Here is a 47,556-nt window from a genome sequence, read left to right on the forward strand (position 1 = left end):
GAAGGACATATATAAGGTTTTCAAATGATATGCATTGAAAAAACTTGATTGTCAAATACAAGACGCCAGCGCATGGTCGGAGCCCTAACGAAACACGCTAGAGGCGTAGGAGCAGGGCATGTCGGCAGTGATGGCGCAACGCCAGGAGACGCACGGGATCGAGTTGACGGCCAGCCTGGCCGGGCAGGAGCAGCTGCTCACGCCGGCGGCCCTGGCCTTCCTGGCCGATCTGCATCGCCGCTTCGAGCCCGCCCGCCAAGCCCGTCTGTCCGCGCGCCGCGAACGCCAGGCGTTCTTCGATGCCGGCGGCCTGCCGGATTTCCGCGCCGACACCGCCGCGATCCGCAGCGGCCAGTGGCGGGTCGCGCCGCTGCCGGCGGCTCTGCTGGACCGTCGCGTCGAGATCACCGGCCCGGTCGACCCGAAGATGGTCATCAACGCCCTCAACTCGGGCGCCAAGGTCTTCATGGCCGACTTCGAGGACAGCACCGCGCCGACCTGGTCCAACCTGCTGACGGGCCAGCGCGCGCTGAAGAAGGCCGTGGCCGGCACCCTGGACTGGATGGCGCCGGACGGCAGCAAGCACTACACCCTCAAGCCCTTCGAGCAACAAGCCGTGCTGATGGTGCGGCCGCGCGGCTGGCACCTGGACGAGAAGCATCTGTTGATCGACGGCGCGCCGATCTCCGCCAGCCTGTTCGACCTGGGCCTGTTCGCTTTCCACAATTCGGACGTGCTCGCCGCGAAGGATCGCGGACCCTATTTCTACCTGCCCAAGCTGCAGTCGATGGAAGAGGCGCAGCTGTGGAACGAGGTGCTGGACCGCGTCGAGCAGGCGCTGGGCCTGGGCGCGGGCCAGATCAGGGTCACGGTGCTGATCGAGACCCTGCCGGCGGTGTTCGAGATGGACGAGATCCTGCATGCGCTGCGCACGCGCATCGCCGGCCTCAACTGCGGCCGCTGGGACTACGTGTTCTCCTACCTCAAGACCTTCCGCGCGCACCGCGACAAGGTTCTGCCCGAGCGTGGCCAGGTGACGATGCTGCAGCCGTTCCTGCGCGCGTACTCGGAGCTGCTGATCCAGACCTGCCACAAGCGCGGCGCGCACGCGATGGGCGGCATGGCGGCGCAGATTCCGATCAGCGGCGACGAGGCCGCCAACGAGGCCGCGCTGGCCAAGGTGCGCGCCGACAAGCTGCGCGAGGTCACCGCCGGCCACGACGGCACCTGGGTCGCGCATCCGGCGCTGATCCCGCTGGCGATGCGCATCTTCGACGAGCGCATGCCCGGCCCGCACCAGCAGCACGTGCTGCGCGACGACGTGCTGGTGATCCGCGACGACCTGATCAAGCCCTCGCTGGGCACGATCACGCGCGCCGGGTTCGAGGGCAACGTCGAGGTCTGCGTGCGCTATCTGGCCGCCTGGCTGGACGGCAACGGCTGCGTGCCCATCCATTGGCTGATGGAGGACGCGGCCACCGCCGAGATCGCGCGCACCCAGCTGTGGCAGTGGCTGCACGCCTCCGGCCTGCACCTGGACGACGGCACACCGGTCGATTTCGCCCTGCTCGAGCGCGCCCTGATCGGCCTGCCCAGCAAGCTCGCCGAGCGCATGAACCTGCCCGGCGCGCAGCGCCTGGGCGAGGCGATCGCGATGCTCGACCAGCTCACCCACGCCGACACGCTGGAGGAGTTCTTGACCCTGCCGGCTTACCAACGCATCGACTGACCCGCTTGCCCGACCTGGCGGCGTCTGTGGAAGCGGCGTAAGCCGCGATTGAGTTCCGCCCGCCGACGCAGCTGCGTCGGAGGGCGATCGCGGCTCACGCCGCTCCCACAGAAAGCAACTTGCCTCGCCTAACTCCACCTACCGCGTCCCACCCTTTCTCGCGCCTCACCCCACGACCACACGCAAGGAACGAAGTCATGAGCCACCTGCCGACCGCCGAGCAACTCCGCAACGACTGGGCCAGCAATCCGCGCTGGGCCGGCATCACCCGGCCGTATTCGGCCGAGGACGTGGTGCGGCTGCGCGGCACGGTCCCGGTCGAGCACAGCATCGCCAAACTCGGCGCCGCCAAGCTGTGGAACTCGCTCCACACCGAGGATTTCGTCAACGCGCTGGGCGCGTTGACCGGCAACCAGGCCATGCAGCAGGTCAAGGCCGGCCTCAAGGCGATCTACCTGTCGGGCTGGCAGGTCGCCGCCGACGCCAACATCGCCGGCGAGATGTACCCCGACCAGTCGCTGTACCCGGCCAATTCGGTGCCGCAGGTCGTGCGCCGCATCAACAACACCTTGCTGCGCGCCGATCAGATCCAGTGCGCCGAGGGCACCGGCGACATCGACTTCCTGCAGCCGATCGTGGCCGACGCCGAGGCCGGCTTCGGCGGCGTGCTCAACGCCTTCGAACTGATGAAGGGCATGATCGAGGCCGGCGCCTCGGGCGTGCACTTCGAGGATCAGCTGGCCTCGGTCAAGAAGTGCGGCCACATGGGCGGCAAGGTGCTGGTGCCGACCCGCGAGGCGGTCGAGAAGCTGGTCGCCGCGCGCCTGGCCGCGGACGTGATGGGCGTGCCGACCCTGATCGTGGCGCGCACCGATGCCGAAGCCGCCGACCTGCTCACCGCCGACATCGATCCCAACGATCAGCCCTTCACCACCGGCGAGCGCACCAACGAGGGCTTCTACAAGACCCGCAACGGCCTGGACCAGGCGATCAGCCGCGGCCTGGCCTACGCGCCCTACGCCGACCTGGTCTGGTGCGAGACCGGCAAGCCGGACCTGGAGTTCGCGCGCAAGTTCGCCGAGGCCATCCACGCCAAGTTCCCGGGCAAGCTGCTGGCCTACAACTGCTCGCCCAGCTTCAACTGGAAGAAGAACCTGGACGACGCCACGATCGCCAAGTTCCAGAAGGAGATCGCCGGCTACGGCTACAAGTTCCAGTTCATCACCCTGGCCGGCTTCCACAGCCTGAACTACGGCATGTTCAACCTCGCCCACGGCTATGCGCGTCGCCAGATGAGCGCTTTCGTGGAGCTGCAGGAGGCCGAGTTCGCGGCCGCCGAAAAGGGCTTCACCGCGGTCAAGCACCAGCGCGAGGTCGGCACCGGCTACTTCGACGCGGTCACCCAGACCATCCAGGGCGGGCAGTCCTCGACCGTCGCGCTCAAGGGCTCGACCGAGGAAGAGCAGTTCCAGCAGGACAAGGCCGCTGCCTGAATGCGGCTTCGCGGCGCGGCCGGCGTAGGGGCCGGGCGCGTCGCGGCGGTTAAGGCGGTACGGCCTTCGCTCGGCGCCGCTCTACGCGGGCGCGGGTTCGCCAGGAAGGGCGGCCCCGTTGCCCGCCCGCGCGCCACCCGACCGGCGGCGCGCGCGATGACCGACTTCCTCCGGCCAGGGCGTTTGCTGTTCAGGTGAGGTGCTATCCTGCCTCTCCAGCCTCTGAAGGAGCCGGGGATCCGGGGGTCGTGGGATGAATCGCGATGGTGCTGCGCCGAGCATGACGGGCGGTCAGTTCAATTCGGATCCGATACCGGCGCCTAACGAAGCGGCGACGGCAGCGCTTAGCCAAGCGGAATTCGAACTATTCGCCGAACTCGGCCGCCCGCGTCACGTCGAGGCCGGCCAGGTGCTGTTCCGTCGCGGCGAACTGGGTACCACCATGTTCGTGGTCGCGCGCGGCGCGATCGATCTGGATTTCGGCGACGACCTGGTCACCAAGCGCCTTGGCCCGCGCGAATTCTTCGGCGAACTCGGCCTGCTGATCGGCGATCACGCGCGCAGCGCCGATGCCATCGTCGCCGGCCCCGGTCTGCTGATCGAACTGCGTCACGAGGAGTTCCAGCGCCTGGTCGATCGCAACGCCGGCCTGGTCTGTCATTTCCTGCGCCGCGCGATCATGCGCGTGGTGCTCAACGAGCAGGGCCTGATCCGGCGCCTGCGCCGTCGCAACCAGGACCTCGAGGCCGCCCTCGACAGCCTGTACGCCACCACCCACCAACTCAACCAGACCGAAGAGCTGATCCGCACCGACGAGCTCACCGGCCTGTACAACCGCCGCGGCCTGACCCTGCACCTGCAGGAGGCGCGCGCGTTGGGCATGCCGCAGACCCTGGGCCTGGTGCTGGTGGACTGCGACCGCTTCAAGCAGGTCAACGACGACCACGGCCATCTCGCCGGCGATCGCGTGCTGCAGAGCGTGGCCAACATCATGCGTTCGGTGGCCGGCCCGGACGACATCGCCTGCCGCCTGGGCGGCGACGAATTCTGCCTGCTGGTCTCGGCCGGGCACGCGCACGACGTGATGCGCTTCGCCGAGTTCATCGTGGCCACCACCCAGAACCTGATGTTGATGCCGCAGTCGCCGCCGACCATCTGTCCGGTCAGCGTGGGCGCCTGCATGGTCGACCCGCGCGCGGACTGGAACGATTGGTATGCGCGCGCGGACGAGGCGCTGTACCAAGCCAAACGCAAGGGCGGCAACCGCGTGCATTGGCAAGACGCGGCCCTGGAACCGGTCTGACCGGCGCACGCGAACGAACAAGGATGCCGTCGCGATGAACGATGCCCACCGCCCCCACCCGGAAGCGCCGCAGCTGCGCACCCTGCTGCTGACCGACCTGTGCGATTCGACCACCCTGGTCGAGCGCCTCGGCGACGGCCCCGCGGCCGAGCTGTTCCGCGAACACGACCGCCTGGTGCTGCAGTTGCAGCAGCAATGGCGCGGCCGCCTGATCGATCGTTCCGACGGCCTGCTGCTGTTGTTCGAACGCCCGATCGACGGCCTGGGTTTCGCCCTGGATTACGAGCGCGGCCTGCGCGAGATCGGACGCGAGCGCAAGCAGACCCTGCTCGCGCGCGCCGGTCTGCACGTGGGCGAGGTGCTGACCTGGCGCAACAGCGACGAGGCGGTCAAGGTCGGCGCCAAGCCGCTGGAAGTCGAAGGCCTGGCCAAGCCGATGGCCGGTCGCCTGATGGCGATGGCGCGCCCCGGCCAGATCCTGCTGTCGGCGGTGGCCGAACCGCTGGCGCACCGCGCCGCGCGCGAGCTCGGCGAACGCGGCCAGCAGTTGCTGTGGAAGTCCTACGGGCGCTGGCGCTTCAAGGGCGTGCCCGATCCGCAGGAGATCTACGAAGTCGGCGAGCCCGGCATCGCGCCGCTGCGCGCGCCGCCGAACTCGCCCAAGGCCTGGCGCGACGTGCCGCTGTGGCGGCGCCCGGCCGCGCTGGCGGCGGAAGTCGCGGTGCTGGCCGCGATCGGCGTGGGCGTGTGGTTCGTGACCAAGCCGCAGCCGGCGATCGCCTTCAACGAGCGCGACTGGGTGGTGGTGGGCGACCTGCGCAACCTCACCGGCCAGAGCGTGCTCGACGATTCGCTGGAGCAGGCGTTCCGGATCAGCCTGGAGCAGTCGCGCTACGTCAACGTGCTGTCCGACCTCAAGGCGCGCGACACCCTGGCGCGCATGCAGCGCAAATCCGACACCTTCCTCGACCGCTCGGTCGCCTCCGAGATCGCGCTGCGCGACGGCGCGCGCGCGGTGATCCTGCCGACGGTGGCCGAAGTCGGCGGCCGCGTGCGGGTGAGCGCCGAGGTGGTCGACCCGCATACCCAGACCACGGTCTACGCCGAGTCCGTCGATGGCGTCGGCGCCGGCTCGGCGCTGTCCTCGATCGACCAGGTCACCGCCAGCCTGCGCAACAAGCTGGGCGAGGCGTTGAAGTCGATCGACAACGACTCCGCGCCGCTGCCGCAGGTGACCACCAAGAATCTCGACGCATTGCGCTCCTACGCGCTGGGCACCAAGGCCTACGCCAAGCGCCAGTTCCCGGAAGCGTTGCAGTACTTCCAGCGCGCGTTGGAACTGGACCCGAACTTCGCCCTCGCCCACATGGGCGTGATGCGCGTGTACGTGAGCAACGCCGACAACGCCGCCGCCCAGCCCTCGCTCAAGCGCGCGCTGGCCCTGCGCGAGCACCTGCCCGCGCGCGACGCCTTGTACCTGGACGCCTGGGCGGCCGAGTTCGGCCCGCAGCCCTCGCGCCGCGCCGCGCCGAAGTGGAAGCTGCTGGCCGGCCTGTATCCGGATTACTACGCCGGCCAGAGCCGACTGGCCTGGTTCGATTTCACCTCCGGCCGCTACGACGCCGCGCTGCGCGGCGCGCAGGCGTTCGCGGCGCCGCAGAACGCTCTGCGCGACATCGCCATGGAGCTCAAGGGCCGCGTCTATCTGGCCCAGGAGCGGCCGGCGCAGGCGCTGGAAAGCTTCAAGCAGGCCGAGACCGCCGGCCAGTATCCGCCCACGCGCCGCCACGCGGCCGCCCTGGCGACCCTGCGCCGCTATCCCGAGGCCGAGAAGGTGCTGGCCGCGCTGCCCGCCAACGACCGCAGCCTGGGCGCGCTGGTCAACGAATTCGAACGCATCTCGATTCCGCTGGACCAGGGCCGCCTAGGCGAGGCCCAGCGCAGCGCCGACCGCGCCGCCGCGGCCGCGCGCGAGGCCAACCCGCTGCTGCGCTATCCGTTCGCGATCGCCGACTACTGGACCGATCTGCTGCGCGATCCCAAATCCGTGGCGCCCGCCAAGATCGCCGCGCTCGCCGACGCGATCCTCGCCGACGCCGCCAACCCGGCCGGCGAAGCCGACCGCGACGATCTGCTGGTGATGGCCCTGGCCGCGGTGCGGCTGGGCCAGCGCAACGGCGACCGCGCGATCGGCGAGCGCCTGCTGCCCCGGTTGAGCACGATGACCGAAGCGTCCGGCCATGCCGGCGCGATCAAGTTGCTGAGCGTGGTCAAGGCCGAACAGCTGCGGCTGTCCGGCAAGCCCGCCGAAGCGGCCGCGCTGCTGTCGCGCGAAGTCGACGGCAGCGAGCCGTTCCAGTTGCGCGTCGCCTTGCGCGACGCGCTGCGCGACGCCGGCAAAGCCGAGGAAGCGCTGAAGCAGGACCGCTGGCTGGCCGCGCACCGCGGCCTGGCCTATATCGAACCGCTGGGCGGTCAGGCCCTGCAGGCGATGAGCGTGGCCGACGCCAGCCTGGCGCCGCTGGACGCGGCCGAACGCCTGGCCGGTCTCGGTCGCCCGGACGAAGCGCGACGGGAAGCCGAAGCCTTCCGCCGCGCCTGGGCGAGCGAGACCTTGCCGCCTTACTTGGTACGCAGGCTGGAGGCGACGCTGCCCGCTTCGAAGCAGTGAACCACCGTGTGGGTGTCCTGCGAGGTCAGGTAGCTGCGCAGTTCATCGCGCGAGGCCTGGATTTCTTCCTTGGGGGCGATATTCGCCACCATCATGCAGCTCGTGTCCGACAGCGCAGCCTTGGTCTGCGCAGGCGCCAGCCCGACCCGGCCCAGCGCGGCGGCCGGATCCTGAACGAACAGCTCGCGGAAATGATCGTCGTTGCCGAGCTTGTCGAGCAGCTTGTCGGCGACCTTCGGATCCAGAGGCGGATGCCCCTTGGTGTTGTCGTTGCCCATCGGTACTCCCCCTAGCAGAGCCTGTTGCGGCCCCGATAGGCGACGAATCTATCCTTGTCCCACGTACGGGACAACCTCAAACTCCGTAAAAAATGCAGCACGGGAGCGGAATATGCGGGTGCGGCGATGCGCGGTGGTGTTCCTGGAACCGCGCGAGGAGATCGGCTTCGATCTGCAATCCCTGCTCAGCGGCGGTGCCGGACTGCGGCGCAGCCGGCGTTGGCTGGCCCTGGCGGCGCATCTGGAAGGCGAAGTCGAACTCGACGCCGACGAGCGCGAACTGCTGGGCCGGTTCAGTCCCGGCGAGTGGAGTTCGGCCGAGGCGCTGGACGCGGCGCCCGCCGCGGCGCTGGCGCGATTGCTCGAGGTCGGCCTGCTGATCGACGAGGACGCGGCCCATGCCGCGCACCGCGAGCGCGACCAGACGGTGCGCGATGGCCACTGGTGGCCGGTCTCGGCGCTGCTGCATCGGCAGGCGCGCTGGCACGGCGTGGACGGCGTCGCCGACATGGAGGCCAAGGACATGACCACCGTGTCCGGCCTGCTCGACAAACTCGGCGCGCCGCCGCCGCCGGTGCACGAACGGGTCGCGTCCGAGCAGCGCATCGCCTTGCCGGAGATCGCGGCGGACGAATTCGACGCCTTGCTCGCACGCCGCGCCACCTGCCGCAACTACGACCGCGAGCGCCCGCTGCCGCAGGCGTTGTTCGCGCACATGCTGCAACGCACTTTCGCCGCGCAGGCCCAGCTGCGCACCCACGACGAGGCGGTGTTCCTGAAGAAGCACACGCCCTCGGCCGGCGGCCTGCACCCGACCGAGGCCTATCTGGTGGTGCAGAACGTCGAGGGCGTGACGCCCGGGCTGTATCACTACCACCCGATCGCGCACGCGCTAGAACCCCTGCCGGCGCCGGACGAAGCCTTGGCGGCGTTCGCCTTGCGCGCGCTCGCCGGCCAGCACTGGTTCGCCGACGCCCACGTGCTGGCGGTGCTGACGCCGCGTTACGCGCGCTGCTTCTGGAAGTACCGCCACCACGCCAAGGCCTATCGCGCGCTGGTGCTGGACAGCGGCCACCTCTCGCAGACCCTGTACCTGAGCGCGACCGAGCTGGGCCTGGGCGCGTTCGTGACCTGCGCGATCAACGAGGTCGACATCGAGCGCGGCTTCGGCCTGGACCCGCTGCTGGAAGGGCCGCTGGCGGTATGCGGCTTCGGCTGGCGCGCGGCCGAGCGGCGCACGGCCGAGTTCGACCCGGGCGCGGCGGTCTGGTCGGCCTAGGGCGGAAGCGGCGCCCGATCGCGCCTCGGGCCGGCCCCGACCCCGGCCGATCCTGAATACGCGTGCGGCCGTTTCCGCCCCGATCCACGTACGCATGTCCGCCAGCCGGCCACGGTTCGGCGCAGCCCGGGCACGGTTGATCGCATCGGCGCGCCGCCCCGCAGGCAAGGGTGGTGTGTCGCACAGCGCCGTGAATTTCGGCCCAAGTTGTTGACGATATTGGGTTTTGTTCGAATTCCGCCGGTCCAGGCAGACGCGACGCCGGCGTTCGTTTAAGGTTGAAGGTCACATTTCGCGCGCGTAACGTCGGTCGCTCGCAATCCAGCTATCCGTACCCAGGAGTCGAACCATGAAGTTCCGTGTTTGGGCCTTGTCGCTGTTGCTGATGGCCCCTGTCGCGTTCGCGTCGGTCGATCGCGGCGTGTTGCAGTTCGAATCGATCCGCTCCCAGCAGACCGAAATCCGCGCCGCCGTCCAGGCCGGCAGCGGCCGCTACAAGGACATGTCGGTGAACGCCCGCGGTGAGCTGCTGGCCAAGCAGGACCACCTGTTCCAGCTCATGCAGGGCAAGCAGTCGACCCAGGACCTCAACGAGGACCAGAAGACGGACGTCTTCAACACCCTGGAGTGGATCGAAGCGGCCATCAACAAGGCCGACGACGAGCGCATGATCTGCGAGCGCCGCCCGGTGCTGGGCAGCACCCGCAAGGAGCGCGTGTGCAAGACCGCCGGTCAGATGCGCGCCGAGCGCGAAGCCACCCGCGAGCGTCTGGACAACCGCGAAGTGCGTCAATAGGGCAAACCGATTGCGGTTTCAAGGACAGCGCCGGCGCTCAGCCGCGATCGAACGGAACGCTGGACAGGCCCTGCGCGAGGCATGAAGGCTCGCGCGCAGGGCGCTGCGCGCGAAAGGCGCCAAACCATCGACCGCCGCCGCCGTCGCCGCTAAAGTGGGCGCAGCCCGGCATGGGCACGGACTTCGGGGGCGTCGATGCGTGCATTGGCCATATGGACCTTACTGTGGGCGGCATCCACCGCCGTCGCCGGCGAGCAGGCGCAACGCACGCCGCCGCCGCTGCCGATCCTCGCGATCGTCGAACAGCAAAAGCAGATCCGCGCCGACGACGTCGCCCGCCGCGGCCGCTACGGCCAGCTGCCCTTGGCGACTCGCGCCGAGCTGCTGTCCAAGCAAGTCGAGATCCTGAGCCTGGTGGAAGACAAGGCCAGCACCGCCGACCTCAGCCGGCGCGAACAGGTGGAAGTGTTCAATCGCCTGGAATGGATCGAAGCCACCGTCAACGATGCCGAAGAGGAACGCATGATCTGTCGGATCGAGCGCACCCTGGGCAGCAATCGCATGGTGCGCACCTGCCGCACCGTGGCCGACGAGCGCAAGGACAAGGAACGCGCGAATCGCGATCTCGATCGGCGCCCGCGCCAGGTCGGCGGTCAGGAAATCTGAAGCGGGCCTGCGGCGGCGAGCCCACGCCGCGCCTGCGCACGGGCGGCGTTCGTATCGCGATCCGATCCTGTTCGGAGGCCGGTGCTGCGGGCGAACAGCTGCAGTTTTGATGCGTTTTTTCTGTGCTTTCTCCATAAATCTTGCCAATCGACAGCGACGCACCCGCGCTATAGCGTGGTTCGTTCCGAATCGGCGGATTGCACGGGAGCGAAGTTCATGCGTGGTTTGATGTTTGCGGCCTTGTTGCTGGCGTCCACGGCTGCGGCCGCTAGCGACGTAGCGCCCCGTCCGCCCCTGGCGATCTCGGCCATCACCTCTCAGCAAAAGCAGATCCACGACGACGTGATCGCGCAGCGCGGGCGCTACAAGGACATGCCGGCGAGCACCCGCAGCGAGCTGTTGTCCAAGCAGGCCGAGGTGCTGGCCATGATCGAGGGCAAGACCCACTCCACCGATCTGAGCCAGGAGGAGCAGGTGCAGGTGTTCAACCGCCTGGAATGGATCGAGGCGGCGATCAACAACGCCGAAGACGAACGCATGGTGTGCAAGCGCGAGCGGACCATCGGCAGCACCCGCCTGGTCCGGGTCTGCCGGACCGTGGCGCAGGAGCGCGAGGCCCGCGAGGCCGCTCGCAAAAGCCTGGACCGCGGCGCCTTCCAGGACCGACGCTGACCCGGTCGCGCGCAGGCCGATCCCGTCCTGCGCGCCCGGACGGAGTACGGTCTGAGGGCTGGACCGTTCCGGCGACGCCCGTATTCGGCTCGGCGCATATCCGTAAAAAAGGTGCCTGTAGGCAGTCGACAGGGCAGATTCGGCAAAGTAAGTTCGGTGGCCCCGACAGCCCACGGACCGTTCCTATGTCGATGAAGAAAGCAATGATGGCCCTGATGCTAGGCGGCTTGCTGGCGGCGCCGATGGCGTTCGCCTCGGTCGATCGCAACACGCTGCAGGCCGAATCCATCCGCAGCCAGCAGGCCGAGATCCGCAGCGGCGTCGAGGCGCGCACCGGCCGCTACAAGGACCTCTCCGCCGATACCCGGTCGCAGCTGCTGAGCAAGCAGGGCGAAGTGCTGCGCCTGCTCGAAGGCAAGCAGACCACCGACGATCTCAACGAGGCGCAGAAGACCGAAGTCTTCAATGCGCTGGAGTGGATCGAGGCGGCGATCAACCGGACCGACGACGAGCGCCTGGTCTGCGAGCGCCGCCAGATCCTGGGCAGCACGCGCAGGGAACGCGTCTGCAAGACCGTCGCCCAGATGCGCGAAGAGCGCGACGCCGCGCGCAACCGCATGGACGTCCGCGGCGCCTGCGTGGATTGCAAGAGCGACTGATTCCAGGCACGCATGCGACATGCACGGGCGGCCGCAGGGCCGCCCGTTTTCGTTCCGGGCGGGCACTTGGGCCGGCGGCGGCGCCCGCATCGCGCCGGATCGCGCGGTCTTCCGACGTACGGCGGCACCGCGCCTGGCGAGCGAGCTAATGTCCACGGCGAGGGCCGGACGCGGGCACCGGCGACGCGGCTGTCCGGCTCGATCGGGTATCGAATCGCCGCATGGTTTCCAGTACCGGAGACGCCGCCATGAAATCCATAGCGCTGTGCATCCTGCTGGCCTTGGCCGCGGGCGCGTTGTCGGCGGCCGAAAGCCCCGCGACCGACGGCCGCGACCGCCTGCAGATCGTGATGGAGCAACAACGCGCCCTCCGGGCCGATCTGGACGGCGGCGCCATCGACGGTCTCAGCCCGCGTCAGACCAATGCGATCCGCAAGGCGCAGAAGGACGTATTCGCGGTCGCCGAGGGCAGGCAGACCCTGGATCAGCTGTCGATGGACGACAAGATCCGCTTCGAGAATGCCCTGGAGCGCATCAACGCCGAACTGATCGACAGCCGCCGCGCGCGCGACGACCAGGACGTGTGCTGGCGCGAGCGCACCAGCGGTACCAGCGTGAAGAAGACCCGTTGCGGCACCCAGGCGCAGATGCGCGAAGCCCGCGAGGGCGCGCGCGACTACCTGGAACGGCCCAAGGTCTGCGGCAAGGATTGCGGCGGGCTGTAGTTCGCTCGGCGCATCGACGGATGCAGCCGCGGCGGATCGTCGCGGCGCCGGCGCGTTGCGCGCGAATCGAACGTGCTCGATCGAAGCCGCATCAGGCCGCGATCGGATGGGCGAGCTGACGGCAGGCGGTTCGCGCCGGGTCGCGCGCCGGTCCAGCGTTCACAACATGACGCGTCCACCGGCCACATCCAGCACCACGCCGGTGATCCAGGACGAGGCCTGAGACAACAGGAACAAGGACGCCGAGGCGATGTCCTCCGGCGCGCCCAATCGGCCCAGCGGAAAGCCCGCACGCATGTCCCGCTGGCGTTCGGCCGGGATCGTGTTGCGGGTGCGCTCGGTGAGCACCGCCGACGGCGAAATGCAGTTCACGCGTATGCCTTGCGGGCCGACCTCGTGGGCGAGATGGCGGCTGAGCATGATCACGCCGGCCTTGGCCGCGCCGTAACCCGCGGGCGCGCCCGCGGCGATGCGCCCGCCGGCCGAGGCCATGGTCAGGATCGCGCCGCGGCCGCGTTCGAGCATGCCGGGCAGGAAGCTCTTGACCGTGAAGAAGGTCGAGCTGAGGTTGTGGTCCAGGCTGGAGCGCCAGTCCTGTTCGCTGATGTCCTGCACCGGCATCGGCCGCCCGCTGCCGCCGCCGGCGAACGCGAGCAGATGGTCCGGTGCGCCGGATTCGGCGACGATGCGGTCGCGCAGGCGTTCGAGTTCGGTCAGTTGCGAGCAGTCGGCGGGCGCGGCGATCGCCTCGCCACCGGCCGCGCGTATCGACGTCACCACCGCGGCGATCGCCGTTTCGTCGCGACCGTTGACGTAGACCCGCACGCCCTGGCGCGCGAGCGCATGGCAGGTCGCCGCGCCGATGCCGCGCGAACCGCCGGTGACCACGGCGATTTTGCCGTGCAGGTCGGGGTAGCGGGCCTCGGTCTCGTGCGTCGTCATGTCTGCGTCTCGGTCGTGGACGCCGTTTCGCCGTAGCAACGCAGCTCCAGGTTGTGGCCATCGGGATCGTAGAAATACAAGGAGCGCGCCCAGCCGCGCGCACCAGGCGCCAGGGCATCGGCTTGGCTGTCGCGCGCGAAAGGCGCGCCGCCGTAGGCGAGCTCGCGTGCGCGCAGACGCGCGAGCACCGCGTCGAAACCGTGACGGTCGAAGGCGAAGGCCAGGTGCTGCCGTTCCGGTGCGGAGTGCCGCAGCAGGTCGACGATGCAGTGCGCATTGATCCGAAACGCGCAAGCCGCGACGTGCTCGCTTTCGAAGCCGAACACCTCGCGATAGAAGCGCAACGACGCCTGCGGGTCGGCGACGCGCAGGATCAAGTGATCGAGCAGCGGCGCCGAGCCGTCGCGTGCCGGATCCTCAGACATAACGCGCTACCGCCATGCACAGCGCGGCGACCGCCAGCAGGCCCGCGGCCACGCGTTGGCCGCGCAGCGCGCGCTCGCCGCGCAGCAGGCCGAACTGGACCAGCGCCGCGATCAGCGCCGCCGCCGCGCCGGTGGCGAGCGCATGCTCGGCGTTGCCGTGGCCGCCGCGATGGAGCAGGGCCCACAGGCCGATCCCGCTGAGAATGGCCACCGCCGCGGCCGCCATCTGCGGCCTGCGCAGGGCCTGGAGCCCCAATCCGCCGCTACGGCTCAGGGCGAACGTGGTGCCGGCCCAGAAGATGCTGGACAGCACGTGCATGGACACGGCGACGACGACGAATGCGAGGTTCATGAGGAGCTCCTCCGACGGTGCGAATATTAACTGTACATAGTGTATAGTTAATAAACAAGCTGCCGTGTTCGCGGCTTCTGGGGCAGGATGCGGGCTGATCCGCCCTGCCTTGCCCATGAAACCGGACAGCCCCGAACCGCCGCGCGCCTATCACAGCCCCCAGCGCGCCGCCGCCGCCGCGCAGAAGCGCGAACGCGTGATCGCGGCCGCGCGCGAACTGCTCGCCGGCGACGAAGGACTGGGTGGCTTTTCGCTGGACGCGGTGGCCAAGCGCGCCGGCGTGACCCGCCTGACCGTCTATCACCAGTTCGGCTCGCGCCGCGCGCTGCTCGAAGCCGTGTTCGACGAGCTGGCGCTGAGCGGCGGCCTGCAGCGCATCGCCGCGGCGATGGCCTTGCCGGACCCGCAGGCCGGCCTGGCACAGGTCGTGCGGGTGTTCTGCGAATTCTTCGTCGACGGCCGCACGGTGATGGCGCCCTTGCTGGCCGCGGCCGCGAGCGATCCCGAACTCAAGCAAGGATTGAGCGAGCGCAACGAACGCCGCCGTCGCGTGCTGCGAGTGCTGGTCGAACGCATGGCGGTGCGCGCCGACGCCATCGACGATCTGGTCGATGTGCTGTGGGCGCTGACCGGCGCCCCGTTCGTCATCGAACTCGCCGCCGGCGGGCGCAGCGCGCAGGCGGTGGCGGCCCTGGTGCAGGCCTTGGCGGCGGACGCCGTGCAGCGGGCGTCGCGTCCGCACCGGTGAGTGGTGTCTGCCTGAAACTCCGCTGCGAGCCTCTGCCGATGAGAATCATGAGGGTGAGGATCGGGCAGCATCCATAGGGAGAGGCTCTATGGAATCAAGCTTCGGCCCGTCCCCTGAGTCGCCAGAAGAACTTAAGTCGCTAGAAGAACCGGCCGCTGATGATCGGACGTTCTTTCCCGCCCTGGCTGCTTGTTTCGGCGATTGGATGATCGAGCGGCGCTAGGCCGCCTGCATCGCCGCCCCACGCTCCGCGCGTCGGTAGCCGATCGCTTCGATGAGGTGGGCACTGTGGATGCGCGGGCTGCCGGCGAGGTCGGCGATGGTGCGCGCCACGCGCAGGATGCGGTGGGCCGAACGCGCCGACAGTTGCAGGCTTTCCACCGCACGTTCGAGCAGGCCGTAGTCGCGGTCCTCGAGGCGGCAGGTGGCCGAGGTTTCGGCCTGGGTCAGCTGCGCGTTGACCTTGCCGGCGCGGCTGCGCTGCAGCTCGCGCGCCTGGGCCACGCGGGCGCGCACGTCGGCGCTGGATTCGCTGGGTGGCGCGTCGGCGCGCAGCTCGGTGGGCATCAGGCGTGGCACTTCGATGTGCAGATCGATGCGGTCCAGCATCGGCCCGGACACGCGCGCGCGGTAGCGGCGGATCGCGTCGATGCCGCAATGACAGCGGCCGCTGCGGTCGCCGGCCCAGCCGCAGGGGCAGGGGTTCATGGCGGCGACCAGTTGGAAACGCGCGGGGAACTCGCTGCTGCGCGCGGCGCGCGAGATCGTGACCACGCCCGACTCCAGCGGTTCGCGCAGCACCTCCAGCGCGCGCCGGTCCCATTCGGGCAGTTCGTCCAGGAACAGCACGCCCTGATGCGCGAGCGAGATCTCGCCCGGACGCGGATCGGCGCCGCCGCCGACCAGGGCGACCGCGCTGGCGGTGTGGTGGGGCGAGCGGAACGGGCGTTCGCGCCAGCGCGCCGGGTCCAGGCCGCGCCCGCTGATCGAGGCGATGGCCGCGGCTTCCAAGGCTTCGTCTTCTTCGGCCTCCGGCAACAGGCCCGGCAAGCGCGAGGCCAGCAGGGTCTTGCCGCTGCCGGGTGGGCCGATCAGCAGCAGGTGGTGACCGCCGGCGGCGGCGATCTCCAAGGCGCGGCGCGCCTGGCTCTGGCCGCGCACGTCGGCCAAGTCCGGCCCGGGCGTGCGCGTGGCCGGCACCGCGACCGCCGCCGGCAGCGCTTTGCGCGCCGACAGCATGGCGCAGACTTCCAGCAGGGTGCGCGCGGTCATGGCCTCGACCCGGCTGGCCAGCGCCGCCTCGGCGCCGTTGCCGGCGGGCACCACCAGCTTGCGTCCGGCATCGGCGGCGGCCAACGCGGCGGGCAGCACGCCGTCGACCGCGCGCAGCTCGCCGGTCAGGCCGAGTTCGCCGAGAAACTCGTATTCGCCCAGCCCCTCCAGCGGAATCTGGCCGCTGGCGGCGAGGATGCCCAGCGCGATCGCGAGGTCGTAGCGGCCGCCGTCCTTGGGCAGGTCGGCCGGGGCCAGATTGACGGTGATGCGGCGCGCCGGGAATTCGAACTGCGCGCACTGGATCGCCGCGCGCACCCGGTCCTTGGCCTCGCGCACCGCCGCCTCGGGCAGGCCGACGATGGACATCGCCGGCAGGCCGCCGGCGAGGTGGACCTCGACCCGAACCGCGGGCGCACGCACGCCCGTACGCGCGCGGCTGTGCGCGATCGCCAGATTCATGGGAGAGGACTCAGTGCTGGGGCGGTGCGGATTGACCCAGCTGGGCTTCCAGCTCGGCCACGGTGCGCTGCAGTTCGTCCAGCTTCTCGCGCGTGCGCAGCAGGACCGCGCGCTGCACCTCGAACTCCTCGCGCGTGACCAGGTCGAGCTTGGCCAGCCCGCTCTGCAGCACGGCCTTGAAGTTCTGCTGGATTTCCTCGCGGCCTTCGCGCACGCCCGGCGGCAGCAGCGAGCCCAGGCGGCGGGCGAGGTCGTCGATATGGTTCAGGTCGATCATCGGGGTCGGGACTCAATCCGGGGGACGTGGCCAGCATGGCCTCGTGGCCGGGACGGCGCCGTCGGTGCGGGCCGCGCCGCGCTGTCAGAAAAATCCGACATTGCGGTGAGGCATTACACCACGGCGGCGGTCGCGGACGCGAGGTAGCCCATCCTCGGATGGGCCCGGGCGAAGACCGCGTGAACGCCGCCGGGATAGGGCCGCAGCCTGCGGCTCGGCTATGCTGCCGCCCAGACGAGGCGCGCCAAGTGCGCGGATCAGGAACCGGAGAGCGACGATGAAGATGGTCATGGCGGTGATCAAGCCGTTCAAGCTGGACGACGTGCGCGAGGCCCTGGCCGAAGCGGGCGTGGCCGGCATCACCGCCACCGAGGTCAAGGGCTTCGGCCGCCAGAAGGGCCACACCGAGCTCTACCGCGGCGCCGAGTACGTGGTCGACTTCCTGCCCAAGATCAAGCTGGAGGTCGCGGTGACCGACGAGCAGGTCGACGGCGTGGTCGAGGCGATCATGAAGGCGGCCGGCACCGGCAAGATCGGCGACGGCAAGATCTTCGTCTGGGATCTGGAGCGCGCGGTGCGCATCCGCACCGGCGAGATGGACGGCGACGCGCTGTAGGTGAGCCGCGTCGTCTCGACGGTCCAGCGGAGCGTCTTGTGGAGGCGCCGCCGTGCAGATGGCGACATGCGACAACCGCGAGTTGGCGTTCTTGTTTGCACAGCGCAATGCCGACGATTGCGCGGTCTTGGCGACGGGTCGTCAAGAGCCGGTGGGAATGAGGAAGTACCAGCGGTCGCGACGAGAACGAGTCGTCCCACGCCATAGCCGCGTGCGCCAGCGCGAATGCCGTCGCTTACGATTGACATCCGCCTTTGGCCTTCTCAGCTTGCGATAGCCAGCGACGCCTCGCTTGTGCGGCGCAGCGTAGGCCTACGCCGTCGACCGGCGGCGGAGACCGTTGTGCAAGGAGGCTCCAACATGGAAATGATCCTGTCCTTACAGGCGCTGGAGATGGAGGACGAACGCGGGGCGGGTAACAGTGGCGTCAGCGTCAAATGCACTTCCGGCGGCACCGGTTCGCCGGCCAGTTCCATCAGCGTGCGATGCATCGATCCGCTGGCCATCGGCGCGGTTCTGCTGGCGTTGTTGCTGGCCGGCCTGGCCGCCAGCCTGGCGCCGGCGCTGCGCGCCGCGCGCGTGCATCCGATGCGGGTGTTCCACACCGACTGAGCGCGGCGGCGCGCGCTCAGGAATGCGAGCGCAGCCGGCGCGTGCGAGCCGGCTCGGCGTCCAGGGCCAGGAACGCGCGCAAGGCCGGCGCTTGCGGGCGGTTGACCAGCTCCAGGCGATACAGCGGGCGTGTGCCGGCCTCGGCCGCGCCGCCGCCGGCGAGCGCGCGCAGGCGGCCCATCGCCAGCAGGTCGGCGACCACCGTTTCCGGCAGCAAGGCGATGCCCGCGCCGGCCGCTACCGCGCGCGCGATGGCTTCGTTGCTGCCGACCTCGATCGTGCGCGCGGGCACGAAGCCTTGCGCCTCGAACCAGGCCTGCGCGGCCTGGCGCGTGCCCGAACCCGGCTCGCGCAGCAACCACGTCTGCGCGGCCAACGCGGCCGCACTGACGCGTTTGCCCAGCCCAGGCGTCGCCTCGACGTCCGCGGCGGCGACCAGACGCAGCGGTTCGGTGCGCCACAGCGAGGCCGCGATGCGCGCATCCTCGACTTCGCCCTCGACATAGCCCACATCGATGCGGCAATCGATCAGCGCACGGCTGATCTCGTCGGTGTTGCCGACCACCAGCTCCAGTTCCAGTGCGGGATAGCGGCGCACGAAGGCGGCCAGCGTGCGCGGCAACCAGTACGCGGCCACCGTGGTGCTGGCGCCGATGCGCAGCCGACCCTGGCGCAGCTCGACGCGATCGCGCACGTCCTCGCTGGCGGCACGCTCCAGGGCGAAGATCGCGCGCGCATGTTCGAACACCGCGCGGCCGTGTTCGGTCAGCACCACGCCGCGCGGCGCCTTGCCGTCGGCGCCGCCACGCTCCAGCAGCGGCAGGTCCAATTGGTGCTCCAGCTCGCGCACCGCCTTGGACACCGCCGACTGGCTCACGAACAGCAGTTCCGCCGCGCGCGAGTAGTTCTGGGTCTCGACCACGGTCAGGAAGCTGCGCAGCAGGTGCAGGTTCATAGGTATGAGTTCAGCTCATCGATAATTGAATTATATGTATTGGACGCTAGCATCCCGCGGGCCTAAGGTGGCGCCGATTTGGCGAGGCGCTGCGGCGCCGGAGAGTGCTGTCCCGTGTCGTCCGTCTACGAAACCGCCGCTCCGTCCGCCGTCGCCGAGGCCTCGGCGCCGCGCCGAGCGATGGGCTACGGCCCGGGCCTGGGGCTGGCCGCGACGCTGGCGGCGCTGGCCTGGGGCCTGGCCGAGTGGGCGCCCCTGCGCGGGCTCGGCCTGAGCGCGCTGACGCTGGCGATCGTGCTCGGCATCGTCGTCGGCAACACCGCGTTCGCTCGAATCGCCGCGGTCGCCGGCCCCGGCGTCGACCTCTGCCGCAGCCGGCTGCTGCGCCTGGGCATCGTGCTCTATGGATTCCGCGTCGGTTTCCACGACCTGGCCGCGGTCGGCGTGGCCGGCCTGGTGGTGGATGCGGTGGTGGTGGCGTCGGTGTTCGCCAGCGCGGTCTGGCTGGGTACGCGCTGGCTGAAGCTGGACCGCGAGACCGCGATGCTGATCGGCGCGGGCAGCGCGATCTGCGGCGCGGCGGCGGTGATGGCGACCGAGCCGGTGCTGCGCGCCCGCGCGCATCAGGTGTCGGTGGCGGTGGCGACCGTGGTGGTGTTCGGGACCATCGGCATGTTCGTCTATCCCTGGCTGTATCCGCATCTGGGCCTGAGCGAACACGCCTACGGGCTCTACGTGGGCTCGACCGTGCACGAGGTCGCACAGGTGGTGGTGGCCGGCCGCGCGGTCGGCGAGACCGCGGCCTCGACGGCGGTGATCGAGAAGATGTTGCGGGTGATGCTGCTGGCGCCGTTCCTGTTGCTGCTCTCCGCGCGCGTCGCGGGGCGCGCCGAAGGTGGCGAGCGCGCCAAGCTCACGCTGCCGTGGTTCGCGCTGGCCTTCATCGCTGTCAGCGGCTTGCATTCGCTGCTGCCGTTGCCGCTGCCGCCGGCCTGGCTCGCGGCGATCGTGCAGCTGGATACCGCGCTGCTGGCGATGGCGATGGCCGCGCTGGGTCTGCGCACGCAGATCGGCGCCATCCGCCAAGCGGGGGCCAAACCGCTGCTGCTGGCGGCGGTGCTGTTCATGCTGCTGACGGTGGGCGGGTATGCGCTCAACCTCGCGGCGATGCGCTGGATCGGTCACGGCGGATAGGTCGCGCGTAGTACCGTAGCGCCGAACCGGCGGCGCGGGGTGCGGCCGGTCCATCCAAGTGCAAGCGCGAGGCAGGGGACGAGATGAAAGCGATGGCAGCGCTGCTGGGGATCCTGGTCGCCACGAGCGCGTGGGCGGCCGAGGGCGACAAGGAGGAAACGGTCAACGGGCTGGGCCGGACCCATCTGGCCGACACCGCGATCTGCCTGGGGCAGGCGACGTCCGCCCTGAGCAATGCCCTGCTGGTGATCGGCAAGGACCGGCCAGACCTGGCCACGGTATTGAGCAAAGCCGAAGCGACCAATGCGCGCTTTCCCGAGCGATTCCGGGACACGCCCGAAGCGCTGAAGGCGGAGGTCGAGGCCCTGTACGCGAATCCGCCCAAGTCCCTGGCGCGCCACGGTGCTCAGCGCATGCAGCAATGCGTGCAGGCCCACGCCATTCCGCTGAATCCGCCCATGGTCGGGCGCTGCTACGAAGTGGTGTCCTTCCTCAACGCCATGCGCGCCTCGCTAGGCAAGACGCAGACACCGGAAGCCTTCGCCGACCTGTGGGCGCCGCAGATCGCGCGCTCGCCGGAGGACCTCGCGCAGTTGCACCCGGCGGTGATCGAGCAGTTCGGCGGCGGTCCCATGCCCGCACGCGAGGAGTTCATCCTGTATCTGCGCTGCGCGATGCCGAAGGCGAAAACTGCGCCGTGACCACAGGCATTGCTGACGTCGGTCGCGTGCCGCCGATCGCGAACCCCCTGGCTGTGCATGGAGAGGAGTAGCGTGATGACAAAATCCAAACAGGCCTATGCACCGATGGCGTTGCTAACATTCGCATTGCTGAGCGCGACGGTGCCCGCATGGGCCTGTACGCCGGCATCTCCGTTGAGCAGTGTCGCGGCACGCGAGGCCACGCAGGTCTTCGTGTTCCAACTGACGGCATCGCGGCTGGCGACGCCGCCCAAGGAAATCGAGGGCACGGTGTACGGTGAGATCCGCGTACTGAAGGTTTTGCGTGGAAGCGCGGCCATCTCGCCGAAGCTGCGCTATTACACCGGCGTATGCGCGGGCAGCCGCATGGATGTCGGCCACTACTACGTTGCCTTCGTGCGCGACGCCAGGCCGGGTTGGTGGGCGGGTCGAAACACGGTGATCCATCTGGGGGGATTGCAGCCCCAGCAGGGCGACGTCGCCTTGGCCGAAGTCCGCAAGGTGCTGGAAGGACGTATCGCCTTGGAGCATACCTCTCTGATCGCGGGACGCGACTTCGTGGACAGTGGATGGCCGCCGCCGCCTCCACCGCCGCCGAAAGCGGTCGAGCCGCGACCGAAATGAAATCGTCGCCTTGAAGAGAGCCCCGCATCGCTGCGGGGCTTTTCTTATGAGCGGTGTCGAGTGGACCTGGCGCGTCGCGCAGTCGTGCGTGGCGGCGCGGAACACCGACGGTGATCGCCTTCGGCGTATACGTGCGAGCTGGCTCACTTAGTGCACATCTTGTGTGCCTTCGAATTTCCGATGCCGGAATGTGTGATTGACGTTGCAGGTTCCGCGCGGGAATGAGGGATTTCCGATCTGTTGTCGCTACAAACGCCGTGCCTAAGCTCGGCTCCGTTCAAGGCGGTTCGATCGCGCGCGCACGCTGCCTAAGTGCACGCAGCGGTCGGCGATACGGCTATGAACGAGTCGGGCGATGCTCGTCGCCCTCGATGCCAACACTCAATGCTGTGTTCAAGGAGAGAGACAGATGCAGAAGGCAATCTTGGTAATGTCCATCGCCGGCTTGGTCGCCGCTACGGTCAATGTCGCCGATGCGCAATCGGCGGCGGCGCCGGAACTGTTCCAGGCCCATTCGTCCAGGGTCGCCGCCGCGGCGCCCGCCAATGTCAACAACATGCTGCGCGATAAGACCGCGCTGTGGGCATCGTCGGTGTCGATCGACCGCAAGGTACTGCTCGGCGCGCAGCGCGAGCTGAGCTTGAGCATGCCGGAAGGCGCGCGCCTGCACATGCGACTGGCGAAGTCGTATCGCACGCCCGAGGGCGACGTGGTCTGGTCGGGCGCGGATCGCCTGCTGCCCAGCGGCCAGCTCCAGCTCGGCGCTACGCCGCCGTCCACCGCTCTGTTCGTGGTGCGCGGCGAGCGCGTGACCGGACAGATCGTCGCCGCCAGCGGCGAGGTGTACGAGGTGCTGACCTCGGAGGACGGCAAGCAGCAGTTCATGGTCAAGCGCGACCCGGCCAGCCTCGAAGGCGCGGACGATACGCCCAGCCGCGTCGATCTGGCGCCGCAGCCGGATCGCGGCCGCAGCGTCGCTCCGGCGGCCAACGCGCTGCTCGCCAACAGCATCATCCGCGTGCTGCAGGTTTACACGCCCGAGGCGGTTTCCCAGTTGGGCGGCCAGAATTCGGCCAACGACCGCGCGGCGTTCTTCATCGCCCAGTCGAACACCGCGTTCGCCAACAACGCCCTGGCCGTGCAGTTCCAAAGCGCCGGCGTGCGCTTCCCCACGCAGGGGCAGGCGACCGACACCTCCGAAACGCTGCTGTCGCGCATCCGCAACACCGCCGACGGCTGGTACGACGCCTATTCGACCACCGAGCGCAACAACACGGCCGCCGATCTGGTGACCCTGGTCGTCCGCGACGGTCTCAATAGCGGCGGTCTGTCGCTGTGCGGCCAGGCGTATTCGATCGGCGCCACCGCGGCCAACGGCTACTTCGTGCAGAACCACAGCTGCAGCACCTTCACCTTCGTGCACGAGGCGGCGCATTTGTTCGGTGCGCGTCACGACAACGATTCGAACACCACGCCGTTCTCGTACGGTCACGGCTACGTCAACACGTCGGGTAATTTCCGCACCATCATGGCGGTGAACTCGAATCCGCAGCCGCGCATCGGCTACTTCTCCACGATCGACCAGACCTACACCGTGGGCGGCGTGGCCCGCGCGCTGGGCACCAGCACGCGCGACAACGAGCGCGTCATGCGCGAGCGCGCGCCGACGATGGCGGCCTTCCGCTGAGGCCGGAAACGAAGCGGCGGCCATGACGGCCGCCGCGACGTCGCCTATCGGGCGCGGTGCCAGGCCAGTGCCTGGGCCGCGCCCGGTATCGGATCAGCCCTCGCCCAGCGCCGCGGCCACGAACGGCGGCAGGGTCTGCGCGCCGCGGTGGATGTCGGCGCTGTAGTACAAGGTGTCGAAGCCCTTGCCGCGCGCGTCGGCGTCGCGGAAGTCGAAGCCGCCGGACTTGCGCGCCAGGGTGCAGCTCCACCAGCCGGTCGGATAGCACGGCTGCGGGAACGGCAGGGTCTGGAAGCGGGCGAAGCCGGCCTTGCCCATCTCGCCGCGCATTTCCTTGATCAGGTCCAGCAGGACCAGCGGCGATTCCGACTGCTGGACCAGGATGCCGTCGTCCTTGAGCGCGCGGAAGCAGCTTTCGTAGAAGGCCTTGTTGAACAGGCCCTCGGCCGGGCCGACCGGGTCGGTGGAGTCGACGATGATGATGTCGACGCTGCCCGGCGCGCGGTTGGCCATGTAGGCGATGCCGTCGTCGAACAGCAGCTGCGCGCGCGCGTCGCCGTTGCGCTCGCACAGTTCCGGGAACCACTTCTCGGCCATGCGCGTGACCTGCTCGTCGATGTCGCACTGCACGGCCTCTTCCACGCCGGGGTGCTTGAGCACTTCGCGCAGGGTGCCGCAGTCGCCGCCGCCGATGATGACCACGTTCTTGGGCGCGGCGTGGGTGAACAGCGCCGGGTGCGACATCATCTCGTGGTAGAGGAAGTTGTCGCGCGTGGTCAGCATCATCGCGCCGTCGATCAGCATGAGGTTGCCCCAGTCGGTGCTCTCGAAGATCTCGATCTTCTGGAACGGCGACTGGACCTCGTCGAGCTTGCGGGTGATGCGATAGCCGATGGCCGAGCCGGCGCGCTCGAAGTTCTCGTAATGCCAGGTGTCGGAGCTGCTCATGCGGGTGATTCCAGAAGAAGTGGGGCGCGTCTGCCAAGGTAGCCGCCGCGGATGACGGCCGCGCTGCGCCACGACGTGCGGGCGCTGCGCCAAGGCGGGGGGCGGCATTGTAACGGACCGGGCGTGAGACGCCCGACCTGGCCTAAAATGGCCGCAGACACGGGGGTGTAGCAGGGGGCTGCAGGGATGGCATCGGTTGCGCGGTACCAGGGGCTGGTCGAGCGCCTGGAGCGGGAGGCGCAGCAGGCGCCGGGACGCTACAAGTTCAAGTTGGCCCTGTTGGCGGGCCTGGGGTTCGCGGTGCTGGGCGGCACGGTGCTGCTGGCGCTGGGCATGTCGGCCGGCCTGGTGCTGGCCTTGCTGGCGATCAGCCCGATCCTGCTGCTCAAGCTGCTGAAGGTGATCTGGATACCGGTCGCGTTCGGCTGGTTCGTGCTCAAGGCGCTGTGGGTGAAGTTCGAGCCGCCCAGCGGCTACGTGCTGGGCCCGAACGAGGCGCCCGAGCTGCGCGCCGAGATCGAGCGCCTGCGCGCGCAGACCGGGGCGCCGCCGCTGAAGCAGATTCTGATCGACCCCAATCTCAACGCCGGCGCGGCCAGCGTGCCGCGCGCGCTGGGCCTGTTCGGGCATACCCACTACCTGGTGTTGGGCCTGCCGCTGATGCAGTTGCTCAGCCGCGAACAGTTCGCCGCGGTGGTCGCCCACGAGTTCGGCCATTTCGGCGGCGGCCACGGCCGTTTCGCCGGCTGGATCTACCGAGTGCGCGCCAGTTGGAACCGCTTCCTGGGCGAGCTGTCGCAGCGCCGCTCGCGCATGGGTGCGGTGTTCCTGCGCTTCTTCAATTGGTACGCGCCCTATTTCGACGCCTACAGCTTCGTGCTGGCGCGCGCGCAGGAGTACGACGCCGACGCCACCGCCGCGCGCGTGACCGGCGCGCCGACCATGGCCCAGGCCCTGCAGCGCGTGGGGCTGGGCAGCGTGCGCCTGCAACGCGATTTCTGGGCGGGCGTGGAGCGCAGCGTCGAGACCCAGCCGCGGCCGCCGCAGGCGCTGTACCGCGACATGGCCGGCAGCTTCGCCGGCGCGGGCGCCGACGACGCAATGCGCCTGCAGGAGCTGCTGGACGAGCAGCCTGGCCTGGACGACACCCACCCGACCCTGGCCCAGCGCCTGCAGGCCCTGGGGCAGGCGCCGGCGGCGGTGCCGGCGCCGACGCGATCCGCCGCCGAGGCCCTGCTGGGGCCGTTGCGCGAGACCCTGGAGGAGCGTTTCAGCCGCGAATGGCGCGAGCACGTCGCCGAGACCTGGCAGCAGCGCCACCAGGCGCTGGGCCAGGACCATGCGCGTCTGGCCGAGCTGGAGGCGCGCGCCGATACGCTGGCCGGCGCCGAGCTGGGCGAGTACGCGGTGCTGGTCGACCGCCTGCGTCCCGACGCCGACGCCGTGCCGCTGTATCGCGCCGCCCTGGCCGCGCGCCCCGACGACGCCCTGGTGCTCGCGCGCCTGGGCGCGCAGTTGGTCGACCGCCAGGACGCGGAAGGCGTGGGCCTGCTGGAGCGCGCGATCGAGCTGGACCCGGACCTGACCGAGCAGGGCCTGCAGGTGCTGATGCAGCACCACCACCGCGTCGGCGACGAGGCCGCGTTCGAGGCCGCGGCGAAGCGGCTGCGCGCGCTGTACCAGCGCCGCGACGGCGCCTTGCTCGCGCGCGAGGAGGTCGATCCCAAGAAGGACCGCCTGCTCGAGCACGACCTGGATGCCGAGGCCCTGCGGATCGCCACGGCGGGCCTGCAGGCTTCGGGCAAGGTCAAGCAGGCCTGGATCGTGCGCAAGGAGATCGCGGGCGACGACAGCGGCATCCCGCACTACCTGGTGTTGCTGGCGCTGCGCGGCGTGGCCTGGACCGAGGGCGGGATGCTGCAGAAGGTGCTCGACGGCCTGGAGCTGCCCGGCAGCATCGTCGCCCTGCACGAATCCAGCCATCGCGCGCTGGCCAAGCGGATCAAGGCGATGCCGGGCACGCTGGTGTACACGCGGGCTTGAGGCCTGCGCGCCGGAGCCGCGGGCGGCGCCTCGCGGCCGTTCAGGCAGCGATGGCCGGGATCGAGGCATGGGGACGGTAGAATGCGCGTCCCCTCCGTCCCACTGGTGCCACGCCGATGTCCGACTGGTCGCTCGATCAGGCCCGCAAGACCTACTCGATCCCGCATTGGTCCGAAGGCTACTTCGACGTCGATACGGCCGGGCGGATCGCGGTGCGGCCGCACGGCGAGCGCGGGCCGGCGATTCCGCTGCCCGAGGTCGTCGACGCCGCGCGCGCCAACGGCGCCAAGCTGCCGGTGCTGGTGCGCTTCCCCGACATCCTCGGCGACCGCCTGGGCAAGCTGCAGGCCGCGTTCGCCCAGGCCCAGGCCGAGTGGGACTACCCCGGCGGCTACACCGCGGTTTACCCGATCAAGGTCAACCAGCACCGCGGCGTGGCCGGCACCCTGGCCTCGCACCACGGCGAAGGCTTCGGCCTGGAAGCGGGCAGCAAGCCCGAGCTGATGGCGGTGCTGGCGCTGAGCCGGCCCGGCGGCCTGATCGTGTGCAACGGCTACAAGGACCGCGAGTACATCCGCCTGGCCCTGATCGGCCGCAAGCTCGGCATGGAGACCTACATCGTGGTCGAAAAGCCCTCCGAGCTCGCGCTGGTAATCGAGGAGGCGCAGGCCCTGGGCGTGCAGCCCGGCCTGGGCGTGCGCATGCGCCTGGCCTCGCTGGGCGCGGGCAAGTGGCAGAACAGCGGCGGCGACAAGGCCAAGTTCGGGCTGTCGCCGCGTCAGGTGCTGGATCTGTGGAAGAAGCTGCGCGACGCCGGCATGAGCGACTGCCTGCAGTTGCTGCATTTCCACATGGGTTCGCAGATCTCCAACGTGCGCGACATCGCCAACGGCATGCGCGAGGCCACGCGTTACTTCGTCGAGCTGTCCAAGCTGGGCGCCAAGGTGCGCTACATGGACGTCGGCGGCGGCCTGGGCATCGACTACGAAGGCACGCGTTCGCGCGGCTACTGCTCGATCAACTACGGCATCGGCCAGTACGCCAACAGCATCGTGCAGCCGCTGGCCGAGGCCTGCGCCGAGCACGGCCTGACCCCGCCGCGCGTGGTCACCGAATGCGGACGCGCGATGACCGCGCATCACGCGGTGCTGGTGGCCAACGTGTCGGAAGTGGAGGAGGCGCCGGAAGGCCGCATCCCCGATTCGCACGACGACGAGCCGGCGGTGGTGCGCCATCTGCGCGAGATCCACGACGAGCTAGACCGGCGCCCGGCGGTGGAGTTGTTCCACGAGGCCCAGCACCACCACAGCGAAGGTCTGTCGCTGTACGCCCTGGGCCAGATCGATCTGACCCAGCGCGCGCGCATCGACGACCTGTTCTACGCGATCGCGCATGCCGTGCGGCAGCGTCTGAACTACGACGAGAAGAGCCATCGCGAGCTGCTGGACGAGCTCAACGACCGCCTGGTCGACAAGTACTTCGTCAACTTCAGCGTGTTCGAGTCGATCCCGGACGTGTGGGCGATCGATCAGGTGTTCCCGATCGTGCCGATCGAGCGCCTGGACGAAACGCCGGAACGTCGCGGCATCCTGGCCGACATGACCTGCGACTCCGACGGCACCGTCAAGACCTACGTCGAGAACGAAGGCCTGGACACCTCGCTGCCGCTGCATCGCCTCAAGCACGGCGAGAGCTACCGGCTGGGCTTCTTCCTGGTCGGCGCCTATCAGGAAATCCTGGGCGACATCCACAACCTGTTCGGCGACACCGACGCGGTGGAAGTGCGCGTGGACGGCGACGGCTACCGGATCGCGCAGCAGCGCCGCGGCGACACCACCGACGTGATGCTGGACTACGTGGGCTACCAGTTGTCCGACCTGCGCCAGGCCTACCGCGACAAGGTCGCCGCGGCCGGGTTGTCGGACGAGGAGTCCGAGCGTCTGAACGAGGCGCTGGAAACCGGCCTGACCGGCTACACCTATCTCAGCGACGCGCCGCTGGCGTGACGACGGCGGGAGCGCGGACATGAAGCAGTATCTGGTGCTGGCGATGCGCGAGGCGAACTTCGATGCGGGCGCGATCGAGCCGCACCGCGAGTTCATCGCCGCGCTGCGCGCGCAAGGCCGGCTGGAGCGCTCGGGCGGGTTCTCGGACAAGAGCGGCGGCGCCTATGTGCTGCTGGCGCCGGACCTGGACGCGGCGACCGCGCTGGCGCACACCGATCCGCTGCACCTGACCGGTGCGTCGCGGCTCACGATTTACGAATGGCAGGTCTGAACACCCTCACGGGACGGAAGGTTGAAATGAAAGTCGGATTCATAGGCCTGGGCGCGATGGGCGCGCCGATGGCGCGTTACGTGCACAACCGCGGCCTGCTGACCGCGGTCGGCAATCGCACCCAGGCCAAGGCCGACGCGTTGGCGGCGGAGCTGGACGTGCGCGCGGCGCGCTCGGCGGCCAACTTCGCCGACTGCGACGTGGTCACGCTGTGCGTGTCGCTGGACGCGGACGTGCTGGAGAACGTGGCCGCGCTGGCCGAAGTGCTCAAGGCCGGCGCCGTGGTGGTCGACCACTCGACGGTGGCGGTGGAAACCGCGCGCCGCTGCGCGGCGATGCTGGCCACGCACAACATCGGCTTCATCGACGCGCCGGTGTCCGGCGGCGTCGAAGGCGCGCGCAACGGCAAGCTGTCGGTGATGGCCGGCGGCGACGCCGAGGTGCTGGAACGCGCACGCCCGGCGATCGAGTCCTACGCCGCGCGTATCAGCCACATGGGCGGCACCGGCGCCGGCCAGGCCACCAAGGCGGTCAACCAGGTGCTGGTCGCCGGCATCAACGAGGCGGTCTGCGAAGGCCTGGCGCTGGGCGAGAAGCTGGGCCTGGATCCGGAGCGCCTGTTGCCGACCCTACTGGCCGGCGCGGCCAACAACTGGTTCCTCGACAAGCGCGGCGCGACCATGCTGCGCGACGAGTTCGCGCCCGGCTTCAAGTGCGCGCACATGCTCAAGGACCTGCGCATCGTGCAGGGCATCGCGCGCGACAGCGGCATCCGCACCGCCGTCATCGACCAGGCCCTGGCCGACTACGCCGAGCTGATCGAACGCGGCATGGGCGAGTCGGATACCTCGGCACTGATCGCGATCAAGCGCGGCTGAGCGCGCGACCGGACCGGCAGCGCGCGTTGCGCCGGCTCCCTGTGGGAGCGGCGTAAGCCGCGATGCTGTTGCATTCGCTGCGTGAGCGACGAGCTGCGTTGCGATGGGGCCGCACGATCGCGGCTCACGCCGCTCCCACAGAAGGCAGCGGCGCTACGCTCAGGACGCGGCGGCCTTAACGCGCCGATTGGCCAGGGTCTCGCCGATGGTGGCGCCCAGCCAGGCCGCCAACAGGCTCAGCACGATCGCCGCGCCGTTGTACTTCAGCATCGCCGGCAGCGAAGCCATCGGCGGCGGACTGTCGGGGGCGATCATCGCCACCAGCACGGTCAGGATCGCCAACCACACGATCAGCACCATCAGCACCGCGACCGCACGGAATTTGCGCCGCGCGACCGCGCCGCCGACCGTCATCGCCAACAGCACCATCACGACATCGCCGATCGGCACCCGGCCCAGCGGCGTGTGCAGGATCTGCCCGCCCTCGCTGTTGGCGCCGGCCAGCTGCGCGGCCAGACCGCCCAACAACAGCACGGACAGTGCGGCGATGCAGCCCAGAAGTACGCGTTTGTCCATGCTTCACCCTGCCAGGAACCGGGCGAGTCTACCTCGGCCGCGCCTCAGGCGAAGCGCGCGCTGCGCGGGCTGTGACCGCGCTCGCGCTTGCGCAAGGCGGTGGGCGCAGGCGGTCGCGGCGAACCTGCGCCGCGCCTAAAGCAGATCCCCTGCATTCGCTTTTGCCTAAGGGGGAAGACGAGCGGCGGACGGAGGGCGCGGCGATAACCGCGCCATCGCGGCGGGTAGGGCCCCCGCGACGATGCGGTTCGCCTTCGGCTCACCGCATCCTACGGTGGCGGATCATCGGCGGCGCGTGTGCGGAGTTGGCAGCGGATTGCCTCGATCCGTGCGGCCAGCGGGCATCGCCCTGGCGTTCAGTCGCGCCCGAACCTGCGGTTCGTAAACACGCGCCTTCGGCCATTTGCGAAGGGGAGGCGAGCGTCGAACGTGGGGGGCGGCGGCAACCGCGCCATCGCGGCCGGTCGCGCGCTTGCGACGATGCAGTTCGCCCTTGGCTCACCGCACCGTACGAGGAGACGTTGCGTCCCCACAGCGTGGGGACGAAAGGTCGCAGCGGCCGCGCGGGGCGGCCGGCCGATCCGCTTTACTTGACCTTGATGGCCATGCCCGGCAAACCGCCGCCGGCGAGCTTGCGCTTGGCTTCGGCCAGGTCGCTGGCGGTGCCGTAGGGCCCCATGCGCACGCGGTAGACGGTCTTGCCGCCGATCTGCGCCGATTCCACGCGGGCGCCCAGGCCCAGCAGGGCGATCTTGGCCTTCATTTCCTCGGCCTGGCCGGAGGCCTGGAAGGCGCCGGCCTGGAGCAGGTAGCGGGTGCCGTCGTCGACCGCCGGGGCGGTGCTGGCGGTGGCGTTGGCCGCGGCGGCCGGCGTCGTGGCCGCGCCGGCGTTGTTGGCCGCCGGCGTGCCCGCGACCGGCGTGCCGGTGCCGGCGTCGACCGGCTTGGGCAGCGTGGCGCTGGCGTTGTTGGCGGCGCTGGCATTGGCCGGCGAGGCGGCCGGAGCCGTGCCGGTCTGCGCGGCGGCGGCCTGCGCCGCCTGCTGCTTCTGCTGCTGGGCCAGACGCGCGGCTTCGGCGCGTTCGGTCGCGGCCAGCTCGGCGTCGGTCAGCGGCACTTCCTTGCCCGGAAGCAGGGTGTAGAAGTCGTACTCCGGGCCCTGTTTGGGCGCGTCGGCCGCGGGTTTGGGCTGGCTCGGGCCGGCATCGTTGTTGGGCGCGACGGTTTCGTCCTCGGCCACCGCCACCGGCGCGGGTTGGGCGTCGGGATTGGGCTTGGGACGGAAGAAGCCGTCGCCGTCGGACTTGAGGAACTTCGGCGCCGACAGGATCAGCACCACGCCCAACAGGACGCCCATGACGCCCCAGGCCCAGCCGGGCAGGCCGCCGCCGTTGCCCTGGTTGCGCTTCGCTTGCGATTTGCCACGTCGTGCTGCCACTTACATCACCTCGGGGGCGCTGACGCCCAACAGATCCAGACCGTTCGCCAGCACCTGGCGCGTCGCCGTCGCCAGCGCCAGGCGCGCATTGCGCACGGCGTCGTCGTCGACCAGGAACTGGTGGTCGTTGTAATACGTCTGGAAGGTCTGCGCCAATTCCAGCAGGTAGACCGCGATCTGGTGCGGCTCGAGGTCGCGGCCGGCCGCGGCCACCACGTCGGGGTAGCGCAGCAGGGTGGTCACCAGTTCGTGCGCGGCCTCATCGTCCAGATCCAGCGGCCGGGTCAGGCCCTGCTCCAGGTCGAAGGACAGGCCGCGTTCCTTGAGCTGGCGCATCAGGCCGCACATGCGCGCATGCGAGACCTGCACGTAATAGACCGGGTTGTCCATCGACTGCGAGCGCGCCAGGTCGATGTCGAAGGTCAGCTGCGAATCGGGCTTGCGCGCGATCAGGAACCAGCGCACCGCGTCGCGCCCGGCCTCGTCGATGAGGTCGCGCAGGGTCAGGTAACTGCCGGCGCGCTTGGACAGCTTCACTTCTTCGCCGCCGCGCATCACCGTGACCATCTGGTGCAGCACGTACTCGGGCCAGCCCTGCGGAATCCCGGCGTCCAGCGCCTGCAGGCCGGCGCGCACGCGCGCGAGCGAGCCGTGGTGGTCGGCGCCCAGTTCGGTGATCGCGCGCTCGTAGCCGCGCTGCCACTTGCTGAGGTGGTAGGCGACGTCGGGCACGAAGTAGGTGTAGGTGCCGTCGGACTTGCGCATCACGCGGTCCTTGTCGTCGCCGAAGTCGGTGCTGCGCAGCCACAGCGCGCCGCCTTCCTCGTAGGTGTGGCCGTGCGCGATCAGTTCGCGCACGGTCTCCTCGACCTTGTCGTCGGCGTACAGCGAGCTTTCCAGGAAGTACACGTCGAAGCCGACGCCGTAGGCGGCGAGGTCGCCGTTCTGCTCGCGACGCAGATAGGCCACGGCGAAGCGGCGGATCGCATCGAGATCGTCGGCATCGCCGGCGCCGACCACGCTGTGGCCGTCGACTTCGACGGTGGCGCCGTCGAGATAGGCGCGCGCCACGTCGGCGATGTAGTCGCCGCGGTAGCCGTCCTCGGGCCAGCCTTCGCCGTCCGGGGCGATGCCGCGCGCGCGCGCCTGGGTCGAAATCGCCAGGTTGTTGATCTGCACGCCGGCGTCGTTGTAGTAGAACTCGCGCGCGACGTCCCAGCCGTTGGCGGCCAGCACGCGCGCGATGCAGTCGCCGATCACCGCGGCGCGGCCGTGACCGACGTGCAGCGGGCCGGTCGGGTTGGCCGATACGTATTCGACGCCGGCGCGATGACCGGCGCCGCTGTCGTTGCGGCCGTAGGCGGCGCCGGCGGCCAGCGCCTCGCGCAGCAGGCGGCGCCAGGCCGACTCGGCGACATGGAAGTTGATGAAGCCGGGGCCGGCGATCTCGATGCGCGCGATGTCGCCGTTGGCGGGCAGGGCGTCGACCAGCTTCTGCGCGATCTCGCGCGGATTGGCGCGCGCGGGCTTGGACAACAGCATCGCGGCGTTGGTCGAGAAGTCGCCTTGGGCGCGGGTCTTGGGACGTTCGATCACGAAATCGGGCGTCGCCAGCTCGGCCGGCAGGGTGCCGGCGGCGCGCAACGCATCGATGGCCTGCGCGACCAGCGCGCGGAGATGGGTTTTCACGGGGATTCTGCGGGGTGCTGCGGATCGGCCATTGTACGCGAGGGCGGCCGCGCGGGCGGGCCGGCGACGCCGCCGCGACGCCGCGACGCCGCCGCGACGGCTTGCGCGCCGGCGCGCGCTTCGCCGGGGCCGCACGGCCGCGGCCGGGCGCGGCCTTCAGAGCAGGCCGCGCGCCGCCATCGACACCGGCGGCCCGTCGGCGATCACGAAGTGGTCGAGCAGGCGGATGTCGACCAGGTCCAGGGCGTGGCGGAGGCGCGCGGTCACGGCGCGGTCGGCGCCGCTGGGTTCGGGATTGCCGCTGGGGTGGTTGTGGCCGACGATCACCGCGGCGGCGTTGTGCGCCAGTGCGCGCCGGACCACCTCGCGCGGGTGCACTTCGGCGCCGTCGATGGTGCCGCGGAACAGCTCCTCGAACGCGATCGCGCGGTGGCTGGCGTCCAGGAACAGGGCCGCGAACACCTCGTGCGACAGCCCGCGCAGGCGCTGGGCGAAGTAGCGCCCGGCCGCGCCGGGGTCGGCCAGGGCCTCGCCGCGCTCCAGCTGGGCCGACAGATGCCGGTTGGCCAGCTCCAGCGCGGCCACCAGGGTGCAGGCGCGCGCCGGGCCCAGGCCGGGCAGGCGCAGCAGCTGGGTGGGGCTGCATTCGAGCAGGGCGCGCAGCGGGCCGTGCGCGTTCAGCAAGCCGCGCGCGGTGGCGACCGCGTCGTGCCCGCGCAGGCCGGAGCCGAGGAAGATCGCCAGCAGTTCGGCGTCCGAAAGCGAGCGGGCGCCGCGCGCCAGGAGTTTTTCGCGGGGCCGTTCCGCGCTGGGCCATTCTTGGATACGCATGGCCGCAGCTTGCTCCGGAGCGTGATGCCTGCCGATCGGGCGTTACGGATGCATCGGGTAAGCTAGGGCCCCGTTCCGGCGTGGGAATTCCCTTACGGGCCGCTGCCGGAGCCGCACCGCCGCACCAGGACATTCAGCCGAACATGGCACTAGACGCGCCACCCACCCTGCAAGGCCAGCACGTGCTGCTTTGCGTCTGCGGCGGCATCGCCGCCTACAAGGCCGCCGAGCTGGTGCGCCGCCTGCGCGATGCCGGCGCCGACGTGCGCGTGGCCATGACCGAGAACGCGACCCGTTTCGTCGGCACCGCGACCTTCCAGGCCCTGTCCGGCCAGCCCGTGCGCACCTCCTTGTGGGACGCGCAGGCGGAAGCCTCGATGGGCCATATCGAACTGGCGCGCTGGGCCCAGCGCGTGCTGATCGCGCCGGCCACCGCCGACATGATCGCCAAGCTGGCGCACGGCTTCGCCGACGATCTGATCACCACCCTGTGCCTGGCCACCGACGCGCCGCTGACGGTGGCGCCGGCGATGAACCACCGCATGTGGGCGCATCCGGCCACTCAGGCCAACGTGGCCACCCTGCGCGCGCGCGGCGTGCGCCTGCTGGGGCCGATGGACGGCCCGATGGCCGAGCCCGAATCCGGCCCCGGCCGCCTGATGGAACCCGACGACATCGTCGCCGCGCTCGCGCAGGTGAGGGCATGAGCGCGGCCAGCCTGCAGGGCCTGCGCCTGCTGATCAGCGCCGGTCCGACCTACGAGGACATCGATCCGGTGCGTTTCATCGGTAACCGCAGCAGCGGCAAGATGGGCTTCGCGATCGCCGAGGCCGCGGCGCGGCGCGGCGCGCAGGTCCGCCTGGTCGCCGGCCCGGTGTCGCTGCCGACGCCGGCCGGGGTCGCGCGCACCGACGTGCGTTCGGCCGCGCAGATGCGCGAGGCGGTGCTGGCGGGCCTGCCGGTCGACGCCTACATCGGCGCGGCCGCGGTCGCCGACTACACCCCGGCGCAGGTCGCGCCGGGCAAGATCAAGAAGAACGAAGCGCGTTTCGCGCTGGAACTGGTGCGCACGCCCGACATCCTGGCCGAGGTCGCCGTGCACGCCGCGCGCCCGCGCCTGGTGGTGGGCTTCGCCGCCGAGACCGACGACGTCGAACGCTACGCGCGCGGCAAGCTCGAAAAGAAAAAGCTGGACCTGATCGCCGCCAATCGCGTCGGCGTGCCCGGCAGCGGTTTCGAGAGCGACGACAATGCCCTGACCGTGTACTGGGCCGGCGGCGAACGCGCGCTAGGCCCCGCCCCCAAGACCCGGCTGGCCGACGAGCTGCTGGACCTGATCGCGCAACGCCTGCGGACCGCATGAACCACACTCTCGAACTCAAGATCCTCGACCCGCGCTTCGGCGACGAATGGCCGCTGCCGCAATACGCCACCGCCGCCAGCGCCGGCCTGGACCTGCGCGCGGCGCTGGATCAGTCGCTGGTGCTGCATCCGGGCGATACCGCGCTGGTGCCCTCGGGCCTGGCCATCCACCTCGGCGACCCGACGTTGTGCGCGGTGATCCTGCCGCGATCGGGCCTGGGTCACAAAAACGGGATCGTGCTGGGCAACGGCACCGGCCTGATCGACGCGGACTACCAGGGGCCTTTGCTGATCAGCGTGTGGAATCGCGGGCGCGAGGCTTTTACGATGCAGCCGGGGGATCGCATCGCGCAGCTGGTCGTGCTTCCGATCGTACGGGCGACGCTGCAGGTGGTCGACGAATTCGAATCCAGTGCGCGCGGGGCCGGCGGCTTCGGCCACACCGGCGTGCGCTGATCAAAGGAACGGAACGATGGTGGATCTGAAGATGGAACGGCCCAAGCTGTCGGCCGAGCAACTCAAACCGCTACGCCCGGTCGCGATCGTGCTGTGCGCGCTGTTGGCGGCCTGGTTCGCCTGGAGCGGCTGGCAGCAGCATCGCGACAACGCGCGCCGCAGCGGGATCGAGCGCGCGCGCGACGCGGCGATCGAAGCCGCCAAGACCGGCCTGGCCGCCGAACTCAAGCGTCTGGACGAACGCCTGGCCTCGGCGCCGGTGCAGACCGCGCTGGGCGCGGGCGATCTGGCCGCGGCCGCGCGCGAACTGGGCAAGGACTGGCCCGGCGCCAGCGACGCCGTGGTCCTGCGCAGCGATCTGACCGCCGAATACGCCGCCCTGCCCAAGGGCGGCTACGGTCGTCTGGCCGCGATGGAAGCGGCGATCGCCAACGACAAGCCGGTGGCCTGGATCGCGCGCGACGGCGCCCAGCCCAGCCTGGCCCTGGCCGCGCCCGCGCGCGCCGGGCAGCAGGCGGTCGGCGTGGCCTTCCTGCGCCTGCCGCTGCAGCGCGTGAGCCAGGGCATCGAAGGCGCCTCGGTCTCCAGCGACACCTACCTGGCCTTGCGTCAGGGCGGCTACAGCGTGATCGAGCGCGGCGACACCTCGCTCGCCGACGGCGCCGAAGCGCTCGCGGCCAAGATTCCCGACAGCGACCTGCGCGTCGCCGCCGCCATTCCCGACATCGCCGGCGGCCCGCTCGGCCTGGGCGCGATCGGCTGCTTCGGCGCCGCCGCGATCCTGGCGCTGTTGGCGCTGATGGCCTGGCGCGCGCCCAAGCGGCGCCGCGGCGCCGCGGTCGCCACCGAAGAAGAAGGTCCGTCGCAGACCCTGTCCGAAGCGATGGAGCAACAGCCGGCGCCGCCGCCGATCGAACTGCCGGTCGACGTCAAATCGCCGCTGCCGGCCAAGGCGGTCGCGATCGACCGCAGCATCTTCCGCGCCTACGACGTGCGCGGCATCGTCGGCAAAACCCTGGACGCCGGCGTCGCCGAACTGATCGGCCACTCGGTCGGTTCGCTGATGCACGAGCAGGGCCTGACCGACATCGTGGTCGGCCGCGACGGCCGCCTGTCCGGCCCGGCCATGGTCGAAGGCCTGATCGCCGGCCTGCGCAAGGCCGGCCGCAACGTGATCGACATCGGCATGGCGCCGACGCCGGTGATCTACTTCGGCGCCTATCACCTGCGCGCCGGTTCCTGCATCTCGGTCACCGGCAGCCACAATCCGCCCGACTACAACGGCTTCAAGATCGTGGTCGGCGGCGAAACCCTGTCCGGCGACGCGATCACCGATCTGTACGCGCGCATCGCCGACGACCGCCTGCACCTGGGCGATCTGGGCTCGCTGTCCGAGCGCGACATCGGCGAGGACTACGTCCAGCGCATCGCCTCGGACGTGCAGATCGACCGCCCGCTCAAGGTCGTGGTCGACGCCGGCAACGGCGTGGCCGGCGACATCGGCCCGCGCGTGCTCACCGCGATCGGCGCCGAGGTCACGCCGCTGTACTGCGACATCGACGGCACCTTCCCCAACCACCATCCGGATCCGAGCGAGCCGCACAATCTGGCCGACCTGATCAAGATGGTGCAGCGCCTGGACGCCGACCTGGGCGTGGCCTTCGACGGCGACGGCGACCGCCTGGGCGTGGTCACCCGCGACGGCCAGAACATCTTCCCCGACCGCCTGCTGATGCTGTTCGCCGCCGACGTGCTGGAACGCAACCCGGGCGCGATGATCATCTACGACGTCAAGTGCACCGGCCGCCTGCCCGGCCAGATCCTGCGCCACGGCGGCAGCCCGCTGATGTGGAAGACCGGGCATTCGCTGATCAAGGCCAAGATGCGCGAGACCGACGCCGAGCTGGCCGGCGAGATGAGCGGCCACTTCTTCTTCAAGGAGCGCTGGTTCGGTTTCGACGACGGCATCTACGCCGCCGCGCGCCTGCTCGAAATCCTGGCCGCGCGTCCGCAAAGCGCCAGCGAAACCCTGTCCGCGCTGCCCGACGGCGTGTCCACGCCGGAGATCAAGGTCGACGCGCCCGACGGCGACCCGCACACCTTCGTCGACCGTTTCCTGCAGCAGGCCCAGTTCGAGGGCGCGCGCCTGTCGACCATCGACGGCCTGCGTGTGGACTACGCCGACGGCTGGGGCCTGGTGCGCGCCTCCAACACCACGCCGGTGCTGGTGCTGCGCTTCGACGCCGACTCGCGCGAGTCGCTGGGCCGCATCCAGGCCGCGTTCCGCTCGCAGCTGCTGGCGGTGGATCCCACGCTCAACCTGCCGTTCTGATCGGTGCCGGCCTCGCGCCGGCATTGCCGCAAAAAAAACGACCGGCTCTGGCCGGTCGTTTTGTTTTCAGTGCCGCGCGATCCGCAAGCTTGCGCGCAGGCTACTCGCGCTTCGCGCGAGCTTCGTTCAACCGCCCGCACGCGCCGCCTCGGCGGCCTTCATGCTGTTGTAGCGCTGCAGCGCCGCGTTCAGATCCTCGTCGATCGAGGCGCGCTCGGTTTTCTGTTGGGCCAGGATGCTCTGTTGGCGCAGCAGTTCGGCGTGCTGGTTGCGGATGTTCTCGGACAGGCCGCCGCCGACCGGCTTGCCGCTGAGTTCGTTCTCGCCGGCTTTGCGCAGCAGGCTCAGCAGGCTCTGGCGACGGCCTTCGACGCCCAGCTGCGAGGCTTTCACGGTCTCGTCCATCACCGCGATGCGTTCCTGGAACGCGCGCCGCAGGTCGGCCTCGGTGGCGTAGGACTGGGCCATGGCGATGTCGCGGCGGGCCTTGGCCTCTTCGGCCATGGCGGCGATGCGCGCGGTTTCGGCCTGGGCGGCGGCGGCGGCGCGCTCCTCGGCGGTCAGGGCGCGGCCGACCTGGGCGGTGGCCAGGCCGCTCTTGGCGCTGAACTCGGTGCGCGCGCTGTCGACCGCGCTGGCCGGCAGGGCGTCGCCGCAGACCTTGCGGCCGTTCTCGTTCCAGCAGTAGAGCTTCTTCTTCGGCGCGTCCTGGGCGACCGCGACGGTGGCGGTCAGCGCCAGCAGCACGGCGCCGGTCAGCAGCGAGTGGATCTTGTTCATGTCGGCTCCCTGCCATCGCGATGCATGGGTCATGGGACAGAACTGACGCAAGAGTCGGGCCATCTGAGCACCTTGAGCGTGCAACCGGCGTCACGATTCCATCAACGGATCCGGCCGGGCGCACCCGGCCAGCCGCGTACCGCGGAATTCAGGCCCCGGCGTGGCTGCCATAACGCTCGCGGTAGTCGAGCAAGCGCGCGCGCTGGGCGCCGAATTCGGCGCTTTCGCCGGTGAAGGCCAGCAGGTCGGCCAGGCTGGCGACCGCGATCACCGGCAGGCCTTGTTCGATTGCGACAGTTTCTGCCGCCGAGCGTCGCGATGTGGCCGGGTCGACGGCTTCCTGGCGGTCCAGCGCGATCACGATGCCGGCCGCGCTGCCGCCGGCCTCGGCGATGATCGCCAGCGCTTCGCGGATCGCGGTGCCGGCGGTGATCACGTCGTCGACGATCAAGACCCGGCGCCCGGCCAGCGGCGCGCCGATCAGACTGCCGCCCTCGCCGTGGGTCTTGGCTTCCTTGCGGTTGAACGCCAGCGGCAGGTCGCGGCCGCGGCGCGCGTACTCGCAGGCCAGCGCGGTCGCCAGCGGGATGCCCTTGTAGGCGGGCCCGAACAGCAGGTCGAAGCCCAGACCGTGGGCGTCGATGGCGTCGGCGTAGCAGCCGGCCAGTTCGGCCAGCGCGGCGCCGGAGTCGAAGCGGCCGGCGTTGAAGAAATAGGGGCTGCTGCGACCCGACTTGAGGGTGAATTCGCCGAAACGCAGGGCGTCGGCGCGCAGGGCGAGCTGAAGGAAGCGGGAGCGATGGTCGGTCATGGGGCGTGCGGGTGGGGGCGTGGGGATCAATCGGTGACGGCCGGCTGCAGCCGGCGCAGCATCAGGTGCTGCGGGCCGGCGGCGCCGCCCAGGAACAGTTCGCCGGTGTCGACGAAGCCGGAGCGCCGGTAGGCGGCGATCGCGGCCAGGTTGCGGCAGTTGACGGTCAGGGCCAGCAGCCGGCGTTGCGGATGACGTCGGCGCAGGTCCTCGCAGCAGGCGTCCATGGCGCGCGCGCCGTAGCCGCGGCCCTGGCGTTGGCGGTCGATCACCACCGCGCGCAGGCCCACGCTGGGCTCGTCGAAGGCGCGCCCGCCGACCGCGGCCGGATGGAAATCCAGGCGGTAGAAGCCGACCACCTCGTCGTCGGCCAGCACCGCCATGGCCTCGCTGTCGGGGTCGCGGCGGGTGTCGTCGAGGTTGAAGGCGGTGTCGCCGACGAACTGCAGCTGCTCGGGCGCCACCTGCAGCGCGCGCACCGCATCGGCCAGGCGGTCGTCGACGGGGACGACGCGGACGATCGCGGTCGCGGCAGGGGCGGAAGGCATGCGGGCATGATAGGCCACCGGCGCCCGGGCCATTGCTATGATCGCCCGCATCACGCTCGGGAGTGCGCATGCGCATCATCAGCTTCAACGCCAACGGCCTGCGCTCGGCGGCCACCAAGGGCTTCTTCGACTGGTTCCGCACTCAGAACGCGGACGTGCTGTGCATCCAGGAAACCAAGGCCCAGGAGCACCAGCTCACCGGCCCGGCCTTCCTGCCCGAGGGCTACCGCGCCTACTTCCGCGACGCGATCACCAAGAAGGGATACAGCGGCGTCGCCATATATTCCAAGCGCGAGCCCGACGAGGTTCGCACCGCGATGGGTTGGGCGCCGTTCGACGACGAAGGCCGCTACATCGAGGCCCGTTACGGCAATCTCAGCGTGGTCTCGTTCTATATCCCGTCCGGTTCCTCGGGCGAGCTGCGCCAGGGCTTCAAGTTCGAGGTCATGGACTGGCTCAAGCCCAAGCTCGACGAATGGCTGCGCAGCGGCCGCGAGTACGTGCTGTGCGGCGACTGGAACATCGTGCGCAGCCGCCTGGACATCAAGAACTGGACCAGCAACCAGAAGAACTCCGGCTGCCTGCCGCCCGAGCGCGAATGGCTGAACGGCGTATGCGCCGACGACGAGGGCTGGGTCGATACCTATCGCGCGCTGCGCCCCGAGGGTCAGGACTACACCTGGTGGAGCAACCGCGGCGGCGCGCGCGGCAACGACGTGGGTTGGCGCATCGACTACCAGCTGGCCACGCCGGGCCTGCGCGAGCGCCTGCGCGCCTGCGCGATCCAGAAGGAACCGCGCTTCTCCGACCACGCGCCGTTCATCGTCGACTATGAGCTCTGAGGCCGCAGCGGCGAAGCCGCGCCCCGGCTGGCGGCAGGTGCTGAAAAGCCTGCGCGAGCCCAAGGTGCTGGCGATGCTGTTGCTGGGCTTCAGCTCGGGCATTCCGATCTACCTGGTCGGCAACACGCTCGGGTTCTGGATGCGCGAGAACGCGATCGAGCTGTCGACGATCGGCTTCCTGTCCTGGGTCGGCCTGGCCTACTCGCTGAAGTTCCTGTGGGCGCCGCTGGTCGACAAGACCGACGCGCCGCTGTTCGGGCGCTGGCTCGGCCGTCGCCGCGGCTGGATGCTGCTGACCCAGATCGTCGCCAGTGCCGCGCTGCTGGGCATGGCCCTGGTCGAGCCGCACAAAGGGCAGTTGATGCTGGGCGGGGTGGCGTTGAACCACCTGCTGGTGTTCGGTGTGTTGGCGCTGGTGGTGGCGTTCGCCTCGGCGACCCAGGACATCGTGATCGACGCCTGGCGCATCGAGAGCGCCGACAACAACGAGGAGCAGGGCCTGCTGACCGCCAGCGGCGCGCTGGGCTACCGCACCGCGCTGTTGGTCACCGATTCGCTGATCCTGATCCTGGCCGCGCGCGTGGGCTGGTCGGTGTCCTACGAGATCATGGCCTTGCTGCTGGGCGTGGGCATGGCGGCGGTGTTCCTGGCGCGCGAATCGACCCGCTCGGTCGCGCAGCCCGTGCTGGAGATCGTCGATGCCGAGCAGGCCAAGCTCGGCGTGTCGGACGCGATGGTGCTGCGCTGGGTCGCGGCGCTGGCGCTCGGCGTGCTCGCGGTGGCGTACGAAGTCGCCAAACACAATTTCTGGGACGCCGCGTGGGGCTATCAGGACGCCGTGTTCGCCGTCGGCGTGACGCTGGCGCTATGGCTGTTGATGCGCCGCCCCAAGGACGGCAGGCCGGTGCCCGAGGCGACCTGGACCCGGCCGTTGGTGGGGCCGCTGCTGCGCTTTTTCGACGCGGTGGTCGGACCCTTGCTGATGTTCCTGCGCACCCACGGACAGTGGGCGCTGCTGATGCTGCTGGCGATCAGCCTGTACCGGCTGCCCGACTTCGTGTTCGGGCCGATGGCCAACCCGTTCTACGCCGATCTGGGCCTGGCCAAGGAAACCGTCGGCGCGGTGCGCGGTTCGGTCGGCACCGTCGCGACCATCGTCGGCATCGCCGCCGCGGGGCTGAGCGCGATCCGCTTCGGCTTCGTCCCGACCCTGCTGGTGGGCGCGGTGCTGGGCCCGGGCTCCAATCTGGCCTACGCCTACCTGGCCATGCACGGCAGCGATCCGACCGTGTTCGCGATCGTCATGGCGATCGACAACTTCAGCAACGGCTACGCCGGCGTGGCCCTGGTGGGCTACATGTCCAGCCTGACCAGCGTCGGCTACACCGCCACCCAATACGCCCTGCTCAGTTCGTTCTATGCCATGCCCGGCAAATTCCTCAAGGGCCTGTCCGGCGTGGCGGTGGAGCACCTGGAAACCGGGCGCACCCTGCTGGAAGCCTATTCGCTGTTCTTCGTCGGCACCGCTCTGATCGGCATCCCGGCCTTGCTGTTGTGCCTGATCCTGGTCATGCGGCGTCCGGTCGCGGCCCCGGTGGCGGCCTGAACGTGAGCGACGGCGCTCACGATTCGCCGACGTTCATGCACAAAAGCAGGGGTTTGCTGAGGTAGAGTCACGAAATGACCGATATCGTCCTGCACAACATCGATCCGGTGCTGGCCGAACGCATCCGCCGGGTCGCCGAGGCCCGCAACTGGGCCCCGGATCAGACCCTGATGCACCTGCTCGAGCACGGTCTGTTCGCCTGCGAGACCGAACTGGCCGCGCGTTTCAGCGATACCGACGCCAACGCCTTGCAAGCCGCGATCGCGGCTTTGGAGAGCGTGCCCAGCGATCCGGGCTATTCGCTGATCGGACGCGCCCCGCGTCCGGTCGACGAGGGCGATTGGGGCCACCAGGGCACCAGCCAGATCGACGCCGACCTGCAGCGACTGATCGACCAGGTGCCGGCCGGCAAGAATCAGGCCGGGTAAACCACCCCGAGCACGCGCGGCCCGCGCGCGCCGGTCACGCTGGGCAGATTGCCCGGCAGCCCGGCCAGGGTCTGCCGCGCCAGCCAGGCGAAGGCCATGGCTTCGACGAAATCCGGATCCAGGCCGTACACGGCGGTGGACTCCACGACCGTATCCGGCAGTTGCGCGCCGATCGCGCGCAGCAGCTGCGCGTTGCGCACCCCGCCGCCGCAGACCAGCACCCGCCGGGTGGCCGGCTGCTGCGCGCGCAGGGCGTCGGCGATGGTGATCGCGCTGAGTTCCAGCAGGGTCGCCTGCACGTCCTCGGGGCGCTCGCCGCCGCTCAGGCGCGCGCGCACCCAGTCGAGGTGGAAATGCTCGCGGCCGGTGCTCTTGGGCGGCGGCAGGGCGAACCAGGGCTCGTCCAGCAAGCGCGTCAGCAGCTCCGGATCGGCCTCGCCCTGCGCCGCGTAGCCGCCGTCGGCGTCGTAGGCGCCGCCGCGGTGCAGCAGGTGCCAGGCGTCCATCAGACAGTTGGCCGGGCCGGTGTCGAAGCCGCGCACCGGGCCGTCCGCCGGCAGCAGGGTGTAGTTGGCGATGCCGCCCAGGTTCAGGACCGCGCGGTCCTCGTCGGGCGAGTGCAGCAGGGCGGCGTGGAAGGCCGGCACCAGCGGGGCGCCGTGGCCGCCGGCGGCGACGTCGCGGCGGCGGAAGTCCGCGACCGTGGCGATGCCGCAGCGCTCGGCGATGCGGTGGCCGTCGCCGAGCTGCCAGGTGAAGGGGTGGCGGCCGTCGTAGTAGGCGCCCTCGGGACGATGGCGCACGGTCTGGCCGTGCGAGCCGATCGCGCGCACGTCGTCCGCGCCGACCCCGGCCTCCGCCAGCAGCGCCCGCGCCGACTCGGCGAAGGCCTCGGCGATCTGCACGTCCAGGGTGCCCAGTTCTTCCAGCGACTGCGCGTCGCCGCCCTGGCCCAGCACCACCAGGCGCGCGCGTAGCGCATCGGTCCAGGCATAGGTGCGGCCCAGCACGAGCTCGCAATGCGGCGATCGGGCGGCGTCGAAACGCACCAGCGCGGCGTCGATGCCGTCGGCGCTGGTACCGGAGATCAAACCGACGAACAGCCCCGCGGCGGGGGCCTGCGCATTGTCGGGCACTGCAGGCCTCAGGCCTTGGTCTTCTTCTTGGGCGCCAGCGCGCGCGACATCGGCGACACCGTCGGGGTGGCGTCGGCGTAGATGATGTTCTCGACCTGGCGGATACGCGCCAGCGCCACGCCGGTCTGCGAGCGGAACTGCGCCAGCGGGGCGCCGCTCAGCGGCTCCGGCGGCGGCATCGTGATCGACAGCGGATTGCGGTGCACGCCGTTGACGCGGAATTCGTAATGCAGGTGCGGGCCGGTCGACATGCCGGTGGAACCGACGTAGCCGATCACCGTGCCCTGGGCGATGCGCTGGCCCGGACGGATCTTGCCGATGCGCGACATGTGCCCGTACAGGGTGGTGTAGCCGCGGCCGTGGTCCAGCACCACCGCGTTGCCGTAACCGCCCATCCAGCCGGCCGATTTCACCCGCGCGTCGCCGGCGGCCATGATCGGGGTGCCGCTGCCGGCCGCGTAGTCCACGCCCTTGTGCATGCGCATGCGGCCCAGCACCGGGTGGCGGCGCGCGCCGAAGCCCGAGCTCAGGCGCGCGTACGGAATCGGCATACGGATGAAGCTCTTCTTCAGCGGGCGGCCGTCGCCGGTGAAGTACTCGGCCTTGCCGTCGCGCTCGAAGCGGAAACCGGTGTGCAGCTTGCCGTCGCTGGTGAAGGTGGCCGCCAGCACCGGACCGGTGTTGACCAGCTCGCCCTCGCGCCAGGTCTGCTCGACCACCACGCTGAAACGATCGTTGGCGCCGACGTCTTCGTTGAAGTCGATGTCGTACTTGAAGATGTCGTCGGTGAGCGTGCGGATGTTGTTCGGGGTCAGGCCGACCTTGCGCGCCGAACGGAACAACGAGGAGCCGACCTTGCCGCTGAGCACCACGGTGCGGGTTTCGCTGGGGCGCGCGATCACCTTCTGGTAGATCTTGCCGCCGTCCAGCTTCAGTTCGACCTGATGGCTGTCGTCGCGGTCGTAGCGGAAGCTGCGCAGCGAGCCGTTGACCGGCATGTCGAAGGCCAGCTCGGTGCCCGGCTTCATCCGGGTCAGCGCCTGCTTGGCGCCCGGCTGCTCGAGAATCTGCTGCATGGTCGAGGACGGGATGTTCAACTGCTTGAACACCGCGCCCAGGGTCTGGCCGCGGTCGACGCGCACCAGCTGCCAGCTGTCGCCGATCTGACCCTTCGCGCGCGCCAACGGCAGCGGCGGCAGGGCCAGCGCCAGTGACTGGCGCGCGGCGTGCAAAGGCTTGGCGTTGCCGGGGCTGCTGAAGCCCGGCACGATCGCCAGCACCAGCATGCCCATGGTCGCGAACAGGCTGGCCTGCACCCACTGACGGCGCGACCAACGACCATTGAATCCATCGGAAATATGACGTGCCAGCACCGGGCGGTGCAGAGCGGCCTCACGCAGTGCCTTCAGGCGTTCGCGCCGGTCCGTACCGGAATCGGGTGCGGTCATCGATGGAATCCCCTGCGAAAGGTGTGAAGGCTGTGTAGCGGCGTTACCATAGTCATGCGAGCAACGTGCGTCAAACCCTTGACCTGAATAGGGTTTTTGTCCGCCAGACAATGCGGTAACGTTTAACTCCTTGTTAACTCCATTCATTGACCGCGGTCGCATTCCGGCGCCCGCGTCCGCCAGCCGAGTCCCTCCTTTGTCCGCTCCCAGCCCCGCCTCCGTCCAAGACGCCCTCGACCTGATCCGCCGCGGCACCGACGAGATCCTCAAGCTCGACGAGCTCGAGGCCCGTCTCAAGCTCGGCCGCCCCCTGCGGATCAAGGCCGGCTTCGACCCGACCGCGCCCGACCTGCACATCGGCCATACGGTCCTGCTCAACAAGATGCGCCAGTTCCAGGACCTGGGGCATCAGGTGATCTTTTTGATCGGCGATTTCACCGGAATGATCGGCGACCCGACCGGCAAGAACGTCACCCGCAAACCGCTGACCCGCGAGGACGTGCTGGCCAACGCCCAGACCTACGCCGACCAGGTGTTCAAGGTGCTGGATCGCGACAAGACCGAGGTCCGTTTCAACTCCGAATGGTTCGGCAAGATGAGCGCGGCCGACATGATCCGTCTGGCCGGTCAGCACACGGTCGCGCGCATGCTCGAACGCGACGATTTCGCCAAGCGCTATGCGGCCCAGCAATCGATCGCGATCCACGAGTTCCTGTATCCGCTGGTGCAGGGCTACGACTCGGTCGCGCTGGAGTGCGACGTCGAGCTCGGCGGCACCGATCAGAAGTTCAACCTGCTGATGGGCCGCGGCCTGCAGGAGCACCACGGCCAGCCGGCCCAGATCGTGCTGACCATGCCCCTGCTGGAAGGCCTGGACGGCGTCAACAAGATGTCCAAGTCGCTGGGCAACTACATCGGCATCAACGAGCCGGCGATCGACATCGTCACCAAGACCATGAAGATTGACGACGTGCTGATGTGGCGCTGGATCGACCTGCTCAGTTTCGACATCTCGATCGCCGATGCCGCGCGTTTCAAGGCCGAAATCGAGGCCGGAACGCTCAATCCGCGCGATCTCAAGCTGCGTCTGGCGCGCGAGCTGGCGGCGCGTTTCCACGGCGCGGACGCGGCCGAAACCGCGGTCGCGGGCTGGAATGCGGCCGTGCGCGGCGAGGGCGACACCGCCTCCCTGCCCTTGACCGATGTGGTCGTGCCGGCCGAAGGCCTGCGCATCGCCGCCTTGTTGACCGCGGCCGGGCTCACGCCCAGCAATTCCGAAGCCAACCGCAAGCTCAAGGAGCGCGCGGTGCGCATCGACGGCGAGCTCGTCGAGGACGCGCAACACGTGTATGCGCCCGGTTTCGAAGGCGTGCTCGCGGTCGGCAAGCGCACCTTTGCGCGCGTGCGCCTGATCGCCGGCTGAGGCCGGCGAAAAAACTTTCGCAAAAATCCGCTTTCGGGCTTCCCAAATCCGTTGTGCATGTGCACAATGCGCGCCCCGCCAAGCTGCATTGATTGAGCACGGCGGGGCGGATCGAAAGCGGCATCGAAAACGGTTGACGGATTCGGAGGCTGCTGTAAGATGCGCGGCCCACCAGACGGGACGGCTTCAGGGCCTGAACGGAACGGCGGGAAGCGGTAGAAAAAAGGTTTCGCAGGGTGTTGACGGTCGCGAAATCTGCTGTAAGATGTGCGGCTCCCTCGGGCACTTTGGTGACGAGGTCGGAACAAGGCGCTGAGGCCAGTTCCTATGATCTTTGACAGTGTGCGCAGGTGACTTGTGCGGGCGTCTGGCCGGTGGTGTTAGTCCATCAGCAGACGTTCGTAACAGAGTCCAAATGAAGCAAGAAAGCATGCAAATGCGAGTAAACGTGTAATTCGGGCTCAGGAGCGACGACTGCACTCAAAGCATTAGATTGGTACTTCGGTACTGGTCGAAAATTTAAGTGAAGAGTTTGATCCTGGCTCAGAGTGAACGCTGGCGGCAGG

At 69.6% G+C, this 47,556-nt stretch carries 43 protein-coding genes and 2 pseudogenes; 28 read left to right on the plus strand and 17 right to left on the minus strand.

Going from position 1 to position 47,556, the window contains the following annotated elements; translation table 11 throughout:
* Nucleotides 1-118 precede the first annotated feature (118 nt).
* From aceB to BMZ45_RS17055, 4 genes are all read left to right on the plus strand, one after another.
* On the plus strand, nucleotides 119-1,729 hold the full coding sequence (gene aceB / locus BMZ45_RS17040; RefSeq protein ID WP_091637704.1) for a malate synthase A: 1,611 nt from the start codon (nucleotides 119-121) through the stop codon (nucleotides 1,727-1,729).
* A 197-nt stretch (nucleotides 1,730-1,926) separates the two neighbouring features.
* Nucleotides 1,927-3,222 (plus strand): isocitrate lyase, encoded by a 1,296-nt coding sequence (aceA, locus tag BMZ45_RS17045; protein ID WP_091637705.1) that lies wholly within the window; start codon nucleotides 1,927-1,929, stop codon nucleotides 3,220-3,222.
* Nucleotides 3,223-3,502: 280 nt separating this feature from the next.
* Nucleotides 3,503-4,525 carry a GGDEF domain-containing protein gene (locus BMZ45_RS17050; RefSeq protein ID WP_254776674.1) on the plus strand — a complete coding sequence of 341 codons (1,023 nt, stop codon included), beginning with the start codon at nucleotides 3,503-3,505 and terminating at the stop codon, nucleotides 4,523-4,525.
* Nucleotides 4,526-4,559: 34 nt separating this feature from the next.
* Nucleotides 4,560-7,196 carry a putative peptide modification system cyclase gene (locus tag BMZ45_RS17055; RefSeq protein WP_091637707.1) on the plus strand — a complete coding sequence of 879 codons (2,637 nt, stop codon included), beginning with the start codon at nucleotides 4,560-4,562 and terminating at the stop codon, nucleotides 7,194-7,196.
* On the opposite strand, the gene BMZ45_RS17060 is transcribed toward BMZ45_RS17055, so the two are convergent.
* A complete protein-coding gene (locus tag BMZ45_RS17060) occupies nucleotides 7,148-7,474 on the minus strand; it encodes an NHLP-related RiPP peptide (RefSeq protein ID WP_091637708.1) in 327 nt (108 codons plus the stop codon). The genes BMZ45_RS17055 and BMZ45_RS17060 overlap by 49 nt on opposite strands.
* Before the next feature lie 112 nt (nucleotides 7,475-7,586).
* On the opposite strand from BMZ45_RS17060, the gene BMZ45_RS17065 reads away from it, so the two are divergent.
* The 6 genes from BMZ45_RS17065 (at nucleotide 7,587) to BMZ45_RS17090 (ending at nucleotide 12,271) form a co-directional block, all read left to right on the plus strand.
* Complete coding sequence (locus BMZ45_RS17065; protein WP_091637709.1) at nucleotides 7,587-8,753, plus strand: putative peptide maturation dehydrogenase; 1,167 nt, start codon at nucleotides 7,587-7,589, stop codon at nucleotides 8,751-8,753.
* Nucleotides 8,754-9,102: 349 nt separating this feature from the next.
* Entirely contained in the window at nucleotides 9,103-9,549 is a 447-nt protein-coding gene (locus BMZ45_RS17070) for a hypothetical protein (protein WP_091637710.1), read from the plus strand.
* A 195-nt stretch (nucleotides 9,550-9,744) separates the two neighbouring features.
* Entirely contained in the window at nucleotides 9,745-10,215 is a 471-nt protein-coding gene (locus tag BMZ45_RS17075) for a hypothetical protein (RefSeq protein ID WP_139215553.1), read from the plus strand.
* A 216-nt stretch (nucleotides 10,216-10,431) separates the two neighbouring features.
* Nucleotides 10,432-10,887, plus strand: coding sequence for a hypothetical protein (locus BMZ45_RS17080; RefSeq protein WP_139215554.1), 456 nt, complete (start codon nucleotides 10,432-10,434; stop codon nucleotides 10,885-10,887).
* Between the two features lie 185 nt (nucleotides 10,888-11,072).
* The gene (locus BMZ45_RS17085) at nucleotides 11,073-11,546 is read left to right on the plus strand and encodes a hypothetical protein (RefSeq protein WP_139215555.1); all 474 of its coding nucleotides are present in this window, start codon (nucleotides 11,073-11,075) and stop codon (nucleotides 11,544-11,546) included.
* 248 nt (nucleotides 11,547-11,794) lie between these two features.
* A complete protein-coding gene (locus tag BMZ45_RS17090) occupies nucleotides 11,795-12,271 on the plus strand; it encodes a hypothetical protein (protein WP_091637714.1) in 477 nt (158 codons plus the stop codon).
* A gap of 159 nt (nucleotides 12,272-12,430) precedes the next feature.
* Here BMZ45_RS17090 and BMZ45_RS17095 read toward each other — a convergent pair whose 3' ends face one another.
* From BMZ45_RS17095 to BMZ45_RS17105, 3 genes are read right to left on the minus strand one after another with little or no spacing between them, the layout of a single operon-like run.
* Nucleotides 12,431-13,213 carry an SDR family NAD(P)-dependent oxidoreductase gene (locus BMZ45_RS17095; RefSeq protein WP_091637715.1) on the minus strand — a complete coding sequence of 261 codons (783 nt, stop codon included), beginning with the start codon at nucleotides 13,211-13,213 and terminating at the stop codon, nucleotides 12,431-12,433.
* On the minus strand, nucleotides 13,210-13,638 hold the full coding sequence (locus BMZ45_RS17100; RefSeq protein ID WP_091637716.1) for a VOC family protein: 429 nt from the start codon (nucleotides 13,636-13,638) through the stop codon (nucleotides 13,210-13,212). Before BMZ45_RS17100 ends, BMZ45_RS17095 begins: the two co-directional genes overlap by 4 nt.
* A complete protein-coding gene (locus tag BMZ45_RS17105) occupies nucleotides 13,631-13,990 on the minus strand; it encodes a hypothetical protein (protein WP_091637717.1) in 360 nt (119 codons plus the stop codon). Before BMZ45_RS17105 ends, BMZ45_RS17100 begins: the two co-directional genes overlap by 8 nt.
* 115 nt (nucleotides 13,991-14,105) lie before the next feature.
* Between BMZ45_RS17105 and BMZ45_RS17110 the strand changes: the two genes are divergently transcribed.
* Complete coding sequence (locus tag BMZ45_RS17110; RefSeq protein ID WP_091637718.1) at nucleotides 14,106-14,738, plus strand: TetR/AcrR family transcriptional regulator; 633 nt, start codon at nucleotides 14,106-14,108, stop codon at nucleotides 14,736-14,738.
* A 219-nt stretch (nucleotides 14,739-14,957) separates the two neighbouring features.
* On the opposite strand, the gene BMZ45_RS17115 is transcribed toward BMZ45_RS17110, so the two are convergent.
* Nucleotides 14,958-16,472, minus strand: a complete 1,515-nt coding sequence (locus BMZ45_RS17115; protein WP_091637719.1) for a YifB family Mg chelatase-like AAA ATPase — start codon at nucleotides 16,470-16,472, stop codon at nucleotides 14,958-14,960.
* A gap of 10 nt (nucleotides 16,473-16,482) precedes the next feature.
* Nucleotides 16,483-16,749: a ubiquinone biosynthesis accessory factor UbiK gene (locus tag BMZ45_RS17120; RefSeq protein WP_091637720.1), complete on the minus strand. Its 267-nt coding sequence runs from the start codon at nucleotides 16,747-16,749 to the stop codon at nucleotides 16,483-16,485.
* Between the two features lie 277 nt (nucleotides 16,750-17,026).
* On the opposite strand from BMZ45_RS17120, the gene BMZ45_RS17125 reads away from it, so the two are divergent.
* A complete protein-coding gene (locus BMZ45_RS17125) occupies nucleotides 17,027-17,365 on the plus strand; it encodes a P-II family nitrogen regulator (protein WP_056176848.1) in 339 nt (112 codons plus the stop codon).
* Between the two features lie 360 nt (nucleotides 17,366-17,725).
* Nucleotides 17,726-17,977 (plus strand): hypothetical protein, encoded by a 252-nt coding sequence (locus tag BMZ45_RS17130; protein WP_139215556.1) that lies wholly within the window; start codon nucleotides 17,726-17,728, stop codon nucleotides 17,975-17,977.
* Between the two features lie 16 nt (nucleotides 17,978-17,993).
* On the opposite strand, the gene BMZ45_RS17135 is transcribed toward BMZ45_RS17130, so the two are convergent.
* The gene (locus BMZ45_RS17135) at nucleotides 17,994-18,932 is read right to left on the minus strand and encodes a LysR family transcriptional regulator (RefSeq protein ID WP_091637722.1); all 939 of its coding nucleotides are present in this window, start codon (nucleotides 18,930-18,932) and stop codon (nucleotides 17,994-17,996) included.
* 114 nt (nucleotides 18,933-19,046) lie between these two features.
* On the opposite strand from BMZ45_RS17135, the gene BMZ45_RS17140 reads away from it, so the two are divergent.
* The 4 genes from BMZ45_RS17140 (at nucleotide 19,047) to BMZ45_RS17155 (ending at nucleotide 23,138) form a co-directional block, all read left to right on the plus strand.
* Nucleotides 19,047-20,126 carry a YeiH family protein gene (locus tag BMZ45_RS17140; protein ID WP_254776675.1) on the plus strand — a complete coding sequence of 360 codons (1,080 nt, stop codon included), beginning with the start codon at nucleotides 19,047-19,049 and terminating at the stop codon, nucleotides 20,124-20,126.
* Nucleotides 20,127-20,209: 83 nt separating this feature from the next.
* Nucleotides 20,210-20,827 carry a hypothetical protein gene (locus tag BMZ45_RS17145; protein WP_091637723.1) on the plus strand — a complete coding sequence of 206 codons (618 nt, stop codon included), beginning with the start codon at nucleotides 20,210-20,212 and terminating at the stop codon, nucleotides 20,825-20,827.
* 75 nt (nucleotides 20,828-20,902) lie between these two features.
* Nucleotides 20,903-21,451, plus strand: a complete 549-nt coding sequence (locus tag BMZ45_RS17150) for a hypothetical protein (RefSeq protein WP_139215557.1) — start codon at nucleotides 20,903-20,905, stop codon at nucleotides 21,449-21,451.
* Between the two features lie 409 nt (nucleotides 21,452-21,860).
* Entirely contained in the window at nucleotides 21,861-23,138 is a 1,278-nt protein-coding gene (locus tag BMZ45_RS17155; RefSeq protein ID WP_175489128.1) for a M12 family metallo-peptidase, read from the plus strand.
* Between the two features lie 93 nt (nucleotides 23,139-23,231).
* On the opposite strand, the gene speE is transcribed toward BMZ45_RS17155, so the two are convergent.
* A complete protein-coding gene (speE, locus tag BMZ45_RS17160) occupies nucleotides 23,232-24,086 on the minus strand; it encodes a polyamine aminopropyltransferase (RefSeq protein ID WP_091637726.1) in 855 nt (284 codons plus the stop codon).
* 186 nt (nucleotides 24,087-24,272) lie between these two features.
* Between speE and BMZ45_RS17165 the strand changes: the two genes are divergently transcribed.
* The 4 genes from BMZ45_RS17165 to BMZ45_RS17180 all read left to right on the plus strand — a co-directional run bounded on the left by BMZ45_RS17165 (nucleotide 24,273) and on the right by BMZ45_RS17180 (nucleotide 29,284).
* On the plus strand, nucleotides 24,273-26,129 hold the full coding sequence (locus tag BMZ45_RS17165; protein ID WP_091637727.1) for a M48 family metalloprotease: 1,857 nt from the start codon (nucleotides 24,273-24,275) through the stop codon (nucleotides 26,127-26,129).
* A gap of 116 nt (nucleotides 26,130-26,245) precedes the next feature.
* The gene (gene speA / locus BMZ45_RS17170; protein WP_091637728.1) at nucleotides 26,246-28,135 is read left to right on the plus strand and encodes an arginine decarboxylase; all 1,890 of its coding nucleotides are present in this window, start codon (nucleotides 26,246-26,248) and stop codon (nucleotides 28,133-28,135) included.
* A 19-nt stretch (nucleotides 28,136-28,154) separates the two neighbouring features.
* Nucleotides 28,155-28,406, plus strand: a complete 252-nt coding sequence (locus BMZ45_RS17175) for a YciI family protein (RefSeq protein ID WP_091637729.1) — start codon at nucleotides 28,155-28,157, stop codon at nucleotides 28,404-28,406.
* A 26-nt stretch (nucleotides 28,407-28,432) separates the two neighbouring features.
* Nucleotides 28,433-29,284 (plus strand): NAD(P)-dependent oxidoreductase, encoded by an 852-nt coding sequence (locus BMZ45_RS17180; protein ID WP_091637730.1) that lies wholly within the window; start codon nucleotides 28,433-28,435, stop codon nucleotides 29,282-29,284.
* A 159-nt stretch (nucleotides 29,285-29,443) separates the two neighbouring features.
* Here the strand turns inward: BMZ45_RS17180 and BMZ45_RS17185 are convergent, their stop codons facing one another.
* From BMZ45_RS17185 to radC, 4 genes are all read right to left on the minus strand, one after another.
* Nucleotides 29,444-29,860 (minus strand): hypothetical protein, encoded by a 417-nt coding sequence (locus BMZ45_RS17185; protein WP_091637731.1) that lies wholly within the window; start codon nucleotides 29,858-29,860, stop codon nucleotides 29,444-29,446.
* Between the two features lie 586 nt (nucleotides 29,861-30,446).
* The gene (locus BMZ45_RS17190) at nucleotides 30,447-31,298 is read right to left on the minus strand and encodes an SPOR domain-containing protein (protein ID WP_091637732.1); all 852 of its coding nucleotides are present in this window, start codon (nucleotides 31,296-31,298) and stop codon (nucleotides 30,447-30,449) included.
* Nucleotides 31,299-32,987: an arginine--tRNA ligase gene (gene argS / locus BMZ45_RS17195; RefSeq protein ID WP_091637733.1), complete on the minus strand. Its 1,689-nt coding sequence runs from the start codon at nucleotides 32,985-32,987 to the stop codon at nucleotides 31,299-31,301. It lies immediately after the preceding gene.
* Between the two features lie 156 nt (nucleotides 32,988-33,143).
* A complete protein-coding gene (gene radC / locus BMZ45_RS17200; RefSeq protein ID WP_091637734.1) occupies nucleotides 33,144-33,818 on the minus strand; it encodes a RadC family protein in 675 nt (224 codons plus the stop codon).
* 143 nt (nucleotides 33,819-33,961) lie between these two features.
* Between radC and coaBC the strand changes: the two are divergent.
* From coaBC to BMZ45_RS17215, 3 genes and pseudogenes are all read left to right on the plus strand, one after another.
* Nucleotides 33,962-35,181 (plus strand): annotated as a pseudogene (gene coaBC, locus BMZ45_RS17205) (bifunctional phosphopantothenoylcysteine decarboxylase/phosphopantothenate--cysteine ligase CoaBC).
* The gene (dut, locus tag BMZ45_RS17210; protein WP_056176804.1) at nucleotides 35,178-35,636 is read left to right on the plus strand and encodes a dUTP diphosphatase; all 459 of its coding nucleotides are present in this window, start codon (nucleotides 35,178-35,180) and stop codon (nucleotides 35,634-35,636) included. The pseudogene coaBC and the gene dut overlap by 4 nt, the downstream one beginning before the upstream one ends.
* 16 nt (nucleotides 35,637-35,652) lie before the next feature.
* Nucleotides 35,653-37,968, plus strand: a complete 2,316-nt coding sequence (locus BMZ45_RS17215; RefSeq protein WP_254776676.1) for a phosphomannomutase/phosphoglucomutase — start codon at nucleotides 35,653-35,655, stop codon at nucleotides 37,966-37,968.
* 126 nt (nucleotides 37,969-38,094) lie between these two features.
* Here BMZ45_RS17215 and BMZ45_RS21735 read toward each other — a convergent pair whose 3' ends face one another.
* From BMZ45_RS21735 to BMZ45_RS17230, 3 genes are all read right to left on the minus strand, one after another.
* Nucleotides 38,095-38,748 (minus strand): hypothetical protein, encoded by a 654-nt coding sequence (locus tag BMZ45_RS21735; RefSeq protein ID WP_091637735.1) that lies wholly within the window; start codon nucleotides 38,746-38,748, stop codon nucleotides 38,095-38,097.
* Nucleotides 38,749-38,896: 148 nt separating this feature from the next.
* Entirely contained in the window at nucleotides 38,897-39,559 is a 663-nt protein-coding gene (gene pyrE, locus BMZ45_RS17225) for an orotate phosphoribosyltransferase (protein ID WP_091637736.1), read from the minus strand.
* 26 nt (nucleotides 39,560-39,585) lie between these two features.
* Nucleotides 39,586-40,107 carry a GNAT family N-acetyltransferase gene (locus BMZ45_RS17230; RefSeq protein WP_175489129.1) on the minus strand — a complete coding sequence of 174 codons (522 nt, stop codon included), beginning with the start codon at nucleotides 40,105-40,107 and terminating at the stop codon, nucleotides 39,586-39,588.
* Between the two features lie 68 nt (nucleotides 40,108-40,175).
* On the opposite strand from BMZ45_RS17230, the gene BMZ45_RS17235 reads away from it, so the two are divergent.
* The 3 genes and pseudogenes from BMZ45_RS17235 to BMZ45_RS17245 all read left to right on the plus strand — a co-directional run.
* A complete protein-coding gene (locus BMZ45_RS17235; RefSeq protein WP_091637738.1) occupies nucleotides 40,176-40,949 on the plus strand; it encodes an exodeoxyribonuclease III in 774 nt (257 codons plus the stop codon).
* Nucleotides 40,950-40,986: 37 nt separating this feature from the next.
* Complete coding sequence (locus BMZ45_RS17240) at nucleotides 40,987-42,555, plus strand: AmpG family muropeptide MFS transporter (protein WP_175489130.1); 1,569 nt, start codon at nucleotides 40,987-40,989, stop codon at nucleotides 42,553-42,555.
* Between the two features lie 74 nt (nucleotides 42,556-42,629).
* A pseudogene (locus tag BMZ45_RS17245) lies at nucleotides 42,630-42,848 on the plus strand (hypothetical protein); the annotation flags it as partial.
* Between the two features lie 122 nt (nucleotides 42,849-42,970).
* On the opposite strand, the gene BMZ45_RS17250 reads toward BMZ45_RS17245, so the two are convergent.
* Nucleotides 42,971-44,119 carry an anhydro-N-acetylmuramic acid kinase gene (locus BMZ45_RS17250; protein ID WP_091637739.1) on the minus strand — a complete coding sequence of 383 codons (1,149 nt, stop codon included), beginning with the start codon at nucleotides 44,117-44,119 and terminating at the stop codon, nucleotides 42,971-42,973.
* Between the two features lie 8 nt (nucleotides 44,120-44,127).
* Nucleotides 44,128-45,567, minus strand: coding sequence for a peptidoglycan DD-metalloendopeptidase family protein (locus BMZ45_RS17255; RefSeq protein ID WP_091637740.1), 1,440 nt, complete (start codon nucleotides 45,565-45,567; stop codon nucleotides 44,128-44,130).
* Nucleotides 45,568-45,763: 196 nt separating this feature from the next.
* Between BMZ45_RS17255 and tyrS the strand changes: the two genes are divergently transcribed.
* Nucleotides 45,764-46,990 (plus strand): tyrosine--tRNA ligase, encoded by a 1,227-nt coding sequence (gene tyrS, locus BMZ45_RS17260; RefSeq protein ID WP_091637741.1) that lies wholly within the window; start codon nucleotides 45,764-45,766, stop codon nucleotides 46,988-46,990.
* The last annotated feature ends 566 nt before the right edge of the window (nucleotides 46,991-47,556 follow it).

The sequence above is a fragment of the Lysobacter sp. cf310 genome, from assembly GCF_900114355.1.
In the GTDB taxonomy this organism is placed as follows: domain Bacteria; phylum Pseudomonadota; class Gammaproteobacteria; order Xanthomonadales; family Xanthomonadaceae; genus Lysobacter.

What these genes read in the sequence shown, in the direction of transcription:
- speE (WP_091637726.1), bottom strand. Translation starts at nt 24,086, where the DNA reads ATGAGCAGCTCCGACACCTGGCATTACGAGAACTTCGAGCGCGCCGGC.
- BMZ45_RS17065 (WP_091637709.1), top strand. Translation starts at nt 7,587, where the DNA reads ATGCGGGTGCGGCGATGCGCGGTGGTGTTCCTGGAACCGCGCGAGGAG.
- BMZ45_RS17135 (WP_091637722.1), bottom strand. Translation starts at nt 18,932, where the DNA reads ATGAACCTGCACCTGCTGCGCAGCTTCCTGACCGTGGTCGAGACCCAG.
- speA (WP_091637728.1), top strand. Translation starts at nt 26,246, where the DNA reads ATGTCCGACTGGTCGCTCGATCAGGCCCGCAAGACCTACTCGATCCCG.
- BMZ45_RS17255 (WP_091637740.1), bottom strand. Translation starts at nt 45,567, where the DNA reads ATGACCGCACCCGATTCCGGTACGGACCGGCGCGAACGCCTGAAGGCA.
- BMZ45_RS17130 (WP_139215556.1), top strand. Translation starts at nt 17,726, where the DNA reads ATGGAAATGATCCTGTCCTTACAGGCGCTGGAGATGGAGGACGAACGC.
- BMZ45_RS17185 (WP_091637731.1), bottom strand. Translation starts at nt 29,860, where the DNA reads ATGGACAAACGCGTACTTCTGGGCTGCATCGCCGCACTGTCCGTGCTG.
- BMZ45_RS17145 (WP_091637723.1), top strand. Translation starts at nt 20,210, where the DNA reads ATGAAAGCGATGGCAGCGCTGCTGGGGATCCTGGTCGCCACGAGCGCG.
- BMZ45_RS17120 (WP_091637720.1), bottom strand. Translation starts at nt 16,749, where the DNA reads ATGATCGACCTGAACCATATCGACGACCTCGCCCGCCGCCTGGGCTCG.
- BMZ45_RS17165 (WP_091637727.1), top strand. Translation starts at nt 24,273, where the DNA reads ATGGCATCGGTTGCGCGGTACCAGGGGCTGGTCGAGCGCCTGGAGCGG.
- BMZ45_RS17180 (WP_091637730.1), top strand. Translation starts at nt 28,433, where the DNA reads ATGAAAGTCGGATTCATAGGCCTGGGCGCGATGGGCGCGCCGATGGCG.
- BMZ45_RS17070 (WP_091637710.1), top strand. Translation starts at nt 9,103, where the DNA reads ATGAAGTTCCGTGTTTGGGCCTTGTCGCTGTTGCTGATGGCCCCTGTC.
- radC (WP_091637734.1), bottom strand. Translation starts at nt 33,818, where the DNA reads ATGCGTATCCAAGAATGGCCCAGCGCGGAACGGCCCCGCGAAAAACTC.
- BMZ45_RS17050 (WP_254776674.1), top strand. Translation starts at nt 3,503, where the DNA reads ATGACGGGCGGTCAGTTCAATTCGGATCCGATACCGGCGCCTAACGAA.
- BMZ45_RS17100 (WP_091637716.1), bottom strand. Translation starts at nt 13,638, where the DNA reads ATGTCTGAGGATCCGGCACGCGACGGCTCGGCGCCGCTGCTCGATCAC.
- BMZ45_RS17115 (WP_091637719.1), bottom strand. Translation starts at nt 16,472, where the DNA reads ATGAATCTGGCGATCGCGCACAGCCGCGCGCGTACGGGCGTGCGTGCG.
- pyrE (WP_091637736.1), bottom strand. Translation starts at nt 39,559, where the DNA reads ATGACCGACCATCGCTCCCGCTTCCTTCAGCTCGCCCTGCGCGCCGAC.
- BMZ45_RS21735 (WP_091637735.1), bottom strand. Translation starts at nt 38,748, where the DNA reads ATGAACAAGATCCACTCGCTGCTGACCGGCGCCGTGCTGCTGGCGCTG.
- BMZ45_RS17055 (WP_091637707.1), top strand. Translation starts at nt 4,560, where the DNA reads ATGAACGATGCCCACCGCCCCCACCCGGAAGCGCCGCAGCTGCGCACC.
- aceA (WP_091637705.1), top strand. Translation starts at nt 1,927, where the DNA reads ATGAGCCACCTGCCGACCGCCGAGCAACTCCGCAACGACTGGGCCAGC.
- dut (WP_056176804.1), top strand. Translation starts at nt 35,178, where the DNA reads ATGAACCACACTCTCGAACTCAAGATCCTCGACCCGCGCTTCGGCGAC.
- BMZ45_RS17105 (WP_091637717.1), bottom strand. Translation starts at nt 13,990, where the DNA reads ATGAACCTCGCATTCGTCGTCGTCGCCGTGTCCATGCACGTGCTGTCC.
- BMZ45_RS17060 (WP_091637708.1), bottom strand. Translation starts at nt 7,474, where the DNA reads ATGGGCAACGACAACACCAAGGGGCATCCGCCTCTGGATCCGAAGGTC.
- BMZ45_RS17075 (WP_139215553.1), top strand. Translation starts at nt 9,745, where the DNA reads ATGCGTGCATTGGCCATATGGACCTTACTGTGGGCGGCATCCACCGCC.
- aceB (WP_091637704.1), top strand. Translation starts at nt 119, where the DNA reads ATGTCGGCAGTGATGGCGCAACGCCAGGAGACGCACGGGATCGAGTTG.
- BMZ45_RS17080 (WP_139215554.1), top strand. Translation starts at nt 10,432, where the DNA reads ATGCGTGGTTTGATGTTTGCGGCCTTGTTGCTGGCGTCCACGGCTGCG.
- BMZ45_RS17175 (WP_091637729.1), top strand. Translation starts at nt 28,155, where the DNA reads ATGAAGCAGTATCTGGTGCTGGCGATGCGCGAGGCGAACTTCGATGCG.
- BMZ45_RS17095 (WP_091637715.1), bottom strand. Translation starts at nt 13,213, where the DNA reads ATGACGACGCACGAGACCGAGGCCCGCTACCCCGACCTGCACGGCAAA.
- BMZ45_RS17155 (WP_175489128.1), top strand. Translation starts at nt 21,861, where the DNA reads ATGCAGAAGGCAATCTTGGTAATGTCCATCGCCGGCTTGGTCGCCGCT.
- BMZ45_RS17085 (WP_139215555.1), top strand. Translation starts at nt 11,073, where the DNA reads ATGTCGATGAAGAAAGCAATGATGGCCCTGATGCTAGGCGGCTTGCTG.
- BMZ45_RS17230 (WP_175489129.1), bottom strand. Translation starts at nt 40,107, where the DNA reads ATGCCTTCCGCCCCTGCCGCGACCGCGATCGTCCGCGTCGTCCCCGTC.
- BMZ45_RS17150 (WP_139215557.1), top strand. Translation starts at nt 20,903, where the DNA reads ATGACAAAATCCAAACAGGCCTATGCACCGATGGCGTTGCTAACATTC.
- BMZ45_RS17125 (WP_056176848.1), top strand. Translation starts at nt 17,027, where the DNA reads ATGAAGATGGTCATGGCGGTGATCAAGCCGTTCAAGCTGGACGACGTG.
- BMZ45_RS17090 (WP_091637714.1), top strand. Translation starts at nt 11,795, where the DNA reads ATGAAATCCATAGCGCTGTGCATCCTGCTGGCCTTGGCCGCGGGCGCG.
- BMZ45_RS17235 (WP_091637738.1), top strand. Translation starts at nt 40,176, where the DNA reads ATGCGCATCATCAGCTTCAACGCCAACGGCCTGCGCTCGGCGGCCACC.
- BMZ45_RS17215 (WP_254776676.1), top strand. Translation starts at nt 35,653, where the DNA reads ATGGTGGATCTGAAGATGGAACGGCCCAAGCTGTCGGCCGAGCAACTC.
- BMZ45_RS17110 (WP_091637718.1), top strand. Translation starts at nt 14,106, where the DNA reads ATGAAACCGGACAGCCCCGAACCGCCGCGCGCCTATCACAGCCCCCAG.